This window comes from Fructilactobacillus sp. YLN 2412, assembly GCF_059488745.1.
The window spans coordinates 978,452-1,036,122 of the sequence record NZ_CM183165.1; the positions used below are offsets into that span (position 1 = coordinate 978,452).

A 57,671-nucleotide genomic window follows, 5' to 3' on the forward strand; every position below is an offset into this window, starting at 1 on the left:
TTTTGAGTCTCATTTAATTCACCAACTGCAACTGTTCGACTAGCATCACTAATGTAACCATCGTGAACTGTTCCTAAATCAAATAAAACTAACTCATTATCTTCAATCTTAGCTGTTCTCGTATCGCCGTGGGGCTGTGAAGCATGCTTACCAGCTTGAATCAAAGTTGGAAAACTCATCTGCATTACACCATGTTTTTTTAATTGATATTCAATTTCTGCTGCTACATCAGCTTCGGTCATCCCTGGCTTAACTGCTTCAAAACCAACTTTAAAAGCAAAATCAGCTTCTTTACCAGCTGCTCGTAACTTTTCAATCTCATCCGGAGTTTTAATCAATCGTAGTTCTTCAACTTCAGGAGTTAAATTATGTTTAAAATCAGCCTTTGGAAACTGTTCTTGAAGAGCATTTAACTTATCAACCGTTAAATTACTCATTTCAATACCCCATTTTTGTGGATCAGAATTAATCTTTTTTACCTCGTCTGCAATCATTGCAAAGGGTTTTTCATGATCTAAATATCCATAAACCGGATAAGGCCAACCAGATTGTTGAATATCCTCAACTTCCAATGCTGGGGCAAATAAAAAAGGATCGGCATCTGGAAAAACAATCAAGGCCAAAATCCGTTCAACTGGATCGCTACCAAAACCGGTAAAGTATTGAATATCTTCATAGTTACTAATGTAAGCTACATCAAGTCCTTGTTGTTTCACATACTCTTGTAATTGCTTTAATTTTTCCATTGATTTAACCCCTTTTAGTTTTTCTCATATTCTAGCACTTTAACTATGAGATACAATTATTGCCGTCACAAAACAAAACATTACCTATTTCTCTAAATCAGCAGTCACAATTAGTCGACGTGTTTCCCCAGGATTCCCTGAAGCACAAGTTACCAAGGTTAATTCTTTTTTACCAGGCACATCATTAATTACACTGACATCCGTTTCCGGTACAACTTTCACATTGCTGATTTTATATTTATAGGTTTTGCTAGCATTTGATAATTTAATTAATTGTCCTTCTTTAGCTTTAGCAAGGGGAGAAAATAGTACATTAGGATCTTCCATATGATGTCCGGCTAACACATAATTACCTTGACCCATTTTTTGATCTGCTTTCATCGTACCAGCACCAATCGTAAGGTTTTTGGAATCCAATCCTTTAAAAATAGGTAAATTAATTTTTAAAGCTGGAATTGTAATTTTACCAATGGCATTCTCTTTGCGTGCTTTTTCACTTTCAGTGATGGCATTTCCAGAAACTGACTTAACGTTACTAAAATCATAATTTCCCTGTTTTTTTTCACCCTTTTTCACTTCATTTTTAGAAATACTACTAACTTTTTGATTGGATTGCATTCCAAGCCAAAAGCTCTCAATTTGCGAATTAAAAACTAATCCTAAGCCAATGATTAAAATCAAAGCAATCACGACGTAACTAAAAACCCGTTTTATCCAGTGCTTTTTTTGTTTTTTTGCCATTTAAATAATCTCCTTATTAGATGAAAAAAAAGTCATTGATAATCAATGACTTTTTTATTTAACTTATTTTCATCTTAGCATATTCAGAACTTTATTAGCTATCATTTTGTGTGTTTTTAATTAACAACGCAATTATAAATCCAATCACGGCAATTCCAAAAAAAGTCCAATAAACCGCATGAAACCCAAATTGATTAGCCGTTACTAATGACTTGCCGCTCAGTGTCGCATGCTTGGTAAAATCAACTAATACCAAAGTAGCAACAGCTACTCCAGTTGACCCTAGAACTTGGCGAACAGTAGTAATTACGGCCGTTCCATGTGAAATTAAAGGGTTAGGTAGCGAGTTTGCCCCCAGTGTGACAGCTGGCATCATAACAAAGGCATTACCACCTTCAATCAGCATCGCAATTCCAATCATAATCCAAATATCTGAAATAGTTAAAATTGAAAGTAATCCCCAACCCAACACAATCATCGTCATTCCAATCAACATCGTGGGCTTAAATCCAATCTTATCTGCTAACGTCCCTGTCAGTGGATTTAAGATACTTAACAAAGCCGCTCCAGGAACTAATGACATTCCTGAAATAAAGGGAGAGACGTGCAAAGCACCTTGATAATAGAGTGGGAAAATAATGGTCACGACAATTAAAGAAATATATGAAAATCCAGTCAAAAGCACTGCTAAATCATAGTTAAAACTTTTCATGACCCACAAATCAAGTAATGGATCTGGAATTGTCAATTGACGATGAACAAACAATGCCAACATGATGAATGAAATTAATAAGACAATTCCAAGTACCAGCCAATCAGCATCAGGTTTCCCAATCTCAGTAATTACGTACAACAATCCGACTAGACCTAAAGAATAGAAAATTGAAAGCCAATCCAATTTCGTTTCAATTCGTGGCATAACATCTCGCATTACAAAGAAAGAAATTCCTAAAATGATGGTAATTACCACCATGAAGAAAACAAATAAACCTCTCCAAGTAGTAAATCTCAAAACGATGCCTGAAATAATCGGACCACAGGCTAAGGCTGAACCCATTACTAATCCAGCCACTCCCATAATGGTTCCTCGTTTTTTCTCAGGGGTAATTTCTAACAGGACAGTTTGGTAGGATGGAAACAAAACCCCAACAGCAGCAGCTTCCATCACTCTACCCAGCATCACAATTAAAAAACTACTGCCATAAAAGATGATTAGCGTACCAACATCAAATAAAAGGAGTGCTCCAATAAATAACTTCTTAAAGCTCATGTTGTTAAGCAACCAAGGACTGATTGGCATAGTAATACACATGACAATCATAAAACCAGTGGTTAACCATTGGATCGTATCGGCCGATACTCCAAAATAATTCATTAAAGTTGGATAAGCAGTTGAAAGTGAAGACTGACTGATGGACATGGTAAATGTTCCAACCAGCATGGTTACGATAAACCAAAAACGAGTTAAATTACTCATTGACGAATCTTTTTCCATTGTTCATTCCTTCTTCCTTTTGTACAATCATTTATAAATATTATTATAAACCAACTTAGACAATAAAAAAAGAACGCAAATCTGCGTTCTTTTGTTTTAAAATTTAATACTTCCTTGAATCCGAGGATAAGGGATAACGTCACGGATATTATCCATTCCAGTCACATACATTAAGAGACGTTCAAAACCGATTCCAAAACCAGAATGTTTAGTACCACCATATTTACGAAGTTCCAAATACCATTCGTATTCTTCTTTTGGCAAACCAAATTCTTTCATTTTAGTTTCTAAGACATCTTCACGTTCTTCACGCTGACTTCCACCAATCAATTCCCCAATTCGTGGAACTAGCAAATCAACAGCAGCAACCGTCTTTTCATCGGGATTATCACGCATGTAAAAGGCTTTGATATTACGAGGATAGTCAGTAACAAAGACCGGCTTTCCAAAAGCTTTTTCCGCTAAGTATTGTTCATGTTCAGAATTCAAATCAATTCCCCATTTAACTGGGAATTTAAAATCAACATCAGCTTTTTCCAAAATATCGATTGCTTCAGTATAAGTAATACGTGCAAAATCTTCATCAACTGTATGATGTAGCAGTTCCAACAAGTTATGATCAACATTGTCATTTAAAAATTGTAAGTCTGCACTGGCATTTTCTAATAAGTAGTTAATCACATATTTTAATAAACCTTCAGATCGATCTAAAACATCATTCAAATCTGCAAATGCCATTTCTGGTTCAATCATCCAAAATTCAGCAGCATGACGTTTAGTATGCGAATCTTCGGCTCTAAAAGTTGGTCCAAAAGTATAAACATTGCGAAAAGCAAGTGCAAATGCTTCTACTGGAAGCTGTCCACTAACGGTTAAGTTAGTTTCTTGACCAAAGAAATCTTGTGAGTAATCAACTTTTCCATCATCAGTTCGAGGAGTCTGATCAGGATCAAGGGTACTGATTCTGAACATTTCCCCAGCCCCTTCGGTATCACTACTAGTAATGATTGGAGTATTGACATAGACAAAACCATATTTTTGTAAATATTCATGAATTGCAAACGCAGCAAGCGAGCGAATCTTGAATACTGAATAAAAGGTATTGGTTCGGGGACGTAAATGAGCAATCGTCCGTAAATACTCCAAAGAATGCTTTTTCTTTTGTAATGGATAATCCGGATCAGCAACGCCCTCAATTTCAACCTCTTCTGCATGTAATTCAAATGGCTGTTGTGCATTTGGCGTTTCTACCAATTTACCAGTAATTTTAACTGTAGAACTAATTGGTAATTTAACGATGTCATCGAAATTAGCCAACGCGTTTTTCTTGGCAATTATTTGGATATTCTTAATGTATGAACCATCGTTAACTTCAATAAAAGCAATCTTTTTTGAATCACGAATCGTTCGAATCCAACCAGAAATTGTGATTGATTCATCGCCAAAATCACGTTTTTTAGTATATAAATCTTTTACTAAAACATTTTTCATTTTAATTCCCCCGTTTTATTTTATGACAAAACAAAAAGACCTCATCGACAAGGGACGAGATCTTCGCGGTACCACCCAGATTGTTTAAATTAATAAACCACTTTCACGCAAGGATAACGGTTAGCAGCCGTTGACATCACAAACAGAAAGTAAGGTGTTATTCACTCTAAGACCTAGCTGAGCTTCCACAATCCTCAACTCGCTGAGTAGGCTGTCTTAAAGTTACTTTTCTTACCAATGTCAGTCATTTATTAACATAAATATACAATATCAATGTTGAATTTGCAATTTATTTTTCTTTATCATTAAAAAGAGCTGTATTAATTTGATGACGAATGTTACCAAAATCAGTAAATGCTTGTTCGATAGCATCATTCATTGATAAATCTTTTGTCATTTTCATTTCGGCATCTTTGACAATTGATTGTTTAAACGCAATCTTAAGCATTTCAATACGAGGAGTAGTTGGATAATCTTCAAAAATTTTATCTAAACGTCCAGCAATAATTGATTCAATTTCATTTTCTGACATTGTTTTTACCTCTTTTGTTTTTATTTACGTAAAGTAATGCAGGTTCCTTCTGGAATCTCAAAATCCTTTTGCAATAAAGTCAGTATTCCAGTTGCTGGATCACGAGTGTACAAGGTTGCATTGTTTGTATTTTGGTTTAAAGCAATTAAAAACTTCTGATCCTGATTAAAGTTAAAATCACGGGGAAATTCACCTTCAGTTGAGATTAACTGAATTAGTTTTACATTTCCATCAGGCTCAATAGCAAAAGCAGCGATACTATCGTTACCTCGATTAGAAATATATACAAACTTATGATCGGCAGAAAGATGAATAGCTGCACCACCATTATGTGACGTCCAGTCGGCTGGGATAGTAGAAACAATTTGTTGAACTGAAAATTCACCAGTTTCTTCGTTGTAATTTAACACAGCTAACTCGCTGCTTAATTCCCCAACTAAGTAAGCTTTACCGGTTTCTTCCACAAAATCAATATGACGAGGTCCAAAACCAGGAGCCATGGTTAATTGACTAACTAAGTTTAATTTACCTTGATCAGAAATATCATAAAGATAAACTCGATCTAACCCTAAATCGCAAATCACGAGACGTCCGTCAAATGCAACGTCTGCATAATGAGGATGAGGTCCATCAGCCTGTTCTGGCTTTGGTCCTACCATTCCCGTATCATGGACGCGGTCGGTTTCAGTTAAACGCCCGTCAGCTTCAATGTTAAAAACAGTTACGTCGCCCGTATGATAATTAGCAGTGTAAACATTTTGTCGTTTTTCATCAACGGTTACATAAGCAGGACTACTTCCTTCAGCAACCAAGGTCTGAATTTCTTTAGCAGGAGTAGTTGATCCATCAAGATTAATCAAACCACCACGAACTTGGTCTCCATCTGTTACTTTATCCACTGCATAAATTTTTTGTGCATCAGATTCAGCAACATAGGTGGGTGAACCAACTTCAGCAACTAATTCTGTATTTTGTAATACTCGTTTATCAGTATCTAGTTCGATTTGATAGATACCCTTACTTTGATTATTGGTATACGTACCAATCAGAAAATTTTCAATCATGGCAAACCTCCATCTGTCTTTTCATATATTATCCCATAATCCATTTTACTGGTAAAGAAAACGGTTGCAACTTAACCAATGTGGTTTTCATTGAGAATCATTTGAACTTCTTGATCCATCTCCGGAGTTCGTTTCCATTCTTCAAATTCCTGTAATTTTTCGGTTGGCATCGTAAAATTATCATTAATGTAGTTTTCATAATTAATCACATGGACAGAATGTGGAATATTAAGTTGCAAAATGCGAACCTGTTTAATCAGTTTTCGTTCTGCCGCTAATTCAGCCCGTCCATTTTGAACCATATTACTAATTTCAACATAAGTACTACCATCTAATCGAGTAATCTCTTCAATCAAAGTTAACGTTTCATGACTTTTTTGTGTCATCGCTTTCCCTTTCGTGCTTACCAGTGTCTTTTCGTAACGGACTTAACTCCCTTACGATTAGCACTTAATTTATTTTGTTGATCCTTAAACTTTTGCCAGGTTTCTTCTTTGCGATCATGTTTCTTTTGTTTTGTACGTTTAGTATATTTCACAAGTTTCACCTTCTTTTAACTCTATAAAAAAAGAATTGTTTGCACAATTCTTCTTATTAAATTTCTATTCTACTGTGACACTCTTAGCAAGATTTCGGGGTAAATCGACGTTTAATCCCTTGTTCAAACTAGTGTAATATGCAATTAATTGAGCAGGAATCACGCTAAGCAATGGTGAAAGCATTTCGTCAACATCCGGAATCACAAACGTATCTCCCGGTTTTGCCAGACTCTTTCTAACAATTGAAAGAGTTTTAGCACCACGAGCAGCAGTTTCAGCCAAGTTACTACGGGTTAAACCAGCAGTGTCTGCTTGCGTAATAATTCCAATCACAGGGGTTCCTTTTTCAATCAAAGCAATCGTTCCATGTTTTAATTCACCAGAGGCAAATCCTTCAGCATGCACATATGAAATTTCTTTTAATTTTAAAGCAGCTTCAATGGAAACAGTGTAGTCAATCCCACGACCAATGTAGAAAGCTTGGCTAGCATCGACAAAATAATCTTTGGCGACTTGATCCATCTTAGCTTTTTCATCAACAATGCTTTGCATCCCCGTGGCAACTAAAGCTAACTGCCCTTTAAGATCAAAGTCTTTAGCAGCTTGATTCCCAACGTATTCTCCCACAGCTTTAGCCAAGATTGCTTCTAATGCAATCTGAGCCGTATATGCTTTGGTAGAAGCAACTGAAATTTCTGGACCAGCATCAAGTAACAACGTAAATGTCGATTCACGTGAAAGAGTTGAATTAGCAACATTAGTAACCGTTAAACTAGGTAGGTTCTTTTTATTAACATTTACTAATACTTGACGACTATCAGCAGTTTCTCCACTTTGTGACAAGAAAATGAAGAATGGTTTTTTGGAAAGGATTGGGTGTTCATATGCAAACTCTGAGGCAACATGCACTTCAGTTGGAATTCCAGTTAATTTTTCTAATTGAATTTTACCAACTAAACCAGCGTGATAACTAGTTCCGGCCCCAACAATATAAATTCGATCTGAGTCTTTGATTTCGGCTAATAATTTGGGATCAATCATAGGATTGCCATCAAGATCAAGATAACGAGCAGAGAGTTTACGCATTACGTTTGGCTGTTCGTCAATTTCTTTTAACATGTAATATGGGTAAGTTCCCTTATCAGATGCACTTGGGTCGACATCAACTTCAAAAGTTTCTCGTTCAACCGCATTGCCATTTTTATCATCAACAACTACACTATCTGGATTTACGACACAAACATCTCCATCTTGAATTTCAAGGAAAGTATGCGTAACGTCTAACATAGCAATTGAATCAGAACAAACTACATTACAACCATTACCTAGACCAATCAACAAAGGACTTTTGTTTTTAGCAACGTATAAGGTTTCGGGTTCTTCTTTATCCATTAACACGAAGGCATACGATGAATTTCCCAGTAATGATAAGGTCTTGTTAAAGGCATCTTTAGTATTCATACCATCTTGTGTGACAAATTTATCAATTAATTGTACGACTACTTCGGTATCAGTTTGACTGTGAAATTTCACGTCTTGTAAATATTCGTCTTTTAAGGCTTGGAAGTTTTCAATCACACCATTGTGAACTAAATAAAAGCGTTCGTCATCAGAAAATTGAGGATGAGCATTTTCAATATTTACACCACCATGAGTTGCCCAACGAGTATGTCCAATTCCAGCAGTTCCTTGAACTTCTGGTCCGATTTTTCGTTTCAAATCAGCAATACTTCCAGTTGTTTTAACTAAATAATCAGGACCCTTTTTACTGTCTACAAAGATTCCAGCAGAATCATAACCACGATATTGCAACTTTTCTAGTCCATTGACTAATATTTCAGTTGCATTTTTATTGCCTGTAACTCCTACTACTCCACACATATTTTTTACCTCGTTTTTTAAAATTGGTATAGATGTTTATTTTTATTTTTTATTTATTGAACAACTACTATCATAGTATTTACAGTAATTCATGTCAACAAATTTGCAAAATTGGTCTACGTCCGACTTGAAAATCAAAACCTAAAAAGATTACAAACGCATAATTAAATTTTACAATAAACCAAGCATAAAAAATAGGAAAAGACGTATAGAATTAATTTAATCTGAAACAGAAAGTGTAATCAAAATGACACACCAAAAAATAACCATTACTGAAATTGCCAAAGAAGCACAAGTTTCAACTGCAACCGTTTCTCGTTACTTAAATGGAAAAGCTAACTTAATGTCTGAGACAACATACAAACGCGTTAAAAAAGTAATTAATAAATACAACTATGTCCCAAATACCATGGCCCGCCAGTTAAAAAACAAAAAAAGACATATTGTGGCCGTTTCAGCAGCTGATATCAATGATTATTTTTCAATTGAAATGTTTAACGGAATCACAGCAGAATTAGAAAAACATGGATTTAACACCATTTTATTAAACTCGGCAAATAGTCCAGAAAAAGAAAAACAAAACATTTTGTCATTTGATACAGATTTATTAGCGGGGCTTATTATTCAACCTTTAACAAATAATTTAAAATTTTTAAAAAATGAATTTAACCATGAATTTCCCATCGTGTTACTAGATCGAGAGATTCCTAAAACAAATTGGTCTAGTATCGTCACCAATAATTTACAAATCACTCGCGAAGCCTGTCGTTATTTTAAACAACAAAAAAACATTTCCAAAATCATCTTAGTCGCAGATGAATCCGAAAATGTTTCAACTATCAAGCAACGAATTGCTGGAATTAAAGAGGTTTATGATAATTTTGAAATACAGATCATCAATCCTGGAAATTCTAAATCTAGTTTTACTCGTGCTTATAAAAAATTAAAACAAGAAATTAAACAAAATCCAGAAACTTTGATTTTTGCCATTAAAGAACGCTGGCTCATTGAAATATTACCACGTCTGATGTACGAAGGATTAATCAGTAAGCAGCAACCTACGTTAATGACCGGTTTTTCTGACAGTAATTTAATTAATATTATTAATCCTACGATTAAAGTAATTCGTCAATACCCATTTAAAATGGGAGCAATGGCTGGAGAAATATTATTACAACAATTAAAAAAGCCAGACACATCAATCTTTAATCGGATTGAGGTTCCGGCTTCGTTTGATAGAGATTAAAAATCTTTATTATATTCATAAATCTTTAATTTCATTCATAATGCGTACGACAAGCCAAAATAATTATTTTATTATTTATAACTTTATAAACGATACGATCTTTTTCATTTACTCTTCTAGACCAATAACCACTAAAATCTCCGTGTAGAGGTTCTGGTTTTCCTAATCCTTCATAATGAGTTCTAGAAATACTTTTTATTAATTTATTTACTCTTTTTAAATCTTTTTTACTATTTTCTTCATACCAAATATAATCTTTCCAACCATTAATAGTAAATTCTTTATTCATCTTCATCCTCAAGCAATTTATGGTTAGCTAGATCACCATTCTCTGCTTGTATTTTACTTTCTTCTAACCATTTTAAGTTATTTGGATTTCCTAAAATAAATTGATTTTCTTTCATATTGTTATATTCCTCGGCAGAAATTAAAACTGCATTTTTATCATCTTTTCTAGTAATTGTAATGGGTTCGTAATCATTAGTAGCTTTATCAATATAACTTTTTAATTTATTTCTAAAGTTTGAATAAGTAGTTGCTTCCATCAAGACCGCCCCTTCCTTTTGTACTTAATATTGTACAACTATGTCACAACTAAAGCAATAAATTATTATATAGTTAATACGCATTGTAAGATACGCACAAAAACTAGATTTTTTATACAAAAAGGTCAAGATTGTAAACACAACCTTGGCCTTTTACAAATTCTTTTATTTCTCAATCACAACTTTAGTTCCTGCCGGAATATTTTCGTAGAACCACTTACCATCTGACTCAGTTAAATGCACACAACCTTGTGAAGTTGGCTTTTTCCCAATCTCTTTGGCATCTGATTCAATAATCTTACCGTTCTTATCAACTGGATTAGAGTGAAATAAATAAAGTCCGCGTTCCGCAAAAGAAATCCAATAATACGCTCCTTCTTTGAACCTATCCGAGTAGAAATATTTTCCTCTCAAATTTTCAATATGGAAAACCCCCGTAGGCGTCTTAGTTTCCTTGCCTGGTCTACCAGTCGATACGTACATTGTATATAACAGCTTTTTATTGTCATAAATATAGGCACGCTGCTTTGCTAGTGAAACTTTAACCCAAACTTTGTGATCCTTTTTTAGATTGGGATACGGAACAATTTCTGACGATTTATTCGGTGCAATCGGGGTTCTCATCACATCTTTTTGCTTCGCAGAAGCACTAAATGGGTATAACAATCCGATTAGTAAAACAAATCCTAAAACAAGCCAAAATAAGATTGGCACTTTTACTGTTTCTTTTTTCATCAAGAGTGCTCCTAGTATAGATATTTAATCAATCTAACGTAGTATAACGCATATTAATAGTACTTGTTATTAAATTGCATACTACTGATTAGATAAATTTAAGATTATAATTTTATAATGATTATTTTTTTATATCAAAAAAATTGATATAATTATTTTTAAATTTGTTATTTATCAAAATATTGGAGGAACTTCATGGAATTACTAAAAACGTCCCAAACAAAAAATATTTGGAAAATCGCTATTTTTTTTATTATGTTTATAATAATAGACAATGTGACTGCTTTTATTGGTGTAGGAGTCATACTAATATTTAAATACTTTAATTTAATTTCACTCTTCAATGTCCCATCGTTAGTCCTGTTTGAATTAATTATTAGATACGGGCTAGCATTTATAATTATTGTTTGGTTAAATCATCGATACATGAAACAGCCAGTCTCAGTTAAATCAGATATTCCATTCAATTTGCAAAAATACCCATTATTATTAGCATTAATAATGATTATAATTTATATTGCAACCATTAACATTAAAACAATTGGATATGATGCTAACTCCATGAGTTTTTTGATGTTTTCTTGTGGGTCAGCTTTATTAGAAGAATACGGGTTTCGTGGAATTATTTTCCCTAAGATAACTCAACTTGTAAAAGGTAACACCTTTTGCAAGTTAATCTTTGGTGTAATAATTAGTAGTATTTTGTTTGGACTTTTTCATTCTGTAAATGTGTTTTACCAACCATTTTTGGTTACTTTACAACAAGTATTAGGTGCTATTCCATTCGGAATCTTAATGGCAACTTTATATGCTAGAACATCTAGTATTATTGCTCCGATATTGTATCATTTTTCAAGTGATTTTAATTCATACTTTACAACAAATTCTTTTTTAACTAGTTCCTTTTACAATGGCTGGGGACAAATATTGATTGATTACGGAATAGCTATACTGGCAATGATGATATTCTTAAGACCAGCGATTGCTAAGAAACTTACGATTATGAATAGTTATAATCGAAAAAATAATAATAATAATAATTTGTAAAATAACCAAAAACAAGAAATTATTGATTTTATTAAATTTAAAAAAGAACTTTATTATCAAAAAAAAGCAAAAAAAGCGCCTCATAATTATTAATTTTTCAATCATTATGAGGCGCTTTAATTTTAAATTTGCAGCTATTATTGATTATATTTTTCAACAACATCCGCAATCCGATGTGCATACTCATTACTTTGTTCTTGTGTTAAAGCCTCTACCATTACCCGTAATAATGGTTCTGTTCCACTAGGACGAACCAAAATTCGACCATTTCCGTTCATTTCGGCTTCAACTTTTTTGATTTCAGCTTGAACTTCTGGATGATCCATGGCGTGTGCCTTATCTTTAACTGTTACGTTTACTAAACTTTGTGGGTATTTAGTAACTTCATCAGCTAATTCTGATAATAGCTTACCGGTTTCTTTCATAATCCACATTAGTTGAAGACTAGTTAGCATTCCATCACCAGTTGTATTAAAGTCTAAAAAGACGATGTGTCCTGATTGTTCGCCACCAAGGTTGTAGCCATTGGCATTCATTTCTTCAACTACATACCGATCACCAACTTTGGTCTTTACACTCTTCATCCCATGAGCTTCCATGGCTTTATACATTCCCAGGTTACTCATAACCGTTGTCACAATGGTATCGTGTTTTAAACGACCATGTTCATCCATGTATTTTCCACAAATGTACATAATCTTATCGCCATCCACGATATTTCCTTTTTCATCCACAGCAATACAGCGATCACCATCGCCATCAAATGCAATCCCTAATTGAGACCCATTTTCAACAACCATTTTTTGTAATTGTTCTGGATGCGTCGAACCAACATTATCATTAATGTTAATTCCATTCGGTGTCGTAGCCATTGTTTCAAAATCCAAGCCTAAATCAGCATATAGACGTGGAACTAAAGCACTTGTAGCTCCATTAGCAGCGTCAACTGACACTTTAATGCCGTCTAAATTCTCTGGAATACTTTGAGCTAAGAAATGAATGTATTTCTGCCCCGCTTCCGTATAATTATCAGCAGTTCCTAAACCTTTAGCTGATGGACGAGGTAAATTATCCTCGTTGCTTTCTAAAATAGATTCAATATCGGACTCAATATCATCAGAAAGTTTATACCCATCGCCGCCAAAGAATTTGATGCCATTATATTTGGCAGGATTATGCGAAGCGGTGATCATCACCCCTGCATCTGCACTTTGGTCACGAACTAAATAAGCTACTCCTGGAGTTGTAACAATTCCTAAGCGAATTACCTCAATTCCGACTGATAAAAGTCCTGCAACCAACGCATCTTCTAACATCTGCCCAGAAATTCTAGTGTCGCGTGAAACTAAAACACGTGGCTGATGATCTTCAGCGCTTCTTTTTGTAAGAGCGTAACCACCCGCACGTCCAGCTTTAAAGGCTAATTCAGGCGTTAATTCCTGATTAGCAACTCCGCGAATTCCATCTGTCCCAAAATATTTCATACTCCATCTCCATTTCTCTTCTTTACGTTACTTATCTTCATTATCTTTATTGATTGGCATTTTTACTTTAGTAGTTGAAGGTGAAATAACCACGTTTACGGTTCTTCCCTTGCTATCTAAAGCATCAATCACAGTTGCCTTATTGAAGGTTTTATCAGTGTCTTTTGCCAAGTTGACTTCTGCAACCACTTTTTTAATCTTATTCATTTCATCAGCTGGTCCAGTAACATTTACTTTATCAACATCTTTTTCAATCTTGCCAACTTTATAGCCATCAGCAATGTGATTCTTTTGATATTTAACTGCTACTGGATATGAATCAGTTTCACGATTTTGAATGTTAACTTCAATTTTTTCAGGTTGAATTTTAGCATGCAGCTCTGAATTCAATCCAGATTGTTGCAGTTTAACAACGTGTCGACCCGGTGTCAAATTACTTAAATCAGCAGTAACTTTAAAATTCTGTGTATTTGCAGTAGTAGTAACGAGTGCTGAGGGACCTTTCAAATCAACTTTTACTTTGTCAGGATAACCGATTACAAAGTATTTATCCGAATCAACGTTTAACTGTAAGGGAACTTCAACTTGTTTAGAAGCATTGGAAGTTAATTGTGGATCATCTTGTTGATAGTTGGAGCCGCTGGGATTAATCAATTTATAATCATGCACCATGAAAAATAATACTAGAGCAAAAATTAACGAAATAATTAAACAAAATGCTTTACTTTCAAAAAATTTTTTCATGATTTTTTACCCCCAAAGTGCTTGATGAAGAAGTCATGGATTTCTCCAAAGAGGGTCTTATGGTCTTTGACATTAGTATTAATTAACTGACTGCGTAAGTATTTCAAATAGTCAGCTTGTGTCATTCCACGTAATAATTCATTATTTCTCGTAATTGATACTTCACCAGTTTCTTCAGAAATAACGATGGTAATCGCATCTGTTACCTCTGAAATTCCAACTGCCGCCCGATGCCTAGTTCCAAGTTCTTTGGGAATTAAATTACTCTGTGATAATGGCAAATATGAAGCAGCAGACGCAATCCGTCCATCTTTGATGATAACCGCTCCATCATGTAGCGGAGTATTCGGAATAAAAATATTAATCAACAACTGGCTAGAAACATCGGCATCTAATTGAATTCCAGTTTCGATGTATTCTTCTAAACCAGTTTTCATTTGAATAGCAATTAATGCCCCAATCCGTCGCTTGGACATATATTGAATCGCACCATTAAGTGCTTTAATCAGTTTTTCCGCTTTGGCATTTTGCTGTTGCGACTGTTTAAAAACTGAGCGTCGACCTAGTTTTTCTAAACCGCGCCTAATTTCCGGCTGGAAAATTACGATACACCCGATTACTCCCCAGTTGATAACTTGATCCAAAATCCAGGAAGTCATCGTCAAACCTAGATATAAACTAATAACTTTGGCTAAAATCAAAATTACGATTCCACGTAAGAGTTGAATTGAACGTGTACCACGTAATAACATGATTAATTCATAAATCAATACCCAAACTACCAGTACATCTAAGATATTACTTAAATTATGTAAGGTTAATATATTACCCCAATCGATTCCCATCAACATTGTTCCCCCTGCTTTTATTCATAATAATTATATCACTCTCCAAGCCTATTTTAATAGGTAGAGAGCAACGAAACATTTACTAAATTTGGATTAATTCATACAAATTAATAGTTTTTTACTTAGATTTGCGGTTTAATTTAAGTAAGACATTTTGAGGTGATTTTTATGACAAGAAATAAAAAATGGCAAGTTAGATTGTTCTTTCTAGTCTGGTTAGTTTTCATTAAGATTTTTATCAAGGATTCTTTATTTGGTTTTTTACTTTTAAATACCTTTTTAGGATATATACCAATTGAATTAAGTTTTCATATTGGTGATAATCCCAAGCAAAATCCACTTATTTTTTGGCTGTTAACGATAATATGGTTGTTATTTTATCCAAATGCACCATACATTTTAACTGATTTGTTACATTTGTCCTGGTTACATCCCAACAACATCAATGGAATGCTCAAGTTAGATAGTCACATTTGGTTTTTATATACTTGTTTGTTAATCAGTGCATTAACTTGTGCTTTCATTGGTTTTTGGGGGTTGATTCACGTTGCCAAAGCAATGAATGCTAAATTACATATCAAAAATCAATTCACTGATTTTATCACTACGTGTATTTTGATTGGGCTAAGTTCTGTGGGATTGTTCATTGGTCGTTTTTTACGGGTTCACACCGTTTATCTAATCATTAAACCTAAGTTTTACGCGAAGCTGTTTATGACCATGTGGACTAGGCAAATGATTATTTTTGTTATCCTGATGACAATTGCTCAGTTAGTTATTTATTGGATTTATACCATTATCACGCCGGAATCCAAATAAACATCAGTAAAATCCTTAAATTAATTTTTAGGGGTTTTTTTATTGCAATTTTTACCAGTAAAAAAGATTAACATGACAAATGTTAATCTTTTTAATTATCCCTATGATTTACCGATTATGCGAACTTCAGTCTGTAAATGAATTCCGGAATTCTGATATACAGTTTCTTGCACATGCTTAATTACTTGTAGATAGTCCGTCGCCGTTGCATGATCGACATTTACAATAAACCCAGCATGCTTTTTAGAAACCTCTGCTCCACCGTATCGATAACCTTGCAAATCAGCATCATGAATTAATTTCCCAGCAAAATGACCTTTAGGACGTTTAAAAACACTCCCACAAGATGGATATTCCAAAGGCTGTTTTGATTTTCTTAAATAGTTAAGGTGATCCATTTCATGTTGAATCAAAGTTGGATTCCCTTTTTCGAGTTTAAAGGTTGCTGCTAATACAATCCCATGCGTATCCTGAATTTTACTGTGACGATAACCAAACTCAAGCTCTTCATTAGTAAATACTTCAATATTACCTGCTTCGGTTAATACCGTAGCGGTTTCTAAAACATGATCGGTTTCTCCGCCATAAGCACCAGCATTCATATAAACTCCGCCGCCAATACTACCAGGAATTCCAGCCGCAAATTCTAACCCGGTCAAACTATGCTGTTGAGCTACTTTGGTGGTTTCTACATAAGCTGCACCGGCTTCGGCCATAACTCGGTCACCATCAACATGGATATGGTCCATTTTTGTTAAAATCATGGTTAATCCACGAATCCCACCATCTCGAACTATCAGATTACTAGCATTTCCTAAAACTGTCAGCGGCATTTTAATCTCGTTAACATAGTTTAATAATTGTTCTGTCTCTTCATAAGAACGGGGAAAGGCTAAATAATCAGCCTTTCCACCCGTTTCAGTCCAAGAATAATTTGCTAACGGTTCATCTTTTAAAATTTTTATGTTTTTAAATTTATCACGTATATCAGTTGCCATTTTATCTATCCTTTCAATCGTCTTTTTCTATTTTAGCACGCACAGACAGTGAAAACCATTTGCCTTTCCTAGTCGTGATATAATAAAGAAAAAATCTAGGAGGTCATCAAATGAATTTTATTTCTTGGAATGTCAACGGAATGCGTGCAATTGTCAAAAAGAACTTTTATGAATTTTTCAAAGCTGCCGATGCTGATTTCTTTAACGTGCAGGAAACCAGAGTGGCTCCTGATGAAATCAAATTAGCAATTCCTGATGAATACTATCAATATTGGGATTCTGCCGAACGACCTGGGTATGCAGGAACAGCAGTTTTCACAAAACATAAACCAATCAGTGTCACTTATGGTCTAGATGGAAACGATGTTGATCCGGAAGGTCGTACCATCACGCTTGAATATGCGGACTTTTATCTGGTCAATGTTTATGCCCCAGTTGCTGGAGAAGAATTACAACATCTAGATGAAAAAGAAGTCTGGGATGAAAAATTTATTAAATTTGTTGATAACCTTAAACAAAAGAAAAACGTAGTAATTGGTGGTGATTTAAACATTGCTCATGAACCCATCGATATTTTCAATCCCGATGAACATCATGAAGCACCTGGTTACACCAAAGCAGAACGTGATCAATTTACAGAATTATTAGACAGCGGTTTTTGTGACATCTTTAGAAAGTTACATCCAACTGAAACTCGTTATACCTTCTGGAGTTATCGTGGACATGCTCGACACGATAATCATGGATGGAGACTTGATTATTTCATCATCTCTGACCCATTAGTTAACGATGTTAGAGTTGCTAATATTCTTGATACTGTGGAAGGATCCGACCATTGTCCAGTTCAATTAGTCATTGACAATTTACAAGCTTAATCGGGGTGACGTGACACATGAATTTTGTTGCAATTGATTTTGAAACAGCTGCCAGTCAGCGTGCTAGTGCCTGTTCTGTAGCTTTAACTGTCGTTCGAAATGATCAGGTAGTTGATGAATTTTATTCTTTGATTAATCCTGAGACTGATTTTAACTGGCGCAATGTAAATGTCCACGGAATTCACAGCGAGGATGTCGCAGATGCACCGATTTTCCCTGAGATTTGGGAAATTATTAAGCCGTTTTTTAAGCGAAATCGACTGGTAGTGGCACATAATAATCGTTTCGATAATAGCGTTTTAAGAAAAAGTATCGAACGCTATCGATTACCAATGCCTCACTATCAAACCTTAGATACTGTTAAAACCTCGCGTAAATTTTTCCCACAATTTTCTAACCATAAATTAAATACTGTTAGCAGCGAATTAGGGATTGAGTTGGAACATCATCATAATGCGCTTGATGATAGCTTAGCATGTGCTAATATTTTAATTCATCAGCATCAACAATTTGGTAATGCTGAATTAAAATCTTTTATTACAAATATCTAAAAAAAGACCGATTAATATCGGTCTTTTTTTAGTTTCATTTCAATTAACTTTTCACTTCGACTGGTTACTATAAATCCTAATTTTTGATATAAAGAGAAGGCTTTCAGATTACTTTTTAAGACTGATAAACTTAAACCATCTAACTGACTATCATATTTAACCCAATCAATTACGGTTTCAATCATTGCCGTTCCTAAACCTATTCCTTGATAATCCTGTAGGACAGCGATTCCTAGTTCACCGATTGCAGCTTGAATTTCATCAACGGTAGCAATTGCAATTAACTTATTTCCATCTGTGGCTACTAAGATTAGATTCGTGCCAGAAGCATTGATTTTAGTAATCTCTTCTTGCTCATCAACTGCAGTCACTTTTTCAAGATCATCAGCAACTACAAAATTAGCTGATTCAGCTTTAAGTTGCGTTAACAACGATAAAATATTTTGCGCATCGTCTGATTTCGCTGCTCGTATTTTAATTTCGACTTCTTCACTCATTTACGGTAAACACTCCCGATTTTAATATCGTCTCAAAATGCTTCCCATTAGCTGTAGCTTCAATTGTTCGATTATTGTCACCTAAGTCATCGTTCCGCATAAACTTTAACCGCAGATAATTCTGTGGAAGTTCGTCTTCTGCAAATTGCGACCACTCTACAACACTAACTCCATCACCATTAAAATATTCGTCAAGTCCAAGTTCATCACTACCACCTGCTTCTAAACGATAAACATCCATATGATACAACGGTAATCGACCAGCTTGGTACTCTCTCACAATCGTAAAAGTTGGACTTTTAATATTTTGTTTAATTCCTAGTCCTTGTGCTAAACCTTTAGTAAAGGTTGTTTTTCCAGCCCCCAGTTCGCCATCTAACAATAAAACATCGCCTGCTTGTAATTGGCTTGCCAAATTTTGACCAATTTTTTTAGTTTGCTCGGGACTATTTACTTTTAGTTTTATCATAGCTGAAACCTAAAGAGTTTGAGCGGCCGTGATGATCGCTACTTTATAGGCATCTTCACTGTTACAACCACGAGATAAGTCAGAAACTGGTTTGTTTAATCCTTGGAGAATGGGTCCAATGGCTTCAAATCCGCCTAATCGTTGGGCAATCTTGTAACCAATGTTTCCAGATTGTAATTCAGGAAAAACGAAGACAGTGGCTTTTCCAGCCACATCAGAATCTGGTGCTTTTGATTCCGCAACTTTAGGTACAATGGCAGCATCAAATTGTAATTCGCCATCAATTGGCATTTCTGAATCTAATTTCTGTGCTAATTCAGTCGCTTTTTGTACCTTTTCAACTTCGGGACTCTTAGCAGAGCCTTTAGTTGAAAAGCTAAGCAAAGCAACTCGGGGATCAATATCAAATAATTGAGCAGTTTTACCACTTTCAACAGCAATCTCTGCTAATTGTTCTTCGTTAGGATCAATATTGATGGCACAATCAGCGAATAAATAACGTTCATCACCACGCTGCATTACAAATGCTCCACTAATCAAATTAACACCAGGTTTGGTTTTAATAATTTGTAAAGCAGGACGAACCGTATCTCCCGTAGGATGAGCAGCACCTGAAACCATCCCGTCAACGACATCAGTATACACTAAAGCAGTTCCAAAATAGTTAGGATCTTTTAGCCATTCTAAAGCCTGAGAAGTGGATGTTTTCCCTTTTCGACGTGCAACGATGGCTTGAACTAATTGCTGAACTTCATCATTTGGAACTTCACTAATATCAACTAATTTAACTCCGTCCAAACTAACTCCTAAATCTTTAGCAACAGCTTTAATCTTTGCTTCATCACCTAATAAAACAGGAATTGCTAAATTCTCTTGTGCTAAACGACTAGCTGCTTCAACAATTCTCTTATCTTCTCCTTCGGGAAATACTAATTTAATATCTTTACCTTTAATTTTTGCTTTTAAACTATCAAATAATTCCATAATTTTCTCCTATTAATTACTTAGTGTAACATGTTCTGGCAATTGCCAATTAATTGGCTTTTCTCCCATCGCTTCCAGAGCTGCATTGGTTTTTGAAAATGGACGAGAACCAAAAAATCCTCGATTAGCCGACAAAGGACTCGGATGAGCAGACTGAATGACAATATTTGTTTTAGTATCAATCAGTTTAATTTTATTGCGAGCTGCTCTCCCCCATAAAATAAATACCACTGGCTCAGGACGTTTGGATAACTGTTCAATCGCATAATCAGTGAGTTGTTCCCAGCCCTTCCCCTGATGAGAAAAAGCTAATCCATCGCGAACAGTCAAAACAGAATTAAGTAATAAAACTCCTTGATCTGCCCAACTTTTGAGATAGCCATGATTTACTGGCTTGATCCCCAAATCATGATCCAATTCCTTATAAATATTACGAAGTGAAGGAGGAACGGGAACACTTGGTTCAACTGCAAAACTGAGACCAATTGCCTGGTGTGGACCATGATATGGATCTTGACCTAAAATAACAACTTTCGTTTTACTAAATGGTGTCCATTCAAATGCCTGAAAAATCCGTTGCATCGCTGGATAAATCGTATGATTATTGTATTCTTCTACCAAAAATTTTCGTAACTTTTGGTAATACGGTTTTTCAAACTCTGGCTCAAGAACTGGCCACCAGTCATTATCAATAAATTGTTTCACTTTTTTCACCTCGTGAATATTTTAACATAATCAGATACAAAAAAAGAACGAGAATTCTCGTTCTTTTAATAATGTTTCATAACCCGATCAATTTGTCGTTTCTGGTCTCGCTGTTTAATCGTTTCACGTTTGTCGTATTCATGTTTACCTTTGGCAACTCCAATCAATACTTTAGCAAAATTATGCTTAATATAGACTTTCAAAGGTACAACCGTGATTCCTTTAGTTTGAACTGCATCAGATAAACGTTTAATTTCTTTTTTGTGCAACAATAACTTACGATTTCGCAACGGATCATGGTTAAATTGATTTCCTTCTGAATATTCATTGATATGAACGTTCATTAAATAGGCTTCGCCATTGCGGATTGAAACAAATCCATCTTTCAAATTTAGACGACGCTCTCGAACTGATTTAATCTCAGTTCCAGTCAGCGAAATTCCAGCTTCATATGTTTGTTCAATGAAATAATCATGACGTGCTTTGCGGTTTGTCGCCATTACATTATTATCATTAGGCTTACGTTTCTTTTTAGCCATTTTCACTCATCCTTTATTTATGCTTTTGAATCGTGAATTTATGTGAATCTTTTTTATTCTTTGAATTCTTAGATTTCATAACTGGTCCAGTGTATTCGTTGTGAGTTTTTTTAGGTAACAAATCACTGGTTGGTGTGTTTTCTGGATGAACAATCTCAAAATCAACTGTACTTTGGTCAGTATCAACACCCACACACTTAACTCTTACATCTTGACCAATCTTGAAAGTACGCTTTGTACTTCGTCCTACTAATGCCATGAATTTTTCAACATATTGGTAATAGTCGTCTTTCAAACGACTGATGTGAACTAACCCTTCAACTGTGTTAGGAAGTTCGACGAAAGCACCAAATTTCATTACAGAACTAACTACTCCGTCAAATTCTTGCCCAATTCGATCGCTCATGTATTCAGCCTTCATCATTGCATCAACGTCACGTTCGGTATCAACACCACGACGTTCTGTTTCTGAACAATGAAGTGCAACTTCACCAACTTTACCAGCATATGTTTCTCTAGTTTTATCATTAATTCCATTATCTTCATAGTAATGAATCAAACGATGAATAAATAAATCAGGATAACGACGAATTGGTGAAGTGAAATGTGTGTAGTATTTAGCTCCCAAACCAAAATGCCCCGTACATTTGTCACTATATTTAGCTTGCTGCATACTGCGAAGCATCATAACTGAAACTACGCCCTCTTCAGGAGTTCCTTCAACCTTGGTTAAAATATTTTGCAAAGTTTTAGGTTCTAAGTGATCTGGATCAGCTTTAACGTTAATTCCAAAACCAGTTAGAAATTCAAAAAATTCTTTTACTTTAGTTGCATCCGGAGTTTCATGAACTCGATAAATAAATGGAACTTTAGCTTTATGATATGTTTCGGCCACAGTTTCATTAGCTGCCAACATAAATGATTCGATTAAGCGTTCAGCAGTACCACGATGACGAACTACAATGTCAATTGGGTGTCCTTCTTCATTAACAATGATTTTTGCCTCATCATCGTTAAAGTCAATCGCACCACGGCGACGACGTGCTTTATAAAGAATTTTATGCAATTCACCCATCGTTTCAAACATTGGTACCAAATCTGCATATTTCTTTTTAGCTTCGTCATCTTTTGATTCCAAAATAGCATTAACTGCATTATAAGTCATCCGAGCCTTAGAACGCATTACACTAGGATGAATCCGTGATTTAACTACCTTACCTTGTGGATTGATTTCCATATCACAACTCATACATAAACGAAGTTGTCCTTCATTTAAGGAACAAATTCCGTTTGAAAGTCGTCTAGGTAACATTGGAATTACCCGATCAGTTAAATAAACCGAAGTTCCTCGTTTGTATGCTTCACGATCTAATAAACTACCTTGTTTAACATAATGACTAACATCGGCAATATGAACTCCAAGATGGTAATTACCATTAGGCAATTTCCAGGCCGTTACGGCATCATCTAAATCCTTAGATTCTTCAGCATCAATAGTTACTAAGTCTTGACCTGTAATATCTTCTCTGCCTTTAGTCTCTTCGGGCAAAACGTGATCAGGAATTGCATCAGCTTCTTGTAAAACGTCTTCTGGGAATTGAGAAGGTACGTCATGAGCGTACACAATTTGTAAAATATCAATCCCAGGATCATCAACACTACCAATTACTTGTTTAGCAACTACTACCATAGCATCTGGAGTTTTAGCATTAGGATATTCAGTGATATCAGCTGTAACAATTTCACCTGGAGTTGGATGTAATCCTGCATCGGCAACATAACATCTAATGCCATCTAATTTTTTATCTTTAACTTTAAGTTGGCCCATATAGCCATTATCTTCACGAGTTTTGAAAAATTCTCCAACCACATGGTCATAGTGGCGTTCGATAATTTTAACAACTTTTGCTTGTGGTCCACGATCTGAACCTTTACCAGCAGGTTTAATGATTTGAATTTCAACTTTGTCTAAATTCATCGCATTCATAGTGTCATCAGGTGCAATGAAAGCATCTTGAAGATCATCATCATATGCTACAAATCCAAATCCTTTTGAGTTGGAATGAAAAATACCTTCGATTTTTAACTCACTTGGATTAATCTTAAAACTACCATCTGTTGTTACTACAACAGTTCGATTTCTCTCTAGTTCTGCTAACGCTTGAACAATCAATTTAAATGCTGATGATCCATGATAATCTAATGCATCAGCAATCTTTTCAACATCAAATCCCTCATTGGGATGTGACTTTAATTCTGTCTCTATTTCAGTTTTTAATTTATTTTCTTGCAATGCTTTTTCCTCTTCTATTTCTATTTATCAAACATCTTTATTATAAGACATCTTTATTTTATTACATAATTTTTAACAGACCATATTATAATAAAAAGCTCCTGCGAATACACAGGAGCTTTTTCATTAATGTTGTGACATCCACATCAAAATCAATGCGATTCCAAAAAACAAAATACCTAATATTACAGTTACTCTTTGGATAAATGATTCAAAGCCACGAGACTTTGATTCTGAAAACAGGTCGCTAGCTCCACCAGTAAATGATGACATTGCATCGTTATTTTTAGATGGTTGCATTAAAACTGCACCAATAATCAGCACACTAACAATCCATAATAATATCATTAAGAAGTTAGTCAAAAAAATTCCTCCTAGCCACATTAAAAAAAGGCCTATTAATTCTTAATTAATATTATAACACGTTTCATTTTATAAATCTAATCTTTATTTTTAGTTCTTACTTTATTAAATAAAATTACAATTAAACTCAATATTCCTAAAACTAATAGCAGCATTTTTGAGGCATGATTATCTTCTCCTAATGAAGGCAATTTCTCTTTTACAGTTTTGTTTTGTGTTTCATTAATATGATTTAACTTTTTACTTTTAACATTTTTTCCTTTTGCTGATTGCAGTGTCACGGATGGCATCGTTTTACCACGTTCTTTTAAGAGATCATTTTTATTGGTTGCTTTAATTTCTGTAACTGCTGGAGCAGCTTTTACATAATTTTCAGGTGATTTACTATCGTTAATGGATTGATGAGACACTGCCTTAGTTGCGTTTTTAGCACTAAGAATATTGGTTTTAATCGTTGGTATCTCATTATTATTGGTATAAATTAAACCATCATTCTGTTTGGTTAAAGTAGATTCCGAACTCTTATCTGATGCTGGAATCTGCTTAATTGGTTGTTGGTCAAGTAACCCTAGGCTTACTTGCTCTTTAGATTGAAGTGGTGATTTTATTTCAAGTTGTTCGATTGGCTTAGAAGGAATTTTGGTAACAACTGCTGGTTCTTTTTCAAACAGTTTTTCATTTTTAGTTTCCTTTATTGAGAAATCATTTTCTGATTTTAAATTTTCTTGTTGCTTCTGTACTTTATCATTTTTAGATTCTATTTTGTCAAATATTTCAGGATTTACTTTGTCAGATTTATTTTCTTGAAAGTCATCTTCTTTGAACTGCTTTGATTCATTTGATGTGGCGATTACTTCATCTTTTTTTGGCAAATTATCTCGTTGTTTTTCTTCATCTTTATCTGTTTTACTTTCCAATTTGTCATCAATCGTAGTTTCTATTTTTGTTTCATTAGTATTTTTAGCTTGATGTTCTTCTTCATGTACTTGCTGCTTTTCTGCTGGAATTAATTTAGAATCATCTGTTTGTTTTGGCTTTTCGCTAGGTGTAACTGGGTTAGTAGTTGGTGTTGGTGTTGGTGTTGGTGTTGGTGTTGGTGTTGGTGTTGGTGTTGGTGTTGGTGTTGGTGTTGGTGTTGGTGTTGGTGTTGGTGTTGGTGTTGGTGTTGGTGTTGGTGTTGGTGTTGGTGTTGGTGTTGGTGTTGGTGTTGGTGTTGGTGTTGGTGTTGGTGTTGGTGTTGGTGTTGGTGTTGGTGTTGGTGTTGGTGTTGGTGTTGGTAAAATCACATCATCATCTTTTTCATAATCAAAAATAACCGCGTCAGAACCGGCAATCAACATTTTTGATCCTGACTTTAGATGATATCCCGGTAAAGGAGGAGCTTGAATATCTTTAGCAGTTTTAGCATCAACTGTCGTAAAATCAAAGCGATACTGAGAATTTATTTTTCCATCTTTATCCTTAAAAAATTGACGAGCTGAAACATCAAAAATCTGTGCTGATGCATTAATTGTGGTTGCAAAAGTCATTCCACTCATTACCAATAAACTTGTTCCTAAAATATATGCTTGCTTTTTCATTTTATAATCTCCTTTAAATTGTGTAAGAAGATACGTAAAAATTTAAAAATTTGTATAAAAAAAGAACTTCTAGTTTAACTAGAAGTTCTTAAATTAATAATTAAATATTATTTACTCATAATGTTTTCTCGTGCTTGATGGTCTAAGTTATAGAAAGCGTTAATACCTTTGTAAACCGCAACAGAACCTAATTGATCTTCGATTCTCATTAATTGGTTGTACTTAGCAATTCTTTCACCACGACTCATTGAACCAGTCTTGATTTGACCACTGTTCATTGCAACAACTAAGTCAGCAATAGTAGTATCTTCAGTTTCACCAGAACGGTGTGAAATGATAGCAGTGTAACCAGCTTCTTTAGCCATGTTAACGGCATTAACAGTTTCAGTTAATGTACCGATTTGGTTAAGTTTAATAAGGATTGAGTTAGCAACATGCATGTTAATACCCTTTTCAAGGTATTCAGTGTTAGTAACAAATAAATCATCACCAACAATTTGCACTTTTTTGCCAAGTTTTTCAGTAGCAATTCTCCAGTCTTCCCATTCGTTTTCATCCAAAGGATCTTCGATTGAAATGATTGGATATTTGTCAACGATTGAGTCAAGTAAATCAACAAATTCTGATGCAGTGTATGATTTACCATCACCAACTAAGTTATATTTCTTAGTTTCTGGATCGTAGAATTCTGATGCGGCACAGTCAAAGGCAATACAAATATCTTTACCTGGTTTGTAACCTGCACGTTCAATTGCTTCAACTAAGATTTCAAATGGTTCTTCGTTGTTCTTCAAGTCAGGAGCAAATCCACCTTCATCACCAACAGCAGTTGAGTAACCTTTTTCATTTAAAATAGCTTTTAAGTTATGGAAAGTTTCTGATCCCATTCTTACAGCTTCTCTAAATGTAGGAGCACCAACTGGCATAATCATGAATTCTTGGAAATCAACCTTGTTGTTAGCATGTTTACCACCATTGATAACGTTCATCATTGGAGTAGGTAAAACGTGAGCATCAAAACCGCCTAAGTAATTGTATAAAGGAGTTCCAAGTTCATCAGCAGCTGCTCTAGCAACGGCAATTGAGACTGCCAAAATTGCGTTAGCACCTAATTTTGCTTTGTTAGGAGTTCCATCAAGCTTAATCATAGCTTGGTCAATGCCTAATTGATCTGTAACATCGTAACCAATAACTTCCTTGGCAATTTTGTCGTTAACATTGGCAACAGCCTTTGTAACACCTTTACCCATGTATCTATCTTTGTTACCGTCACGCAATTCAACAGCTTCATGTTCACCAGTAGATGCACCAGAAGGAACAATTCCACGTCCCATAGCACCATCTTCTGTATAAACTTCTGCTTCAACTGTTGGATTACCACGTGAATCTAAAACTTCGCGTGCATATACATCAGAAATAATTGACATAATAAATCTCCTTAGTAATCTATTTAAAACTATTTAATAATACATCTAAATTCTACATTTTTAAAAAGCCCAATGCAACGAATTTAAACATTTATTTTAGAGTTTGATAATTGGCCAGTTTGACAAATTCTTTCGGATTCAAACTTGCTTTTCCAGCTAATACCCCATCAATATCCGGCTCTTTCATCAAAGCAGCAATATTTTCCTGGGTAACACTGCCGCCATACAAAATTCGAATCTTATCAGCTGTTTCGTCTGAATAGATGTCAGCTAAAGTTTGACGAATCAAATAACAACCTTCTTCTGCTTCTTCAGTTGAAGCACTATGGCCAGTTCCAATCGCCCAACTTGGTTCATACGCAATCACAATATCTTCAGCAGCCGTTTCATCAACGCCGTGTAATGCGGCAGTAACTTGATTAACTACCCAAGAAAAGTGGTCACCATTTTCAAAACGACCCATAGTTTCGTCGCAACAAATAATCGGTTTCATATGATTTCTAATAATCGCATGAACTTTTTTATTGATAATATCATTAGTTTCATTAAAATAATTACGTCGCTCGGAATGACCCACAATTACATATTGAATCCCCATTTCACTCAGCGCTTTAGGACTAACTTCACCAGTATAAGCGCCTTCATCCTTATAGAAACAATTTTCAGCCGTAACAAATAATGGACTATTTTGGTTATTTTGTAGCATTGATTCTAAAAATAAAGGAGAAGCAGCAATTGCTGTTTCAACCTTATCAGCTGGAGGTAATTGATCTTTAATTTCTTTTACAAATTGAACTGCCATATCTAGAGATAAATTCATTTTCCAATTACCGCCAATAAAAGGAATTCGCATAATTATCCCTCCTCTCGTGTTGTTATCTTTTATTCTAGCTGAATTTTTCAAAAATAACTAGTAAACCACGTCACAAAAAAAGCTGCCAGAATAACTCTGACAGCTTTTTTAAATTAATCTTTTTTATTAGATACACAAGCAATTCCTGGAAGAGTCTTTCCTTCAAGGTATTCAAGTGAAGCTCCACCACCTGTTGAAATGTGGGTAAGCTTGTCAGCTACGCCTAATTGTTTAACAGCAGCAGTTGAATCACCACCACCAACGATGGTAGTAGCATCCTTTAAGTTACCTAAGAACCGACCAATTGCCAAAGTTCCTTCAGCAAACTTAGGCATTTCAAAGACACCCATTGGTCCATTCCAAACAACAGTTTTAGCATCTGAAAGAACTTCTTCAAAGAGTTTGATTGATTTAGGACCAATGTCTAATCCCATCCATCCATCAGGAATTGAACCATCAACAATCTTTGTTTGAGCATCGTTTGAAAATGCATCAGCACAAACAGAGTCGACAGGTAATACAATCTTGTCGCCACCCTTTTCAAGAATTTCCTTAGCAACATCAATCTTGTCTTTTTCAACAAGTGAATTACCAATTCCAATTCCTTTAGCAGCATAGAAAGTATAAGTCATTCCTCCACCGATAATAATCTTATCAGCTTTGTCTAATAAATGATCAATTACACCAATCTTATCTGAAACTTTGGCGCCACCTAAAATAGCAACAAATGGACGTTTAGGATTATCAACAGCATTACCTAAGAATTTGATTTCTTTTTCAAGTAAGAATCCAGCAGCAACTGGCTTACCAGCTTTTTCCATTGCAGTAGCAATCCCAACGTTAGAAGCATGACTTCTGTGTGCAGTACCAAAAGCATCATTGACAAAAACGTCACCAAGTGAAGCCCAGTATTGACCTAACTTAGGATCGTTACCAGATTCACGTTTAACTTGTTTACCATCAACAACATCTTGATATCTAGTATTTTCGGCTAACAATACTTGTCCATCTTTCATGTTATCAATTGCTTCTTCAAGTTGTGGACCTTCATTTACTGGCACAAAAATAACTGGTTTATCCAATAATTTTGAAAGTTTTTCAGCAACAGGACGAAGTGATAGACCAGGTTTGTCGTCTTCAGACTTAATTCGACCCAAATGAGAGAAAAGAATGGCTTTACCACCATGATCAATTACCCATTCGATTGAAGGTAAGGCAGCAACGATTCGGTTATCATCACCAACAACACCATCTTTAATTGGAACATTAAAATCGACACGCATTAAGACATCTTTACCTTTTAAGTCTAAATCATCAATAATTAATTTACTCATTATGATTCCTCCTAATGAATTATTTTATAAAGAAAAAGCGAAGGAGTTATAACCTCCTCCGCCCTTTTTAATCAAAATCTAAAGAATAGATTTAAATTACATTGTAGCAAATTTCAATAAAGTACGAACCATGTTACAAGTGAATCCCCATTCGTTATCATACCATGCAACAGTTTTAACTAATTGAGTATCACCACTTTCAGTGATTTCAGTCTGACCTGGATCAAATACTGAACCATGTGAGTTACCAATGATATCTGATGAAACAATGTAGTCATCAGTGTAGCCATATGCTTCACTTTCATGTTTCTTCATAGCATCGTTAATATCATCAACAGTAACTTTCTTATCTAAAACAGATACTAATTCAGTTAATGAACCGTCAGCAACAGCAACACGTTGTGCATGTCCCTTTAAAACACCATCAAGTTCTGGGATAACAAGACCGATAGCCTTAGCAGCACCTGAACTATGTGGAACAGTATTAACAGCAGCAGCACGGTCATTTTGTACCTTAGCTGAACGAGGTCCATCTTGAAGAGCTTGAGTTGCAGTATAAGCGTGAACAGTAGTCATAGTACCAACTTTAAGTCCAAATTCTTTGTTTAACCAGTAAGCCATAGGAGCTAAACAGTTAGTAGTACATGAACCAGCTGATACAATGTGATCATCTTTACGTAAAGTACCTTCGTTAACGCCAGGTACGATAGTAGTAACATCACCAGCAGGTGCTGAAATCAAGACACGTTTAGCACCTGCATCCAAGTGAGCTTGTGCTTTTTCTTTTGAAGTGTAGAAACCAGTACATTCAAGTACAAAGTCAACACCGTCGTTTTTAACCCAAGGAATATCCTTAGCATTGCGTTCAGCATATACAGGAATACGTTTTCCATCAACCACGATAGCATCTTCAGTTGATTCAACTTTACCAGGGAAACGACCATGAACAGAATCGTATTTTAATAAGTAAGCTAACATAGAAGGTGTAGTTAAATCGTTGATTGCTGCAACTTCAATGTCCTTTGAACCTAATTCATGGATACGTCTGAATGCAAGACGACCAATTCTTCCGAAACCATTAATACCAATTTTTACAGTCATAATAGGCTTCCTCCTTTAAGGAATATCTAATTTATAATACAACTTAATATTACCACATTTTATTAGCAAATGTCAGCGATTTCATCGCAACAAAATTCAATAAAATTAGATAATTAAGCGTGGCATAAAATGAATCTACCACGATTTTTAGTATAGCAAATGGGAATTTGATTGCAACTAAAACACCTGTAAATCTTATCTTGAATCTTTGCCGATTTTCGACTATGATAGGTGTTGCAATAAAATTTAGTTTAATGACGCGCTCCTAGTGTAATGGATAGCACGTAAGATTCCGGTTCTTGAGATGAGAGTTCGATTCCCTCGGAGCGCATCTAGAAATATTGTTAATCTTAATTTAAAGCCCCATTAATTGGAGGCTTTTTATTTTTTAAAACTAATTATTTTTAAATAATTAATAGGTTTGATTATGATCACAAGAATCATCAATAAGGGTAATTAATTGACCTTGATTGACCTATATTGTAAGATTAATGCACGAATTTAGATTATAAATTTATTACTATATAATATTAGGAGGAGAAATACTATGCCTTTAGTACCAACTGTTGTTGAAAACTCGCCCCAAGGCGAACGAGCATATGACATCTACTCTCGACTTTTAAAAGATCGTATTATTATGCTTTCTGGTGAAATCGAAGATAACATGGCAAATGCCGTTATTGCTCAATTATTATTCTTAGATGCCCAAGATTCAGATAAAGATATTTATCTATACATTAACTCTCCCGGTGGTGTAATTACTTCTGGAATGGCAATTTACGACACAATGAACTTCATCAAAGCTGATGTTCAAACAATCGTAATGGGAATGGCTGCTTCAATGGCAAGTGTGCTTGCTACTGCAGGTGCAAAAGGTAAGCGTTTTGCTTTACCACATGCTCAAATTATGATTCACCAACCATCTGGTGGAGCTCAAGGGCAACAAACTGAAATCGAAATCGCTGCCAAAGAAATTTTACGTGCTAGAAAGATGATTAATAAGTTACTGGCTGAACATTCTGGTCAACCACTTGAAAAAATTGATCGTGATACTGAACGTGATAATTATCTTAGTGCTGAACAAGCCGTTGATTATGGTTTGATTGATGGAATTATGACAAATAGCGACGATAAAAAATAGTTTTATAAAAAATAGCGACACTTCAAAAATGAAGTATCGCTATTTTTTTATCTTATTTTTCAGTATTGTTACGCAACTGATCAGCAAAATCATTAATTTTATGTAAACGATGATTAATACCAGATTTAGAAATTGGTCCGTCAGGAACTAACTCACCTAATTCTTTTAAACTAACTTCTTGATTTTTCATTCGGACAATTGCAACTTCTTGCAACTTTTGTGGCAAAATTTTCAAACCAGCCTTTTCAGAAATGAATTTAATGTTTTCAATTTGTTTTGTGGATGCATTGGCAACTTTATTCATATTGGCATTTTCACAGTTAACTAAGCGATTAACCGAATTACGCATATCGCGTACAATTCGGACATCCTCAAACTTCAACATAGCATTTGTAGCTCCAATTAATTGTAAAAAATCAGCTATTTTTTCTCCTTCTTTTAAGTAAACTATATGGCCACTACGACGTTGAATTTCCTTTGCCCCAAGATTATATTGATTCATCATTTCAGCTAACATTTGATTATGATTTTCGTAAAGAGAGTAAATTTCCAAATGGTAACGGGAGGTTTCGGGATTATTAACTGAACCGCCAGCCAAAAAAGCCCCTCTCAAATAGGAACGAACTTGCATATCATTTTTTAATAATTCTAGTGGGACTCGTTCAATAATTTGATTACCGTCTAAAATTCCTAAATCATTTAAAATATCACGAACATTCCGAATTAAACGAACAATATATAAATTATTCTTTTTTAATTTCATTTTACGTCTAACTACCACAGCTGCTTCAACATTATAAAAACGTAACAATAATTGATAAATACGACGCGATATAGCCGAATTTTCTGATTGAACTTCAAGCGACAAACGACCATTAGAAACTTTCAAGGTTCCATTCATCCGAATCAAAGCCATCAGCTCAGCTTTTGCATTATCACGATGAACTTCTAAATTAGTTAATTCTTTTTTTACGTCACTTGCATATGACATTGTAACAACTCCTAATGACTGATTTTCGGCTGCCCCAACAAACGAATTAACTCGTTAGTAACTAACTTACCATTATGAAAGGCACCATGATCACGCAATTCCAAAAAATCAGAAGAAATAACGCGACAGCCTAATTTTTTTAAACCATCATAGTCATGCTTAACTGGCTGTGATTCATCGCTCCAACGCTGATGATCAATATAAGATGCAGGGACTTTTTTATTATTAACAAGTACAGTATCAACAAAATTGTATCCTAGTTGACGATCCAAAATTTTAACATGATCAGCATCGGTGAAATTATCTGTTTCACCTTTTTGCGTCATAATGTTGCAAATATAAACCACCTCAGCATTTGTCTCAATCACTGCCCTGCCAACGTTACTAACCATTAAATTTGGCAAAATACTCGTATATAGACTACCAGGTCCTAAAACAATTTGATCAGCATCCATAATTGCTTCAATTACGTCATTTACGGCATGTGGTTTTTTATCATTATTAGCAGATTCGACCCAAACCCGTTTAATCATTTTATCGGCATTAGTAATTTCAGATTCACCGGCAATTGTAGTTCCATCCTGAAACTCAGCATGTAACTCTAAACTCTCATCACAAACTGGAAAAACATGGCCCTCAACATCCATCATTTTTGTCAATTTTTGGACAGCTGCAAAAAAACCGCCTTCCATTTCGGATAAAGCTGTAATAATTAGGTTTCCAATCGCATGACCAGACAAAAATTTATCTGATGACTTAAAACGATATTGAAAAATATCTAAATCCAATTTTGGTAAATTAGAAAGTGCTACTAACACATTCCGAATATCTCCAGGTGGCAAAACGTTAATATAGTTTCGCAAAATACCAGAAGATCCACCATCATCTGCAACAGTTACAATGGCGGTAATATCAACGTCTCTTTTCTTTAAGTTTCGCAAAATTACTGGAAGACCAGTTCCACCGCCAATCACAACCATACGGGGACGATCAATTCTTTTTGCTACCTTATCTACCATTAATTAGTGCACTCCTTTATGCCGATTAATGTCTCGATGGGTAACGTTCACAGTAAATCCTAAATTTTTAAGTGCCGCAGCTAGACGTTCAGTCATCGCTACCGAACGATGCTGTCCACCCGTACACCCAATTGCAATTGTTTCACCAGCTTTTGCACTATTCTTAATCTTAGGAAGTACAAATTTAAGTAAATCAAATGCTTTTTCAAAGTATTCATCAGCTTCGGACTGATCCATTACATAATCATAAACCGGCTTATCTAATCCAGTTTGATTACGCAATTCGGAAATATAATAAGGATTACTAAGAAAACGCACATCGAAAACCATGTCAGCATCAATTGGCAATCCATATTTAAATCCAAATGACATTAGTTCAACATGAAATTTTTCCGAACCATTTTTTTCAAATCTATTTATTATTTTGTTTTGTAGTTGTTTAGGTGAAAGGTCAGTCGTATTAATAACAATATTAGCGTTATCTTTAACTTGACTCATCAATTTTCTTTCTTTTTCAATCCCATCAATTACTCGACCATTACGAGATAATGGATGGTCACGTCTACTTTCTTCGTAACGCGAAACAAGTTTTTCATCAGAAGCATCTAGAAAAATAACATTTTCTTTTGGATTATTATTTTTAGCAATTGTAATTAACGAATCCACTACTGCCTGACTAGACCCTGGAGCACGTAAATCCACTACCAGAGCAACTTTGTTAATCTCACTGGAAGTCCGCAATAATTCTGTGAACTTGTAGATTAACGTTGGTGGCAGATTATCGACACAAAAGTAACCCAAATCCTCAAACGTTTGCATAGCACGAGTCTTTCCCGCACCACTCATTCCTGTGATTATTACTAATTGATCATCTTTTAACATCGATATCCCTCCAAACATTTTTTAAGTATAGCACACCGGGCGTTTCATACAAACTAAAAAAGAATCGACATATTAATCGATTCTTTCAAAATTATTTATTTGCCTTTAATGCTGCTTCTGTTCGTTTTGTATCTCGTTCTAAGATTGGTTTTAAATATTTACCAGTATAACTATCTTTAACTTGAACAATTTGTTCGGGCGTTCCAACTGCTACCACGTTTCCACCAGCTGCTCCACCTTCAGGTCCCAAATCAATGACATGATCAGCTTGTTTAATCACATCCATATTATGTTCAATAATAAGAATGGTATTACCAGCATCAACTAGTTTTTGTAAAACTTCCAGCAAACGCTTGATATCATCAGTGTGCAAACCAGTCGTAGGTTCATCGAGAATATAAAAATTTTTACCTGATGATTGTTTGTGTAGTTCCGAAGCTAATTTCATTCGTTGAGCTTCACCACCTGACAAAGTAGTAGCTGGCTGCCCTAGTTTTACATATCCCAAGCCAACATCTGCAATCGTTTGTAATTTGCGAGTTATTTTAGGAATTGCTTTAAAAAAGACCAAAGCTTCTGAAACTGTCAAATCTAAAACTTCAGCAATATTTTTACCTTTATATTGAACTTCTAAAGTTTCAGAATTATACCGTTTCCCATGACAAACTTCACAAGGAACGTATACGTCAGGAAGAAAATCCATTCCGATTTTTAAAATTCCATCTCCATGACAAGTTTCACAACGGCCGCCTTTAATGTTAAAACTAAAACGTCCTTTTTGATAGCCACGCATTTGCGCTTCATTAGTTTTAGAAAACAAATCACGGATATCATCAAACACTCCTGTATAGGTTGCTGGATTACTCCGTGGAGTCCTACCAATCGGACTCTGATCAATGCTAACCAGCTTTTCAATGTTTTTATATCCAGAAATTGATTTGTAATTACCTGGCTTTTCAGAATTATTATTTAGTTTTTGTGCCAATGCTCGTTTCAAAATGTCATTTACAAGAGTTGATTTACCTGATCCGGAAACTCCTGTCACCACATCAAATTCGCCAAGTGGAAATTTAACTGTAATATCTTTTAAATTATTAGCTTGAGCTCCTTTTACTATGACATTTTTACCATTCCCCTTACGACGTTGTAAGGGAACTGGAATAAATTTCTTGCCAGATAAATATTGCCCAGTTAATGATTTTGGATTTTTGGCAACTTCAGCGGGTGTCCCAGTGGCCATAATTTTACCACCATTTTGGCCAGCACCTGGACCCACATCTACTAAATAATCAGCTGCCATCATCGTATCATGATCATGTTCAACAATTACTAAAGTATTACCTAAATCGCGCATTTTTTTTAAAGAATTGATTAGTCGATCATTATCTCGTTGGTGAAGTCCAATTGATGGTTCATCTAAAACATATAATACACCAGATAGATTAGAACCAATCTGAGTTGCTAACCGAATCCGCTGTGCTTCTCCACCTGAAAGTGTCCGCGCTGAACGGGATAAAGTTAAATAGCTCAGACCAACATTCAATAAAAAATTCAACCGATCAGTAATTTCTTTAATAACTGGCTTTGCAACAACTGAATCTTGTTCTCCAAATTCTGCATGCTTAAAAAACTCGTGTTCATCAGTGATATTCATAGCACAAACTTCACCAATATTTTTACCATTAACCTTAACTGATAATGCCTTGCGATTTAAACGCAAACCATCACACGTCTGACAAGTTAACTCACGCATATATTTACGCATTTGATCACGCGTATAATCGCTATTTGTTTCTTTAAAACGACGTGCAATATTATTAATCACACCTTCAAATGGTGCATCAACATCCCGAACACCGCCAAAATCACTATGATAGTGAAAGTGAAATTTTTTCTTTTTAGAACCATATAACAATAAATCACGTTGCTTTTTAGGTAATTTACGAAACGGTACATCCATCTTAATGCCAAAAGCAGTTGCAGCCTGTTTCAATAATTCAGGATAATATTTTGAACTGATCGGATTCCATGGTTCAATTACCCCTTCATTTAAGGTCTTATTCTTATCCGGAATTACTAAGTCCTCATCCACTTCTAATTTTACTCCTAGACCATCACAGTCAGGACAAGCTCCTAAAGGAGAATTAAAAGAAAATAGACGCGGCTCTAATTTACCAACTGTGAATCCACACACAGGACAAGCATAATGTTCAGAAAACAGCATTGGTTCTCTTTTACCAAGAAAATCAATATTTGCATAACCATCACTAAGCCGTAATGCGGTTTCTAAGGAATCAGATAAACGAGAATTAATTCCATCTTTTACCACAATCCGATCAATTACAATACTAATATCATGTCGTTTGTTTTTATCGAGTTCAATATCATCAGAAATATCGTGCATTTCTCCATCGACTATAACTCTAACAAAACCTTCACGTTTAATTCGCTCAAAAATTTTTTTATGCTGGCCACGTTTAGAACGAACAATTGGAGACATAATTTGTAGCTTAGTTCGTTCTGGTAAGGCCATGATTCGCTCAATCATTTGATCAATTGATTGACTCTTTATTTCTGTCCCATCATTAGGGCAATATGGTGTTCCAACTCGTGCCCACAATAATCGAAGATAATCGTTGATTTCAGTTACAGTGCCAACCGTTGAACGTGAATTTTTAGAAGTAGTCTTTTGATCAATAGAGATTGCTGGACTAAGACCTACAATTGAATCCACATCCGGCTTGTTCATCTGACCTAAAAATTGACGTGCATATGATGAAAGACTTTCAACATAACGTCGTTGTCCTTCTGCATACAGCGTATCAAACGCTAAAGAACTTTTCCCTGAGCCTGACAAGCCCGTCATTACAACCATTTGGTTCTTGGGAATATCTACATTAACATCTTTTAAATTATGTTCACGGGCACCTCTGATTTTAATTACATCATTTGCCATCTTATCACCTCATTTCACATTTGTTTTTTTAATTTCTTAATCGTATCTCGTAATGATGCTGCTTGTTCAAAATCAAGCTGTTTAGCTGCTTCACGCATCTCATCACTCAAATTTTTCAGCATTTGTTTTTGTTCTTTAGTAGTCATTTGTTCAAAATCAGATTCCACAAATGGTTTCTTTTGATTATATTGATCATCTTCAGTTTGTTTATAAGCAGAAATTGATTTTGAAATCGGTTTAATAATTGTTGTTGGCGTAATATGATGTTCTTGATTGTATTTAATTTGAATTTTCCGTCTTCGAGCAGTTTCATCCATTGCAGCTTGCATTGAATCGGTAATATGGTCTGCATACAAAATAACGTGACCATTTTCATTCCTGGCAGCTCGACCAATAGTTTGAATCAAAGAACGAGTATTTCGTAAAAATCCTTCTTTATCAGCGTCTAAAATCGCAATCAAAGACACTTCTGGAACATCAATTCCTTCTCGTAATAAATTGATTCCAATCAAAACATCAAATTTACCCAAACGTAAATCACGTAAAATTCTAGTTCTTTCTAACGTTTTAATATCACTATGCAAATAACGAACCTTAATACCTAAATCCTTTAAATAGTCAGTTAAATCTTCTGACATCTTTTTGGTCAGAGTAGTTACAAAAGTTCGTTGATTATGCTTAATTCGTTCGTTAATTTCTCCCACCAAATCATCCATTTGATCTTTGGTAGGTCGAACTTCGACGGTTGGATCTAACAAACCAGTTGGTCGGATGATTTGCTCAACCACCTGACTACTATGTTCAAGTTCATAATCACCTGGGGTTGCTGACATATATACTACTTGATTAATATGCTTTTCAAATTCATTGAAATCTAAAGGACGATTATCGTAAGAACTAGGCAAACGAAATCCATAATCAATTAATTGCTTTTTCCGTGCTTTATCTCCCTTTAACATCCCATGAACTTGGGGAATCGTTTGATGAGATTCATCGATAAACATCAAAAAATCCTTGGGAAAGAAATCTAATAAAGTATAAGGTGGTTCACCTGGTTTTCTTCGATCCATATATCGAGAATAATTTTCAATTCCAGTTGTATAGCCCATCTCACGCATCATTTCAATATCATAAGTGGTTCGTTGTTTTAACCGCTGTGCCTCTAATAATTTCCCTTCTTTTTCCAACTTATCGACTTGTTTTCCCATATCAGTTTTAATTTCAGGCAAAGCAACTTTCATTATCTCATCATTCGTTAAGAAATGAGTTGCTGGAAAAAGCGTCACTGTTTCTGGCTCACCTAAAACTTCTCCAGTCAATGTGTTTACTTGAGTGATTTTATCAATCTCATCGCCAAAAAATTCAATTCGATAGGCATTTTGTGTTCCAGAAGCAGGAAATACTTCAACAGTGTCTCCATGAACTCGGAAACGACCCCGATCAAAATCAATATCATTACGTTGAAATTGAATATTAACTAATTTACGCAATAAAGTATCACGATCAATTTGATCGCCAACATGAAGAGAAATAGTGTGATTCTGATATTCTTCTGGATTACCCAATCCAAAAATTGATGAAACAGATGCTACCACAATCACATCGTTACGTTCTAATAATGCACTAGTAGCAGCATGACGTAACTGATCAATTTCATCATTAATAGAAGCATCTTTTTCAATATAAGTATCGCTAGAAGGGACATAGGCTTCTGGCTGATAATAATCATAATAGCTGACAAAATATTCAACTGCATTATTGGGAAAGAAATTCTTTAATTCATTATATAATTGACCTGCCAATGTTTTATTATGTGCTAAAACAAGCGTTGGCTTGTTTTGATCTTTAATAATATTGGCCATCGTGAATGTTTTACCAGTTCCAGTTGCTCCTAGTAGTGTTTGTTCCTTATCACCTTTTGCTAATCCAGCATCTAGTTTTTTAATTGCCTCCGGCTGATCACCAGTAGGTTTATACTTTGAAACTAAATCAAATTTTTGATGTGACTTTGTAACCATAAAATACCTCATTTTTAAATTCATCTATGAAAATTGCCTAATAATATTAATTCTAGCATACGAACATACTTTCGCAAAATAAAATGATAAAAAAAGAAGCAGAATTAAATCTGCTTCATATTTATTAAATTATTTTGTTTTAACTGATTCCACATAATCAAAAATTGCTTGCCCAGCTTCACCACCATCACCAACAGCGGTCGTAATCTGTCGTAAATGCTTCTTGCGAACATCACCCACAGCATAAATACCTGGGACTTTAGTTTCCATCTGGTCATTAGTATCAATCCAACCAGCTTCATCGGTTATTCCAATATCATTAAAGGCATCAGTCATTGGTAAAATACCAACATAAATAAAGACTCCAGCCGCTGGGATGGTTTCACTAGCATTAGTTTGATTATTTTTAACCTTAACTCCAGTAACTTTTTTGCCATTACCTTCGATTTCTTCAACTTCACTATTCCAAACAAACTCAATATTATCTTTTGCAAAAGCACGTTCTTGCAAAATCTTTTGAGCACGTAGTTTATCACGACGATGAACCACAATTACTTTAGCAGCAATATTAGAAAGATAAGTTGCCTCTTGAATGGCTGAATCACCGCCACCTACAACTACAACAGTTTCGCCTTTAAAAAAGGCCCCATCACAAACCGCACAATAAGAAACTCCGCGTCCACCATATTCCTGTTCGCCTGGAACATCTAGTTTGCGATATTGTGAACCAGAAGCAATCACTAACCCAGGAGCTTCATACTCATCGTCAGCAGTTTTAACAATTCTACGATTACCTTCAATATCAATCCCAGTAACTTCTCCATAACCATATTCAACACCAAATTGGGTACTACTATCATACATTTTTTGGGAAAGATCTGGACCTAAAATTGATTTAAAACCAGGATAATTTTCAATCTCAGCGGTATTATTCATTTGACCGCCATACACACCCCGATCAAGCATCAAAACTGATAACTCAGCACGTGATGCATAAAGAGCTGCAGTCATCCCAGCAGGGCCTGCTCCAATTACAATTACATCATATTTTTTTGTCATGTTAACCTCCTCAATCAATAATGCATCATTATCACTCGAACATTTAGTAAAATAAGTATAGCACATCCAATGAATACTTTTAATTTATAATCATTTCGAAATTAAGATTGCACACAATTAATACTAACATATATTCAACCTAATCGTTATTATTTAAGTCTAAAAAAAATATCGATATTAATCGATATCTTTTTTTATTACTGGTCTTCTTTTTCTAATCTTTTACCAATTTTTTTGAGATATTCACGGAATTCACCTTTAATTTCTGGATGGTTAATTCCATATTCAATGTTAGTCTCAAGCCAACTTAATTTGTTTCCAGTATCAAATCGTTTACCTTTAAATTCATGAGCAAATACTCGTTGTTTTTTATTTAAAGTATCGATTGCATCCGTTAATTGAACTTCATTTCCCTTACCAGGTTTTGTATTTTCCAATACTTCAAAAATTTCTGGAGTAAACAAGTATCTTCCAATAATAGCAAGATCACTTGGAGCATCTTTGGGATTTGGCTTTTCTACAAAAGTCTTCACATCATAAAGTCCTGGTTTAACCTCATCAAGCGGATCAATTACTCCATATTTAGAAGTATCTTCATGGGGAACATTCATAACTGCTAAGGTAGAAGCTCCGGAATCTTGATAACTTTCAATTAATTGTTTGGTTAACGGAACTTTATCTTGCATCAAATCATCACCAAGCATAACTACGAATGGATCATTGCCAATAAAACTCTTCGCTGTTAAAACAGCGTCCCCTAATCCATCTGGATATGCCTGACGAATGAAGTAAATATTCATTTCATTAGTTTTTTCAACTTCTTCTAACATTTTTTCTTTATTTTTCTTTTTAAGATTTTCTTCTAACATATAGTTTGGTGAAAAATGATCTTCAATGGCACGTTTACCTTTACCAATCACAATTACTAAGTCAGTAATTCCGGAAGCTTTAGCTTCTTCAACAATATATTGAATTGTTGGCGTATCAACAATTGGTAACATCTCTTTAGGCATTGCTTTTGTTTCCGGCAAAAATCTAGTTCCTAATCCAGCGGCTGGAATAATCGCTTTTGTAACTTTCTTCATCTCTATCTACACTCCTATGTAATTATCTATCCAATTTCTGAACGACCTTCACGGGTCATTAATTTGTTGATTGCTTCTTTGACTGTTTCTTGCTTATTTAGAACAGAATGAATTGCTGTAGTAATTGGCATTTCAACTCCACATTCCTGAGCTAAATCATATGCGGCCTGACTAGTAGCTACACCCTCGATTACCATGCCCATATCTTTTACAATATCATCAAGTTGCTTACCTTTTCCAAGCTGATAACCAGCTTTCCAGTTTCGTGAGTCACTACTAGTTGCAGTTACAATAACGTCTCCCATACCAGACAATCCAGTAAAAGTCAGTGGATTAGCACCAAATGAAACTCCTAAACGAGAAATTTCTGCAACACCACGAGTCATTAAAGCAGCTTTAGCATTATCGCCATAGCCTAGTCCATAAAGCGCACCAGCAGCTAATGCAATAATATTCTTTAGAGCCCCGCCAATTTCAACGCCAATTATATCATTATTTGTATAAACACGAAAATAATCATTCATAAATAGTTTTTGAAAATGAATAGCAGAGGGCAAATCTTCACTAGCAGCCGTTACCAACGTTGGATCATGTTTAGCAACTGCTTCTGCTTGACTTGGACCTGAAATAACAGAAACCGTTTTACGATTTTTAGGTTCAATTTCTGCTTCTAAAACCTGAGAGATTCTTTCATGAGTTCCAGTTTCCAAACCCTTACTACCATGAATAATATATGGCTTAATGTTTAACTGATCTAAAATTTGATTAACTTGTTTAGCAACTGAACGAGTTGCTTGAGAAGGAACAATAAATAAAATATCATCCACTCCTTCAATTGCTTCCTTTAAATCTGAATAGGCTTTTAAAGATTTAGAGAAAGTGAAGTCTTTAATATACTTTTTATTAGTATGTTTTTCGTTCATTTCTTGCACTTGAGCAGGATTATGTGACCATAAACGAACATCATGTCCATTTTCATTCAAAATCTCGGCTAACATACTACCCCATGAACCTGCACCAAGAACTGCAATTTTTTCTGTCATACTTTTCTCCTTCAAACTTGATAATTATACCACACCAGATTTTGATCGTTCTTACGACGATATAGCAATACAGCAAGAGCTCCAAAAAACAAAATGATGGACAAAATTTGAGAAATACGAAATGTTCCAAACATTAAGCTATCAGTTCTCATACCTTCTGTAAAGAATCGGCCAAAAGAATACCACATTACGTAAGCTAAAAATACTTCTCCCCGTTTAAATAACCTATCAGAATGCCGCATAATCATCAACAACGCAAATCCAGTCAAATCCCAAATTGATTCATAGAGAAAAGTTGGCTGACGATACATCCCATCAATCAGCATCTGCTGAATAATAAAGTGGGGCAAGTGTAAATGACGCAAAAAGGACAATGAAGTCACTGCCCCATAAGCTTCTTGGTTCATAAAATTACCCCAACGACCGATTCCTTGTGCCATAATCACGGTTGGAGCAGCAATATCAAAAATTTGCCAAATTGATAAATTGTGATGCTTACAATAAAAATAAATAAATATGCCAGCACCTAACAATGCTCCGTAGATAGCTATCCCGCCATCCCAAATTGCAATAATTTCTTCTGGGTGCCGAGCATAGTATTTCCATTGAAAAATAACATAATAGATTCGAGCAGAAATAATCGCAATTGGAATCGCCCATAAAATCATATTATATAAGACATCTTCATTTAATCCTTGTCGTCTGGCTTCTCGCATAGATAACCAAATTGCAATTAAAACTGCAGAAGCAATGATAATTCCATACCAGCGTACGTGAAATGGTCCAAAATTAATGGCAACCGGATTCATGGCTAATATACTAAACATTATTTACCCTCATTACTATCATTTTTAGACTTATCATTTTGACCATCATTTTTTTCATTTTTCTTAATGAGACCATTTAATTCTTTATTAAAAACATCAGTAGCGTTATATCCCATTGAATTTGCTCTAAAGTTCATTGCTGCGGTTTCAATAATAATCGCTAAGTTTCGACCAGGTTTAACAGGAATATTCAATTCTTTTAATTCCACGTCGAAAAATTGCACCGTATCATGATTATTCCCTAAACGATCATATTTAGTATCCTTGTTCCAGATATCTAAATGAACAACCAAGTCAACTTTTGTTTCAGAACGGACTGCTCCGGCCCCAAACAATGTCATCACATCAATAATTCCAATTCCTCGAATTTCTAATAAATGGCTTAGGATTTTAGGAGCTTGTCCAATTAAAGCCTGCTCATCACGTTGATAAACCTCAACTCGATCATCAGCAATCAATCGATGACCACGTTTAACTAACTCAAGGGCGGTTTCACTTTTACCAATTCCAGATTCTCCAGTAATCAATACACCAAGTCCATAAACTTCAACCAAAACACCATGAACTGATTTTCTAGGTGCTAATTTGGCTTCCAAAAAATCAGTCATATTACTTAAAACACGTGAAGTATTTAACTTCGACTCTAGTATTGGAATATGCGCTTTTTTAGTAGCATCAATCAACTCCTGAGGCGGTTCTAAATCAGTTGAGATTACAAAGGCGGGAGTATCTGGCTGACACATCCGATTCATATAATCTTTTAATTTTTCTTCTGGCAAATGTTTTGCAAATGAAGTTTCAGTAATTCCCAAAAGCTGGATTCTTTCTGAAGGATAATAATCAAAATAACCCGTCAGTTCCAACCCAGGACGAGAAATATCACTAGTGGTAATAGGACGATCTAAGTAGTCTTCACCCGAAAAAACTTTTAAATGGGTGTTGTCTACTAATTCTTTCACACTAACACTCTTAACCATAACGAACCCTCCTTAACTAATATTCTAATTTTAACACTTATTAACAATTTAATTTTGCCATAAAGATGTAGTAATCACATAGTTAAACAATGACATTAATAATGAAACTACAAAGATAGTTCCAAATGAAGAAAACTGAAAAGCACTTCCCATTAAATACGAAGTAAGTTCTAACATAATGGCATTGATAAACAAGTTAAATATTCCAAAAGTCAAAATATTAATTGGCAAAAACAAGAGCGACAAAATCGGCTTAACTAATGTTTCTAAGATAGAAAAAACAACTGCTGCTCCCAAAGCTACTTTCCAATTTTCAATGTAAAAAACATTTTGGAATAATCCAGCAAAGGCTAAAAACAATACAAAATTAACCAATATTCTACTAATAAAACGCATATTATCTCCATCTATCATCAAATTAACTGTCATAAAAAAAGCGCCACTCGGGCACTTTTAATTATTGGGGAAAGTAACAATTCCAATCTCGTGAGGAGATCCAGCATAAATCGCAGATTCCTTCATTTCCAAACGATTGTTTCGATTTTTAATTTTTAAACGACAAAAAGTTGGATTACTCTGTAATGCTTTATATAATTGATCTTCAGTTTTAACAGGTTTCCCATTGACTTCTTGAATCAAATCACCGATTTGCAGATTCATCTTAGCAGCTGGAGTATTGGGTTTGACAGCCAGAATTCTAATCCCATCAATTGATTGTTCAACTGTTTTGCTTTCATTTTGATCAACTTTTTTATAGTGACGTAAAATCAATAAATAAGCAACAAAAATAACTACAATGCTACCAATATCAAACCAAAGATTTTTCCAGATAAAAGCATCAATCATTAACCCAAAACTCAACCAGGCCAGCCAGCCAATTGCATTTGCCATTCTTTTAAGTAATTTTTCAGGCATTTCGCCCATAAATTTAAATCTAAATCCAATTAAAAATGGAACCACTAAAATTGTCAGTTTAGCCCCAAAAATTTTAAATACCGGCCATAATGGAGAAGTTGATTCAAATAAACTTCCAGGTACGAACAATACCAAAGGAACAACTGTCATTTTATTAAATACATATGATGCAATTTTATTACCTCTAATATTTTTACTAATGATTGGAGAATTTACTGATTTGCGATTAATTTTCAAAAAAATATATTGAATAATCAACATCGCTGTAATCAAAGCTAAAAAATCTAATCCTTCCGGCATCGTATTTTGCATGGTGATTTTAAAGTTTCCACTAATAATATTTGAATAAAATTTATTTCCAAATATTAAAATAATAATCATTGTTCCAAATAAAATCGTAAATGGAATCATCAAAACTGGGATTAATAACGCGATTGTAATGGCAATTTCATAAAAAAGAATCCAAACATAAGAAACTTCAATTCCAATCAGTGATGTAAAAAGCGACCCGATAATTCCTAGCACAATTAACGAAATAAAAAAGGTCCGCATCTCTGTATTTTTAGGATTAATAGCACTATCATACAACGATCGTTCCCGATTCAAACGAGAGCGATAAGACAAATAAGTTCTAATTATCCCTAACCAAAAAGTAGGTACAATTAAGAAAAATAAAATATTTAATGCTAATTCCATGATTTAGTCACCTTTATTAATTTTTTTGTTGTAATTTCCATTGTAAATAATCATTAATAAATGGATTAAGGTCGCCATCCATTACTGCTTTTCCATTTGCAGTTTCATGATTGGTTCGATGATCTTTTACCATCGTATAAGGATGAAAAACATAAGATCGAATTTGCGAGCCCCATCCAATCTCTAACTGTTTACCCTCTAACTTGGCTTTTTCTTGTGCTTTTTTTTCTTGTTCAAGTTCGTACAACTTTGATTTTAACATATTCATTGCAGTTACTCTATTCTGCAATTGTGAACGTTGTGCTTGACTGGAGGTTACAATTCCAGTTGGTAAATGCGTAATTCGAACCGCAGACGAAGTTTTATTGATATGCTGACCACCAGCACCACTTGAGCGAAAAACATCAACTCGTAAATCATCAGGCTTAATCTCAATATTAACGCTTTCATCTAATTCAGGCATTACATTCACAGATGCAAACGAAGTGTGTCGTCGATTAGCTGAGTCAAAAGGAGAAATACGAACTAAACGATGAACGCCTTTTTCAGATTTTAAATATCCGTACGCATTATGACCTTTAACTGTAAACGTCACACTACTAATTCCTGCAACTTCTCCTGGTTGATAATCATCAATTATAACCTTAAAGCCATTTTGATCAGCCCAGCGTGTGTACATCCGTAGTAACATTTCAGTCCAATCTTCTGCTTCTGTACCCCCAGCTCCTGGATGAATTTCAATAATAGCATTGTTTTCATCATACTTACCGTTTAATAATTGCCCAAGTTTATATTCATTTAAATGTTTTTCTACTTTTTCAAGTGTTATTTCAAATTCTTGTTGTAAGGCTGCATCGGATTCTTCTTCTAACAATTGCAATGTAAGTTGTAAATCTTCGCATTCTGTTGCTAAACTATGAAAATTATCATACTTGGTTTTTAATTGATTGTTTTCATCAATCAACTTTTGTGCAGCTTTTTGATCATCCCAAAATCCTGGCTCAGCCATCTTTGATTCGTTAATCGAAATTGCTTCATTTAACTGATCAAGGTCAAAGAGACCTCCCAAAGTGATCAATTTCTTGCTTAATCTCGTCCACTTTTACTTTTGCTTCACTTAATTCCATTATTCATCCTTACTCAAAAAAAGCGAAGAACCACAGTCCTTCGTATTTTTGCTTATCTTTGAATGTTTTGTCTGATTTCAGCTTTCATAAATAAACGGGTAACATCATAATCAATGTCTGCTACCATTTCTTCAAACATTCTATAACCTTCGCGCTGGTATTCAACTAATGGATTTAATTGACCATATCCACGCAGCCCAATTGATTCTCGCAATTGATCCATTGCATCAATATGATTAGTCCAATGTGAATCAACCACTCGTAAAATAACAACTTTTTCAAACTCAAGAATTTGGCTAGGGTCTTGAAGTTCCTTAGTTTTTTCATCGTATGACTTTTCAGCCAATTTCATTAAGTATTGTTTGATTTCTTTAGCAGATTTATTTTGAAGATCTTCAATCCCAATTTCATTTGGACTAACTAAAGAACTAATGGCAAAATCAAGGATGGTATCAAGATCCCAATTCTTTTTATCGCCTTGAGTATGCAAATCTACAATTCTATCAATAGTTCGCTCAATCATAGGCATTAAAACCCATTTCAAAGAATCAGTTTCTTCAATCACACGATTTCTTTCTCCATAAATCACATCACGTTGTTCGGACATAACATTATCATATTTTAAAACGTTCTTTCGGGAATCATAGTTATTACCTTCAACTCGCTTTTGAGCTGATTCAACTTGTTTAGTGATCATTCGACTACGAATTACAGCATCGTCATCTTCAACCTTTAAGGTTTTTAAGACATTTTTAATTCGATCAGAACCAAAACGACGCATCAAATCATCTTCTAATGAAAGATAAAATTGTGAATAACCAGGATCACCTTGACGTCCAGCACGTCCCCGCAGCTGATTATCAATTCTTCGTGATTCGTGACGCTCAGTTCCGATCACTGCTAATCCGCCAACCCCAATTACATCAGGTCCAAGTTTAATATCAGTTCCACGTCCAGCCATGTTAGTTGCAATAGTAACAGCACCTTTTTGCCCTGCGTTTGCAACGATATCTGCTTCTTTAGCATGATTTTTAGCATTTAAAACTACGTGTGGAATCTTTTCTTCATCAAGTCTTTTTGACAAATATTCAGAAGTTTCAACCGCAACAGTTCCTAGTAAAATTGGTTGCCCACGACGATGTAAAGTTTTAACTTTTTCAATTACTGTATCAAATTTTGATTTCAATGTTGGATACAAAACATCCGATTCATCAACTCTGATAACAGGTTTATTAGTTGGAATTGCAACGACATTCATGTTGTAAATTTCCCGAAATTCTTCTTGTTCAGTTTTGGCAGTTCCAGTCATTCCAGCCAGCTTATGATAACGTCTAAATAAATTTTGGTAAGTAATGTTGGCCATTGTCTTACTTTCTTCTTGGATTGTAACGCCCTCTTTAGCTTCCAGGGCTTGGTGCAATCCATCAGAAAAACGCCGACCGTCCATAATTCGTCCGGTAAAGGAATCTACAATTAAAACCTCATCATCTTTGACCACATAATCTTTGTCACGTTCCATGACATAATTAGCTCGCAAGGCTTGGTCTAAATGGTGGGTTAAAGCAGTATTATCAGTATCATAAATGTTTTTTAGGTTAAAAAATTTATCTGCCTTTTTAATCCCTTGTTCGGTTAAAGAAACTGTTTTAGTCTCTAAATCAACCTTATAGTCGTCTTTAGCAGTTAACGTTTTTGCAAAACGATCCGCCTGTTTATAAAGTTCATTTGAACCTTGAGCTTGACCAGAAATGATCAAAGGAGTTCGGGCTTCATCAATTAAAATCGAATCAACTTCATCAACTAAAGCAAAATTTAAAGGACGTTGAACCCGTTCTTCTTTGTAAACCACCATATTGTCACGCAAATAATCAAATCCAATTTCACTATTAGTGGAATACGTAATATCAGCGTCGTATGCAGCTCTTTTTTCATCTGGACCCATATCAGCTTTATTAACACCAACTGTCAGCCCAAGCCAATTATATAATTGTCCCATTTGCTCTGCATCACGTTCAGATAAATATTCGTTAACCGTAACAACATGAACACCCTTGCCAGACAAGGCGTTTAAATAAACTGGCATCGTAGCGGTCAAAGTTTTCCCTTCACCAGTTTTCATTTCAGCAATATTACCTTCATGAAGGACAATTCCCCCCATAATCTGCACTCTAAATGGAGTAAGTCCTAAAACTCGACGGGCTCCTTCACGAGCAACAGCAAATGCTTCTGGAAGCATATCATCTAATGATTCGCCATCTTGAAACCGTTTTTGAAATTCTGAAGTTTTTGCTTTTAATTTTTCATCACTTAATTTGCGATATTCAGTAGAGTAGGAACTTACCTTATCGGCAATTTTACCAAGCTGTTTAACTCGGCGCTTATCGCTTTCTATCCATTTTTTTAAAACATTTGTTGCCATCGATTAATTTCTCCTCAATTGTTTCATTTTAAATAACGTTATTTTCTTCTTAATACTCTATATCTTAACATTTTATTTTGATAATTAAAAACAAGAGTCAAGTGAACCTGTCCCTGACAAGAAAGCCCTGAAAGATGGCTAATTGGTCATCTTTCAGGGCTTAACTAATAAATAATTAACTTTCAGTAGTGATTAATCCATATTCACCATCTTTACGACGATAAACAATATCAATGGTTTCATTATTAATATCCTTAAAAGCATAAAAATCATGATCCAACAAATTCATTTGTAAAATTGCTTCATCAGAATCCATTTGTTTTAAGGGAATTCGTTTTTTACGTACCACTTTAAGTTTAATAGGGTCAGTACCATCCGTCTTAAAGATTATTTTTTCTCCACGAATCTTTGCTTTTTCATTAATTTTTTCTTTGTATTTTTTAATCTGTTGCTCAATCTTTTTAATTGCAGCGTCAATACTGATATTAATATCAGCGGAAGTTGCTTCACCTCGTAACAACAAAAATGGAAAAATAATGGTTATTTCTGCCTTTACATCATTATTTTTGTAACCAATCAAATTAATATGTGCAACGGCACTAACGCCATCTTCAAAATAATCGTCAATTTTACTAACATGCTCTGAAATATATTCACGAACATCGTCAGTAATATCGACATCGTCTCCTCTAACATTAAAAGATAACATTTTAAAATCCCCTTCACAACTGACACAAATCACTCTATCTCTATAATCATCGTTATTTCTATTATAGTTAATAAATCCTTAAATAACAATGGTCTAACGTGCAAGTGTAATACTTCGAACACTTTGAGCACCATTTTCAAATAAAAGTTGAGCTGCATGATGTAAAGTGGTTCCAGTTGTGTAGATATCATCAACTAAACACACATGTTTTTGTTTAATCATTTTAGAATATTTTTCGTTAATCTCAAACGGTTGCTTGGTTTGTAGTCGCTCTAATCGATTTTTTTGAAATTGTGATTTTAATTTTGGTTTTGCGGTAAGTATCTCAACGTAGTTGATTCCTTCTAGCCAGCCTATAACTTGATTAAATTTTCTGACCTCCATAGTAACCTGGTTAATTGGGATTGGAACTACCACTTCATGTTTTTTTATTAATCCAGCCACTTGAACAGCTACTAACTTGCGTAATCTGTAATCTCCTTGAAACTTATAACGATCAATATATTCTTTGATAACACCATCATACGCATATAAAGATTGATTAATTAATTTAACTGAATTAACTTGATTCCATTTTAAACAATCTGCACAAAGTTTGTTGACCGACTGAATTCGATCACATTGGAAACAATGCTTTTTAGTGACTATAGGCTGAAATAATTTTTCACAACGCAAACAAAGATAACGGGTCACAATTGGTTTAAAACTCAAAATAAAATGAATAGATAATGAACTATTAACAAAACCCCCACACCATAAACAACTACTATTCAATTTTTTGACCTCTCCGATTCATTTCAGCAATCTGTTGCCGTGCCAATATCACATTTTTTGAATACCCACCAATAAAACAGTCCACATTACCATATGGACGAGATGCTTTTCGCCCCACTCGACCAGCAATTTGAACCAATGAAGCAGTTGAAAATGAACGTTCATCAGCTCCCAAAATTATCACATCAATTCCTGGAAAAGTAACTCCACGTTCCAAAATGGTCGTAGTAATTAAAAATTGTACCTGTTTTAAACGCATCATTTGTACTTTTTCCATCCGTTGTTCATCTCCTGCATGAACTGTTTCCCAACACTTTTCCCCTTGATATTTTTTAGATAAAACTCGATCAACAACTGCTAAATCTTTAATTCGAGGGACAAAAATTAAAAAACGCTGACCAACTTTGATTTTTTTTAATATCATTTTCACAAATTTAAACGGTAATTTTCCTTGATAAATTTTGATGTTCCAATTAAAACAAAGATGAAGTTTCATTTGCGGTAACAAATGACGATGGAATCGAAGTGGCAAATAAGCAGTCTGATATTGCTGACGCAATTCTTTGCTCGGAGTTGCGGTCATTAATAAACGACAACCATCAACTTTAACAGCTCGTTTAGCAGCCATTTCCAACATTGGATTATTAGCGAATGGAAAGGCATCAACTTCATCTAAAATCAAAATGTCAAAAGCTTGCTTAAATCGCAATAATTGATGCGTAGTACAAATAGTTAGTTGCCGATACTGGTATTTTTCAGTGCTTTTACCATGTAAAAGTATCATTGATGTCTCATGAAAAGCCTCTTGATATCTTGGAAAAAGTTCAACACATACATCTACACGGGGTGATGCAATGGCTACTCGAAGTTGGTGCTTTAGCGCCCACTCAATCCCTGCAAACGAAATTTCAGTTTTACCGGCTCCAGTTACTGCCCATAATAGCAAATCTTGTTGGTGCTTAAATGCCTGTACCACTTGATTAGAACATTGTTGCTGCAAATCGGTTAACTTTCCTTTCCAAGTCAGCGGAAAATCAATTTCTTTAAATTGGTTAATTTCGGGGAAAGCAGCCAGTTTCATCGTACTATCTAATCTTCCTAAATTAACACATTCAAAACAATAATAAACTGTATCTGAGATTCGTGCTGCACTCTTTTCACAATCACTTCCGCATCTAGTACAATGTATATAGGTTTTGTGGATAATAACAGCTGGAACCAAATCAATTTTCTTATGCTTTAACAAGTTTTTTGTTAAATCATCAGCAGGAACGAAGCGACCTGCTATTTCTAACTCATTATCAATCAAGTAACTCACCTCACAAATAAATACGTAATTTAAGGAACTAAATTAATATGGAAAATAAATTTTTAACAATTGCTAACAGTGGTTCACATGAAATTGATATAAAAAAATCAAAATTTATTGCCTCGATTAGTCGAGTTAATTCTGAAGCAGAAGCAAAAGAGTTTATTCAAAATATCTCACAAGCTAATAAAAAAGCTAATCATAACTGCTTTGCTTACCTAATTGGCAAACATGATGAAATTCAACGTGAAAGTGATAATGGTGAACCCAGTGGAACAGCAGGAGTGCCAATGCTAGAGGTCTTAAAGAAAAATAATTTGCATGATACTGCCATTGTTGTAACCCGATATTTTGGTGGGATTAAATTAGGTGCTGGCGGATTAATTCGTGCTTATAGCAATTCTGCTTCACAGGTCATTGAACAAACCGGTATTATAGAAAAAATATTGCAAACTAGAATAAAACTTATCGTCTCTTATAAATTGAATGACAAATTACAATACTTTTTAAAGAAAAATGATTTCATTATTTATGAAACTGAATATGGAAAAGAGATAGAAATCACAACGGCGGTAGCAGCTAATCAAATCGAATCATTTCAAACTAAGATCACTAACTTATTAGCAGGTGATGTCAAAATAAAAAAAGAACATGACGAATATTTTGAAATCCCTTATCGTTCTAAATAATTATCATGAAATTGTATTTTGGACTAAGTTTGATATAATTAATGTTATTGTGAATTAAGTCACATATTTTAAATGAAGGAGTGCGTCATGGAAAATAAACCAAAACCAAAAAAAACAGAAACTTCAATCATTGTTCAAATGGGGATTTTTGCTGTTATTTTATTTGTTTCTTACTTAATTTCAGTCCTCTTTCCAAAAAATTTCCCTGTTCCAGCCCCAGTTGTTGGGCTAATTATTTTATATCTTTTACTCACATTTAAGATTATAAAACCAGAACAAATTGAAAAATTAAGTAATTTTTTAATTGGTATTCTAGCATTTTTATTTGTTCCATCTGGAATTCAATTAGCAGCTTCTTTAGATATTATGAAACATTCTGGGATTCAATTAGTAATCATGATTATTATTTCGACAATTGTCATGTTAGTATCCGTTGCTTTAGTAGCAACCTTTTTAATTTGGTTGCGTAATAAAATGTTTGGTAAAAAAGATGAAGTAAAATAAAAGGAGCAAACTGATGCAAGCAGAATTATTAAAATTTTTAGGTACTCCCATGTTTGGAATCGCCCTTTCATTAGTTGTTTATTTAATTGGTGATTTCCTGTTTAAAAAGACACACGGATTTTTTCTTTTTCAACCTTTATTTGTCAGTATGGTATTAGGAATCTTTATTTTATGGTTAATTGCAAAATCTACTAATATTAATATTACTTGGATTTATACTAATTTATATAAACCTGGTGGTGACATTATTTTCTGGTTTTTATATCCAGCAACAATTGCGTTTGCAATTCCACTTTTCAAACGCAATGATATCGTTAAAAAATACTGGTTAGAAATTGTTTTATCCTTAATTATCGGGTTAGGTATTTCCGTAGTTATTATGTATTTTGTTTCAAAATTAATTGGGTTAAATCATGCTGCGATTGCTTCGATGTTACCTCAAGCAGCTACTACTGCTGTGGCAATGCCAATTGCACAGGGTATTCATGGTATTCCAGCTATTACTGCAATGGCATGTATCTTAAATGCCGTTATTATTTATGCAATGGGTGACTGGTTAATTAAAATTTTCCGACTAAAAAATCCAATCGGAATTGGGTTAGGATTAGGAACAGCTGGACATACATTGGGTTCTGCTAAGGCTTTGGAATTAGGACCAATTGAAGGCTCAATGGCTGCTATTTCAGTAGTTATTATTTCCATAGTGGTTGACATTGTGGTGCCACTCTTTGCAAACCTAGTTCATTTATAATTAAAAAAAGACTGTCTAGTTGGCAGTCTTTTTTAATTATAAATTTTTAAAGTAATTAGCAAAACATTTTGGATAAATTTCTATAAAATCTAACTACATTGTATGAGGGATTGCTTTATTATTTTAATGCACCTTAACTAGATTACTTAGTCAAAAAACAACCACATTAATTAATGTGGTTGTTTTTTGATAAAATTATTATATTTAATTATTCAAGTGGAAATTATAAGTTGCCACAATAATATTTTGTCTAGAGTTTAAAGCAGCTCGTAATCTCAAACCACTTTGGTTATGCAATACTTGTTGCCAATGATGTTTGGGTACGAATTGCGGTACCAAAACAGTCGTCGAATAATTAATTTCTTCATCTTTTCTAGAAATAACGTCACAAAAACGCAATACTGGATCGTTCAGCGAACGATACGAAGTATGAATATTAACAAATCGAATGTCTGGATATTCTTTTTTAAATTTAGCCTCGTTCTTTTTCTCATGTTCTGGATCTGAGTTAAAAGACACATGAACTGCTACCACTTGATCACCAATCGACTTAGCATAACTAATAGCGTCATGAGTCATTTGCGTAACGTTTCCAACTAATACTATCACAGTCGATCCATCATAACTCTTAATAACTGCTTTAGAGTTTGCATTCTTAACACGCAGTTGTTTAGCCACCTGTAGATAATGATTGTGGATGCGATAAAACATATACAAAATCAAAGGCATAATGATTAGATATGGCCAAACGTCTCCAAAATGGAGTGCAAATAAGAAAACAACTAACATTATGGAAATGATGGTCCCAATTAAGTTAATTAACATCTTACCAGGCCAAAATCCCTCTTTATGATGGAACCAGTGAACAATCATTCCTGATTGAGAAAGTGTGAATGGAACAAAAACCCCTACTGCATATAACGGAATCAAAAGATTCGTTTTACCATTAAAGATTAGAATTAAAACGATTGCACCAATAGCCAGTGAAATAATTCCATTTGAATAACCAAGTCGATCACCTTTATCTAAATAAGCATGTGGCAAGTACTTATCTTTGGCCATATTGTAGGCCAAAATTGGAAAAGCAGAAAAACCAGTATTAGCAGCTACCGCTAAAATCAAGGCTGTTGCCATTTGCAATACATAATATAAGAAGCCATGACCAAAGACACCAACACCGATTTGTGAAAGGACGGTATCTTTAGCTCCTGGAATAATCCCCATATAGTAACTTAGAAATGTAATTCCAGCAAAGAAAACGGCTAAAATGGTCGCCATTAAAGCCAAAGTATTCGCAGCATTTTTCCTTTTTGGTTGTTTAAAGTTAGGCACCGCATTACTAATCGCTTCAACTCCAGTTAACGAAGATGATCCAGACGAGAATGCTTTAAAGAACAGTAATAATGTCATTCCTTTAACGGAAGCATTTAATGGAGCATATGCGTGATATGTAATTTTGCCGGTTAAAATATTGTAACCACCTAAAATAATCATGAAAACAATCATGAAAATAAAAAGATACACGGGAACAACTAGAAAAGTTGCCGAATCTTTCATCCCACGCAAATTTAATACCATAATAAACACCACTATAAAAATAGCAATAGGTACCTGATAATTATATAACGACGGTAGAGCAGACGTAATTGCTTCCGTCCCGGACGTTGTTGAAACTGCTACAGTTAACATGTAATCAACTAGTAATGAACCACCAGCAACTAACCCAGCGCCCTCGCCCCAGTTGGTCCGTGCTACCACATAAGCTCCTCCACCAGATGGATAAGCATAAATAATTTGTCGATATGACAAGGTAATAGCTGCCAATAGTACCAACACTAGCAATGCCACCCACATTTGATACATCAAAGCCGCAGTTGATAAAGTAATCAGAACTGCTGTAATCTGCTCCGTACCATAAGCAACTGATGACAATGCATCAGATGATAACAAAGCCAAACCACTGAACTTAGTCAAGGATTGTCCAGACTCATCGTCACTTTTAAGTGGACGACCAATAATTAATCTTTTTAAATATCGCCACATGAACTTTACTCCTATAATTCATTAATTTGCTTCTTCGATTAAAAGCATGTGACTCTTATTGTACTATAATTTTGGTAAAAATCACCAACTGAATAAAAAAAGAAAGTCTACTTTTTAAAGTAGACTTTCTTAGTAAGATTTGAACTACATCATTCCTGGCATACCAGGTTGTGGCATTGCAGGAGTATCATTTTTTTCTTCTTCTGGTTGATCAGCAACAACTGCTTCAGTTGTTAATAACAATGATGAAACAGATGCGGCATTTTGAAGGGCAGAACGACTAACCTTGGTTGGATCAACAACTCCAGCGGCAATCATGTCTTCAAATTTACCAGTAGCAGCGTTATAACCAATTCCTGGTTTTTCTTGTTTTAAATGATCAACGATTACAGCACCATCAACTCCGGCATTTTCAGCAATTTGTTTAACAGGAGATTCAAGTGCACGAAGAACAATATCAACACCAGTTTGTTCGTCACCTTCTGCTTGAATTGCTGCAACGTCTTTCAAGATGTTAATGTATGCAGTTCCACCACCTGGAACAAATCCTTCTTCAACAGCAGCTCTCGTTGCATTCAAAGCATCTTCAATTCTGTATTTACGTTCTTTTAATTCAGTTTCAGTAGCAGCACCAACTTTAACAACTGCTACCCCACCAGCTAACTTAGCTAAACGTTCTTGTAATTTATCTTTGTCAAAATCAGAAGTTGCAGCAGCAATTTGGGTTTTGATTTCAGCAACTCGTTTAGAAATTGCATCTTGGTTTCCTTTACCTTCAACGATAGTAGTCGTATCTTTGGTAACATTAACCTTGTTTGCTTGACCTAATTGTTCAACAGTAGTGTCTTTTAATTCAAGTCCAAGATCATCACTAATAACAGTAGCACCAGTCAAAACAGCAATATCTTGAAGTTGAGCCTTACGACGATCACCAAATCCAGGAGCTTTAACTGCAACTACGTTAAATGTCCCTCTCATTTTGTTCAATACCAAAGTAGGAAGAACTTCACCACCAATGTCATCAGCAATAATTAATAATGAACGACCTTGTTCAACTACTGATTGTAGTAATGGCATGATATCTTGCATGTTGTTAATCTTCTTATCAGTAATCAAGATGTATGGATTATCAAGATCAGCTTCCATCTTTTCTTGATCAGTTACCATGTATTGTGACATGTAACCACGATCAAATTCCATTCCTTCAACAA

At 34.7% G+C, this 57,671-nt stretch carries 56 protein-coding genes and 1 tRNA gene (2 of these 57 running past the window's edge); 10 read left to right on the forward strand and 47 right to left on the reverse strand.

Annotated features, from left to right (window positions below; all coding sequences use genetic code 11):
* From AC0GLR_RS04960 to glmS, 9 genes are all read right to left on the reverse strand, one after another.
* Positions 1 to 746, reverse strand: partial view of a M24 family metallopeptidase gene (locus tag AC0GLR_RS04960; protein ID WP_495604371.1) — the 5' portion only. The gene continues 355 nt to the left of window position 1, outside the view; the window shows 746 of its 1,101 coding nt (coding positions 1-746); its start codon is at positions 744 to 746; its stop codon lies beyond the left edge, outside the window.
* 84 nt (positions 747 to 830) lie between these two features.
* The gene (locus AC0GLR_RS04965; protein WP_495604372.1) at positions 831 to 1,487 is read right to left on the reverse strand and encodes a class A sortase; all 657 of its coding nucleotides are present in this window, start codon (positions 1,485 to 1,487) and stop codon (positions 831 to 833) included.
* A 94-nt stretch (positions 1,488 to 1,581) separates the two neighbouring features.
* A complete protein-coding gene (locus AC0GLR_RS04970) occupies positions 1,582 to 2,982 on the reverse strand; it encodes an MFS transporter (protein ID WP_495604373.1) in 1,401 nt (466 codons plus the stop codon).
* Positions 2,983 to 3,078: 96 nt separating this feature from the next.
* Positions 3,079 to 4,473: an asparagine--tRNA ligase gene (gene asnS / locus AC0GLR_RS04975; RefSeq protein WP_495604374.1), complete on the reverse strand. Its 1,395-nt coding sequence runs from the start codon at positions 4,471 to 4,473 to the stop codon at positions 3,079 to 3,081.
* 289 nt (positions 4,474 to 4,762) lie between these two features.
* Positions 4,763 to 5,005 carry a hypothetical protein gene (locus AC0GLR_RS04980; protein WP_495604375.1) on the reverse strand — a complete coding sequence of 81 codons (243 nt, stop codon included), beginning with the start codon at positions 5,003 to 5,005 and terminating at the stop codon, positions 4,763 to 4,765.
* Between the two features lie 20 nt (positions 5,006 to 5,025).
* The gene (locus AC0GLR_RS04985) at positions 5,026 to 6,069 is read right to left on the reverse strand and encodes a lactonase family protein (protein ID WP_495604376.1); all 1,044 of its coding nucleotides are present in this window, start codon (positions 6,067 to 6,069) and stop codon (positions 5,026 to 5,028) included.
* A gap of 71 nt (positions 6,070 to 6,140) precedes the next feature.
* Positions 6,141 to 6,455 (reverse strand): hypothetical protein, encoded by a 315-nt coding sequence (locus AC0GLR_RS04990; protein ID WP_054646453.1) that lies wholly within the window; start codon positions 6,453 to 6,455, stop codon positions 6,141 to 6,143.
* Positions 6,456 to 6,472: 17 nt separating this feature from the next.
* Positions 6,473 to 6,607, reverse strand: coding sequence for a hypothetical protein (locus AC0GLR_RS04995; protein ID WP_495604377.1), 135 nt, complete (start codon positions 6,605 to 6,607; stop codon positions 6,473 to 6,475).
* 64 nt (positions 6,608 to 6,671) lie between these two features.
* Positions 6,672 to 8,489, reverse strand: coding sequence for a glutamine--fructose-6-phosphate transaminase (isomerizing) (glmS, locus tag AC0GLR_RS05000; protein WP_495604378.1), 1,818 nt, complete (start codon positions 8,487 to 8,489; stop codon positions 6,672 to 6,674).
* Between the two features lie 247 nt (positions 8,490 to 8,736).
* On the opposite strand from glmS, the gene AC0GLR_RS05005 reads away from it, so the two are divergent.
* On the forward strand, positions 8,737 to 9,735 hold the full coding sequence (locus tag AC0GLR_RS05005) for a LacI family DNA-binding transcriptional regulator (protein ID WP_495604379.1): 999 nt from the start codon (positions 8,737 to 8,739) through the stop codon (positions 9,733 to 9,735).
* A 31-nt stretch (positions 9,736 to 9,766) separates the two neighbouring features.
* On the opposite strand, the gene AC0GLR_RS05010 is transcribed toward AC0GLR_RS05005, so the two are convergent.
* From AC0GLR_RS05010 to AC0GLR_RS05020, 3 genes are all read right to left on the reverse strand, one after another.
* Entirely contained in the window at positions 9,767 to 10,024 is a 258-nt protein-coding gene (locus AC0GLR_RS05010) for a Txe/YoeB family addiction module toxin (protein ID WP_495604380.1), read from the reverse strand.
* The gene (locus tag AC0GLR_RS05015) at positions 10,017 to 10,280 is read right to left on the reverse strand and encodes a type II toxin-antitoxin system Phd/YefM family antitoxin (protein ID WP_495604381.1); all 264 of its coding nucleotides are present in this window, start codon (positions 10,278 to 10,280) and stop codon (positions 10,017 to 10,019) included. Before AC0GLR_RS05015 ends, AC0GLR_RS05010 begins: the two co-directional genes overlap by 8 nt.
* Before the next feature lie 165 nt (positions 10,281 to 10,445).
* Positions 10,446 to 11,015: a L,D-transpeptidase gene (locus AC0GLR_RS05020; protein WP_495604382.1), complete on the reverse strand. Its 570-nt coding sequence runs from the start codon at positions 11,013 to 11,015 to the stop codon at positions 10,446 to 10,448.
* A gap of 195 nt (positions 11,016 to 11,210) precedes the next feature.
* On the opposite strand from AC0GLR_RS05020, the gene AC0GLR_RS05025 reads away from it, so the two are divergent.
* Positions 11,211 to 12,062 (forward strand): CPBP family intramembrane glutamic endopeptidase, encoded by an 852-nt coding sequence (locus AC0GLR_RS05025; protein WP_495604383.1) that lies wholly within the window; start codon positions 11,211 to 11,213, stop codon positions 12,060 to 12,062.
* Positions 12,063 to 12,199: 137 nt separating this feature from the next.
* On the opposite strand, the gene glmM is transcribed toward AC0GLR_RS05025, so the two are convergent.
* Genes glmM through cdaA form a run of 3 tightly spaced genes read right to left on the reverse strand, consistent with a single transcriptional unit; the run spans position 12,200 to position 15,135 of the window.
* On the reverse strand, positions 12,200 to 13,546 hold the full coding sequence (gene glmM / locus AC0GLR_RS05030) for a phosphoglucosamine mutase (RefSeq protein ID WP_495604384.1): 1,347 nt from the start codon (positions 13,544 to 13,546) through the stop codon (positions 12,200 to 12,202).
* 27 nt (positions 13,547 to 13,573) lie between these two features.
* A complete protein-coding gene (locus AC0GLR_RS05035; protein WP_495604385.1) occupies positions 13,574 to 14,290 on the reverse strand; it encodes a CdaR family protein in 717 nt (238 codons plus the stop codon).
* Positions 14,287 to 15,135, reverse strand: coding sequence for a diadenylate cyclase CdaA (gene cdaA, locus AC0GLR_RS05040; RefSeq protein ID WP_180993506.1), 849 nt, complete (start codon positions 15,133 to 15,135; stop codon positions 14,287 to 14,289). The genes AC0GLR_RS05035 and cdaA overlap by 4 nt, the downstream gene beginning before the upstream one ends.
* A gap of 171 nt (positions 15,136 to 15,306) precedes the next feature.
* On the opposite strand from cdaA, the gene AC0GLR_RS05045 reads away from it, so the two are divergent.
* Positions 15,307 to 15,957 (forward strand): DUF1361 domain-containing protein, encoded by a 651-nt coding sequence (locus tag AC0GLR_RS05045; RefSeq protein WP_495604386.1) that lies wholly within the window; start codon positions 15,307 to 15,309, stop codon positions 15,955 to 15,957.
* A 101-nt stretch (positions 15,958 to 16,058) separates the two neighbouring features.
* On the opposite strand, the gene murB is transcribed toward AC0GLR_RS05045, so the two are convergent.
* Positions 16,059 to 16,955 carry a UDP-N-acetylmuramate dehydrogenase gene (murB, locus tag AC0GLR_RS05050; protein ID WP_495604387.1) on the reverse strand — a complete coding sequence of 299 codons (897 nt, stop codon included), beginning with the start codon at positions 16,953 to 16,955 and terminating at the stop codon, positions 16,059 to 16,061.
* A gap of 110 nt (positions 16,956 to 17,065) precedes the next feature.
* Here murB and AC0GLR_RS05055 point away from each other — a divergent pair, with 110 nt between their 5' ends.
* Together AC0GLR_RS05055 and AC0GLR_RS05060 are read left to right on the forward strand one after the other, a co-directional pair.
* Positions 17,066 to 17,830 carry an exodeoxyribonuclease III gene (locus AC0GLR_RS05055; RefSeq protein WP_495604388.1) on the forward strand — a complete coding sequence of 255 codons (765 nt, stop codon included), beginning with the start codon at positions 17,066 to 17,068 and terminating at the stop codon, positions 17,828 to 17,830.
* A 17-nt stretch (positions 17,831 to 17,847) separates the two neighbouring features.
* Complete coding sequence (locus tag AC0GLR_RS05060; protein WP_495604389.1) at positions 17,848 to 18,381, forward strand: 3'-5' exonuclease; 534 nt, start codon at positions 17,848 to 17,850, stop codon at positions 18,379 to 18,381.
* Between the two features lie 11 nt (positions 18,382 to 18,392).
* On the opposite strand, the gene AC0GLR_RS05065 is transcribed toward AC0GLR_RS05060, so the two are convergent.
* The 12 genes from AC0GLR_RS05065 to gap form a co-directional block, all read right to left on the reverse strand.
* Positions 18,393 to 18,878, reverse strand: coding sequence for a GNAT family N-acetyltransferase (locus tag AC0GLR_RS05065; protein ID WP_495604390.1), 486 nt, complete (start codon positions 18,876 to 18,878; stop codon positions 18,393 to 18,395).
* Entirely contained in the window at positions 18,871 to 19,347 is a 477-nt protein-coding gene (tsaE, locus tag AC0GLR_RS05070) for a tRNA (adenosine(37)-N6)-threonylcarbamoyltransferase complex ATPase subunit type 1 TsaE (RefSeq protein ID WP_495604391.1), read from the reverse strand. Before tsaE ends, AC0GLR_RS05065 begins: the two co-directional genes overlap by 8 nt.
* Positions 19,348 to 19,356: 9 nt before the next feature.
* Positions 19,357 to 20,331 carry a phosphate acetyltransferase gene (gene pta / locus AC0GLR_RS05075; protein ID WP_495604392.1) on the reverse strand — a complete coding sequence of 325 codons (975 nt, stop codon included), beginning with the start codon at positions 20,329 to 20,331 and terminating at the stop codon, positions 19,357 to 19,359.
* Between the two features lie 12 nt (positions 20,332 to 20,343).
* Positions 20,344 to 21,036: a uracil-DNA glycosylase gene (locus tag AC0GLR_RS05080; protein WP_495604393.1), complete on the reverse strand. Its 693-nt coding sequence runs from the start codon at positions 21,034 to 21,036 to the stop codon at positions 20,344 to 20,346.
* A gap of 65 nt (positions 21,037 to 21,101) precedes the next feature.
* A complete protein-coding gene (gene smpB / locus AC0GLR_RS05085) occupies positions 21,102 to 21,575 on the reverse strand; it encodes an SsrA-binding protein SmpB (protein WP_495604394.1) in 474 nt (157 codons plus the stop codon).
* A gap of 13 nt (positions 21,576 to 21,588) precedes the next feature.
* The gene (gene rnr / locus AC0GLR_RS05090) at positions 21,589 to 23,868 is read right to left on the reverse strand and encodes a ribonuclease R (protein ID WP_495604395.1); all 2,280 of its coding nucleotides are present in this window, start codon (positions 23,866 to 23,868) and stop codon (positions 21,589 to 21,591) included.
* Between the two features lie 126 nt (positions 23,869 to 23,994).
* Positions 23,995 to 24,231 (reverse strand): preprotein translocase subunit SecG, encoded by a 237-nt coding sequence (gene secG / locus AC0GLR_RS05095; RefSeq protein ID WP_495604396.1) that lies wholly within the window; start codon positions 24,229 to 24,231, stop codon positions 23,995 to 23,997.
* A 77-nt stretch (positions 24,232 to 24,308) separates the two neighbouring features.
* Positions 24,309 to 25,811: a hypothetical protein gene (locus AC0GLR_RS05100; RefSeq protein WP_495604397.1), complete on the reverse strand. Its 1,503-nt coding sequence runs from the start codon at positions 25,809 to 25,811 to the stop codon at positions 24,309 to 24,311.
* 107 nt (positions 25,812 to 25,918) lie between these two features.
* A complete protein-coding gene (gene eno / locus AC0GLR_RS05105; protein WP_495604398.1) occupies positions 25,919 to 27,238 on the reverse strand; it encodes a phosphopyruvate hydratase in 1,320 nt (439 codons plus the stop codon).
* Positions 27,239 to 27,329: 91 nt separating this feature from the next.
* The gene (gene tpiA / locus AC0GLR_RS05110) at positions 27,330 to 28,091 is read right to left on the reverse strand and encodes a triose-phosphate isomerase (protein ID WP_495604399.1); all 762 of its coding nucleotides are present in this window, start codon (positions 28,089 to 28,091) and stop codon (positions 27,330 to 27,332) included.
* 113 nt (positions 28,092 to 28,204) lie between these two features.
* A complete protein-coding gene (locus tag AC0GLR_RS05115; RefSeq protein ID WP_054646433.1) occupies positions 28,205 to 29,425 on the reverse strand; it encodes a phosphoglycerate kinase in 1,221 nt (406 codons plus the stop codon).
* 96 nt (positions 29,426 to 29,521) lie between these two features.
* Positions 29,522 to 30,526, reverse strand: coding sequence for a type I glyceraldehyde-3-phosphate dehydrogenase (gap, locus tag AC0GLR_RS05120; RefSeq protein WP_495604400.1), 1,005 nt, complete (start codon positions 30,524 to 30,526; stop codon positions 29,522 to 29,524).
* A 259-nt stretch (positions 30,527 to 30,785) separates the two neighbouring features.
* Between gap and AC0GLR_RS05125 the strand changes: the two genes are divergently transcribed.
* Both AC0GLR_RS05125 and clpP read left to right on the forward strand, forming a co-directional pair.
* Positions 30,786 to 30,857 (forward strand) — tRNA-Arg (locus AC0GLR_RS05125).
* A 216-nt stretch (positions 30,858 to 31,073) separates the two neighbouring features.
* Positions 31,074 to 31,667 (forward strand): ATP-dependent Clp endopeptidase proteolytic subunit ClpP, encoded by a 594-nt coding sequence (gene clpP, locus AC0GLR_RS05130; protein ID WP_495604401.1) that lies wholly within the window; start codon positions 31,074 to 31,076, stop codon positions 31,665 to 31,667.
* 52 nt (positions 31,668 to 31,719) lie between these two features.
* On the opposite strand, the gene whiA is transcribed toward clpP, so the two are convergent.
* The 17 genes from whiA to AC0GLR_RS05215 form a co-directional block, all read right to left on the reverse strand.
* Positions 31,720 to 32,658, reverse strand: coding sequence for a DNA-binding protein WhiA (gene whiA / locus AC0GLR_RS05135; RefSeq protein ID WP_495604402.1), 939 nt, complete (start codon positions 32,656 to 32,658; stop codon positions 31,720 to 31,722).
* 11 nt (positions 32,659 to 32,669) lie between these two features.
* The gene (locus tag AC0GLR_RS05140) at positions 32,670 to 33,677 is read right to left on the reverse strand and encodes a gluconeogenesis factor YvcK family protein (protein WP_495604403.1); all 1,008 of its coding nucleotides are present in this window, start codon (positions 33,675 to 33,677) and stop codon (positions 32,670 to 32,672) included.
* Positions 33,678 to 33,680: 3 nt separating this feature from the next.
* Positions 33,681 to 34,559 (reverse strand): RNase adapter RapZ, encoded by an 879-nt coding sequence (gene rapZ / locus AC0GLR_RS05145; protein ID WP_495604404.1) that lies wholly within the window; start codon positions 34,557 to 34,559, stop codon positions 33,681 to 33,683.
* A gap of 91 nt (positions 34,560 to 34,650) precedes the next feature.
* Positions 34,651 to 37,515, reverse strand: a complete 2,865-nt coding sequence (gene uvrA / locus AC0GLR_RS05150; RefSeq protein ID WP_495604405.1) for an excinuclease ABC subunit UvrA — start codon at positions 37,513 to 37,515, stop codon at positions 34,651 to 34,653.
* Positions 37,516 to 37,529: 14 nt separating this feature from the next.
* Entirely contained in the window at positions 37,530 to 39,533 is a 2,004-nt protein-coding gene (gene uvrB, locus AC0GLR_RS05155; RefSeq protein ID WP_495604406.1) for an excinuclease ABC subunit UvrB, read from the reverse strand.
* A gap of 129 nt (positions 39,534 to 39,662) precedes the next feature.
* Complete coding sequence (trxB, locus tag AC0GLR_RS05160; protein WP_495604407.1) at positions 39,663 to 40,592, reverse strand: thioredoxin-disulfide reductase; 930 nt, start codon at positions 40,590 to 40,592, stop codon at positions 39,663 to 39,665.
* Between the two features lie 197 nt (positions 40,593 to 40,789).
* Positions 40,790 to 41,677: a UTP--glucose-1-phosphate uridylyltransferase GalU gene (galU, locus tag AC0GLR_RS05165; protein WP_495604408.1), complete on the reverse strand. Its 888-nt coding sequence runs from the start codon at positions 41,675 to 41,677 to the stop codon at positions 40,790 to 40,792.
* Between the two features lie 26 nt (positions 41,678 to 41,703).
* On the reverse strand, positions 41,704 to 42,720 hold the full coding sequence (locus AC0GLR_RS05170; protein WP_495604409.1) for an NAD(P)H-dependent glycerol-3-phosphate dehydrogenase: 1,017 nt from the start codon (positions 42,718 to 42,720) through the stop codon (positions 41,704 to 41,706).
* Between the two features lie 11 nt (positions 42,721 to 42,731).
* Complete coding sequence (gene lgt / locus AC0GLR_RS05175; protein WP_495605420.1) at positions 42,732 to 43,550, reverse strand: prolipoprotein diacylglyceryl transferase; 819 nt, start codon at positions 43,548 to 43,550, stop codon at positions 42,732 to 42,734.
* The gene (gene hprK / locus AC0GLR_RS05180) at positions 43,547 to 44,524 is read right to left on the reverse strand and encodes an HPr(Ser) kinase/phosphatase (protein WP_495604410.1); all 978 of its coding nucleotides are present in this window, start codon (positions 44,522 to 44,524) and stop codon (positions 43,547 to 43,549) included. Before hprK ends, lgt begins: the two co-directional genes overlap by 4 nt.
* A gap of 48 nt (positions 44,525 to 44,572) precedes the next feature.
* Positions 44,573 to 44,953, reverse strand: a complete 381-nt coding sequence (locus tag AC0GLR_RS05185; protein WP_495604411.1) for a phage holin family protein — start codon at positions 44,951 to 44,953, stop codon at positions 44,573 to 44,575.
* Between the two features lie 24 nt (positions 44,954 to 44,977).
* Positions 44,978 to 46,135, reverse strand: coding sequence for a PDZ domain-containing protein (locus AC0GLR_RS05190; protein ID WP_495604412.1), 1,158 nt, complete (start codon positions 46,133 to 46,135; stop codon positions 44,978 to 44,980).
* A gap of 16 nt (positions 46,136 to 46,151) precedes the next feature.
* Positions 46,152 to 47,262, reverse strand: a protein-coding gene (gene prfB / locus AC0GLR_RS05195; protein ID WP_495604413.1) for a peptide chain release factor 2 whose coding sequence is annotated in 2 segments (ribosomal slippage) — positions 46,152 to 47,189 and positions 47,191 to 47,262 — 1,110 coding nt in all. Because the reading frame shifts where the segments join, the coding sequence is not laid out codon by codon here.
* A 52-nt stretch (positions 47,263 to 47,314) separates the two neighbouring features.
* Positions 47,315 to 49,681: a preprotein translocase subunit SecA gene (gene secA / locus AC0GLR_RS05200; RefSeq protein WP_495604414.1), complete on the reverse strand. Its 2,367-nt coding sequence runs from the start codon at positions 49,679 to 49,681 to the stop codon at positions 47,315 to 47,317.
* Between the two features lie 175 nt (positions 49,682 to 49,856).
* Complete coding sequence (gene hpf, locus AC0GLR_RS05205) at positions 49,857 to 50,390, reverse strand: ribosome hibernation-promoting factor, HPF/YfiA family (RefSeq protein ID WP_495604415.1); 534 nt, start codon at positions 50,388 to 50,390, stop codon at positions 49,857 to 49,859.
* A gap of 93 nt (positions 50,391 to 50,483) precedes the next feature.
* Positions 50,484 to 51,164: a ComF family protein gene (locus AC0GLR_RS05210; protein ID WP_495604416.1), complete on the reverse strand. Its 681-nt coding sequence runs from the start codon at positions 51,162 to 51,164 to the stop codon at positions 50,484 to 50,486.
* The gene (locus tag AC0GLR_RS05215; RefSeq protein WP_495604417.1) at positions 51,157 to 52,482 is read right to left on the reverse strand and encodes an ATP-dependent helicase ComFA; all 1,326 of its coding nucleotides are present in this window, start codon (positions 52,480 to 52,482) and stop codon (positions 51,157 to 51,159) included. The genes AC0GLR_RS05210 and AC0GLR_RS05215 overlap by 8 nt, the downstream gene beginning before the upstream one ends.
* A 38-nt stretch (positions 52,483 to 52,520) precedes the next feature.
* Here AC0GLR_RS05215 and AC0GLR_RS05220 point away from each other — a divergent pair, with 38 nt between their 5' ends.
* The 3 genes from AC0GLR_RS05220 to lrgB all read left to right on the forward strand — a co-directional run bounded on the left by AC0GLR_RS05220 (position 52,521) and on the right by lrgB (position 54,417).
* Positions 52,521 to 53,162 carry a YigZ family protein gene (locus AC0GLR_RS05220; RefSeq protein ID WP_495604418.1) on the forward strand — a complete coding sequence of 214 codons (642 nt, stop codon included), beginning with the start codon at positions 52,521 to 52,523 and terminating at the stop codon, positions 53,160 to 53,162.
* An 87-nt stretch (positions 53,163 to 53,249) separates the two neighbouring features.
* Complete coding sequence (locus AC0GLR_RS05225; protein ID WP_495604419.1) at positions 53,250 to 53,666, forward strand: CidA/LrgA family protein; 417 nt, start codon at positions 53,250 to 53,252, stop codon at positions 53,664 to 53,666.
* 13 nt (positions 53,667 to 53,679) lie between these two features.
* On the forward strand, positions 53,680 to 54,417 hold the full coding sequence (gene lrgB / locus AC0GLR_RS05230; protein ID WP_495604420.1) for an antiholin-like protein LrgB: 738 nt from the start codon (positions 53,680 to 53,682) through the stop codon (positions 54,415 to 54,417).
* 204 nt (positions 54,418 to 54,621) lie between these two features.
* Here lrgB and AC0GLR_RS05235 read toward each other — a convergent pair whose 3' ends face one another.
* Both AC0GLR_RS05235 and groL read right to left on the reverse strand, forming a co-directional pair.
* Positions 54,622 to 56,460 (reverse strand): APC family permease, encoded by a 1,839-nt coding sequence (locus AC0GLR_RS05235; protein WP_495604421.1) that lies wholly within the window; start codon positions 56,458 to 56,460, stop codon positions 54,622 to 54,624.
* Positions 56,461 to 56,604: 144 nt separating this feature from the next.
* A protein-coding gene (groL, locus tag AC0GLR_RS05240; protein WP_495604422.1) for a chaperonin GroEL crosses the window boundary here: on the reverse strand, positions 56,605 to 57,671 show its 3' portion. 559 nt of this gene lie beyond the right edge of the window; only the last 1,067 of its 1,626 coding nucleotides appear in the window; the start codon falls outside the window, past its right edge — the gene reads right to left on this strand; its stop codon occupies positions 56,605 to 56,607.

Bases quoted from the DNA above. Each gene is read 5' to 3' on its own strand.
- glmM (WP_495604384.1), bottom strand. From the start codon at position 13,546: ATGAAATATTTTGGGACAGATGGAATTCGCGGAGTTGCTAATCAGGAA.
- AC0GLR_RS04965 (WP_495604372.1), bottom strand. From the start codon at position 1,487: ATGGCAAAAAAACAAAAAAAGCACTGGATAAAACGGGTTTTTAGTTAC.
- tsaE (WP_495604391.1), bottom strand. From the start codon at position 19,347: ATGATAAAACTAAAAGTAAATAGTCCCGAGCAAACTAAAAAAATTGGT.
- tpiA (WP_495604399.1), bottom strand. From the start codon at position 28,091: ATGCGAATTCCTTTTATTGGCGGTAATTGGAAAATGAATTTATCTCTA.
- AC0GLR_RS05055 (WP_495604388.1), top strand. From the start codon at position 17,066: ATGAATTTTATTTCTTGGAATGTCAACGGAATGCGTGCAATTGTCAAA.
- AC0GLR_RS05170 (WP_495604409.1), bottom strand. From the start codon at position 42,720: ATGACAGAAAAAATTGCAGTTCTTGGTGCAGGTTCATGGGGTAGTATG.
- AC0GLR_RS05035 (WP_495604385.1), bottom strand. From the start codon at position 14,290: ATGAAAAAATTTTTTGAAAGTAAAGCATTTTGTTTAATTATTTCGTTA.
- trxB (WP_495604407.1), bottom strand. From the start codon at position 40,592: ATGACAAAAAAATATGATGTAATTGTAATTGGAGCAGGCCCTGCTGGG.
- glmS (WP_495604378.1), bottom strand. From the start codon at position 8,489: ATGTGTGGAGTAGTAGGAGTTACAGGCAATAAAAATGCAACTGAAATA.
- AC0GLR_RS04985 (WP_495604376.1), bottom strand. From the start codon at position 6,069: ATGATTGAAAATTTTCTGATTGGTACGTATACCAATAATCAAAGTAAG.
- AC0GLR_RS05115 (WP_054646433.1), bottom strand. From the start codon at position 29,425: ATGAGTAAATTAATTATTGATGATTTAGACTTAAAAGGTAAAGATGTC.
- AC0GLR_RS05005 (WP_495604379.1), top strand. From the start codon at position 8,737: ATGACACACCAAAAAATAACCATTACTGAAATTGCCAAAGAAGCACAA.
- murB (WP_495604387.1), bottom strand. From the start codon at position 16,955: ATGGCAACTGATATACGTGATAAATTTAAAAACATAAAAATTTTAAAA.
- pta (WP_495604392.1), bottom strand. From the start codon at position 20,331: ATGGAATTATTTGATAGTTTAAAAGCAAAAATTAAAGGTAAAGATATT.
- AC0GLR_RS05060 (WP_495604389.1), top strand. From the start codon at position 17,848: ATGAATTTTGTTGCAATTGATTTTGAAACAGCTGCCAGTCAGCGTGCT.
- AC0GLR_RS05065 (WP_495604390.1), bottom strand. From the start codon at position 18,878: ATGAGTGAAGAAGTCGAAATTAAAATACGAGCAGCGAAATCAGACGAT.
- AC0GLR_RS04970 (WP_495604373.1), bottom strand. From the start codon at position 2,982: ATGGAAAAAGATTCGTCAATGAGTAATTTAACTCGTTTTTGGTTTATC.
- AC0GLR_RS05185 (WP_495604411.1), bottom strand. From the start codon at position 44,953: ATGACAGTTAATTTGATGATAGATGGAGATAATATGCGTTTTATTAGT.
- AC0GLR_RS04980 (WP_495604375.1), bottom strand. From the start codon at position 5,005: ATGTCAGAAAATGAAATTGAATCAATTATTGCTGGACGTTTAGATAAA.
- uvrA (WP_495604405.1), bottom strand. From the start codon at position 37,515: ATGGCAAATGATGTAATTAAAATCAGAGGTGCCCGTGAACATAATTTA.
- uvrB (WP_495604406.1), bottom strand. From the start codon at position 39,533: ATGGTTACAAAGTCACATCAAAAATTTGATTTAGTTTCAAAGTATAAA.
- AC0GLR_RS05140 (WP_495604403.1), bottom strand. From the start codon at position 33,677: ATGGTAGATAAGGTAGCAAAAAGAATTGATCGTCCCCGTATGGTTGTG.
- gap (WP_495604400.1), bottom strand. From the start codon at position 30,526: ATGACTGTAAAAATTGGTATTAATGGTTTCGGAAGAATTGGTCGTCTT.
- AC0GLR_RS05225 (WP_495604419.1), top strand. From the start codon at position 53,250: ATGGAAAATAAACCAAAACCAAAAAAAACAGAAACTTCAATCATTGTT.
- cdaA (WP_180993506.1), bottom strand. From the start codon at position 15,135: ATGGGAATCGATTGGGGTAATATATTAACCTTACATAATTTAAGTAAT.
- AC0GLR_RS05220 (WP_495604418.1), top strand. From the start codon at position 52,521: ATGGAAAATAAATTTTTAACAATTGCTAACAGTGGTTCACATGAAATT.
- AC0GLR_RS04990 (WP_054646453.1), bottom strand. From the start codon at position 6,455: ATGACACAAAAAAGTCATGAAACGTTAACTTTGATTGAAGAGATTACT.
- galU (WP_495604408.1), bottom strand. From the start codon at position 41,677: ATGAAGAAAGTTACAAAAGCGATTATTCCAGCCGCTGGATTAGGAACT.
- AC0GLR_RS05235 (WP_495604421.1), bottom strand. From the start codon at position 56,460: ATGTGGCGATATTTAAAAAGATTAATTATTGGTCGTCCACTTAAAAGT.
- AC0GLR_RS05010 (WP_495604380.1), bottom strand. From the start codon at position 10,024: ATGAATAAAGAATTTACTATTAATGGTTGGAAAGATTATATTTGGTAT.
- AC0GLR_RS05020 (WP_495604382.1), bottom strand. From the start codon at position 11,015: ATGAAAAAAGAAACAGTAAAAGTGCCAATCTTATTTTGGCTTGTTTTA.
- rapZ (WP_495604404.1), bottom strand. From the start codon at position 34,559: ATGTTAAAAGATGATCAATTAGTAATAATCACAGGAATGAGTGGTGCG.
- AC0GLR_RS05190 (WP_495604412.1), bottom strand. From the start codon at position 46,135: ATGGAATTAGCATTAAATATTTTATTTTTCTTAATTGTACCTACTTTT.
- whiA (WP_495604402.1), bottom strand. From the start codon at position 32,658: ATGTCATATGCAAGTGACGTAAAAAAAGAATTAACTAATTTAGAAGTT.
- lrgB (WP_495604420.1), top strand. From the start codon at position 53,680: ATGCAAGCAGAATTATTAAAATTTTTAGGTACTCCCATGTTTGGAATC.
- AC0GLR_RS05015 (WP_495604381.1), bottom strand. From the start codon at position 10,280: ATGGAAGCAACTACTTATTCAAACTTTAGAAATAAATTAAAAAGTTAT.
- asnS (WP_495604374.1), bottom strand. From the start codon at position 4,473: ATGAAAAATGTTTTAGTAAAAGATTTATATACTAAAAAACGTGATTTT.
- hprK (WP_495604410.1), bottom strand. From the start codon at position 44,524: ATGGTTAAGAGTGTTAGTGTGAAAGAATTAGTAGACAACACCCATTTA.
- AC0GLR_RS05025 (WP_495604383.1), top strand. From the start codon at position 11,211: ATGGAATTACTAAAAACGTCCCAAACAAAAAATATTTGGAAAATCGCT.
- eno (WP_495604398.1), bottom strand. From the start codon at position 27,238: ATGTCAATTATTTCTGATGTATATGCACGCGAAGTTTTAGATTCACGT.
- secA (WP_495604414.1), bottom strand. From the start codon at position 49,681: ATGGCAACAAATGTTTTAAAAAAATGGATAGAAAGCGATAAGCGCCGA.
- clpP (WP_495604401.1), top strand. From the start codon at position 31,074: ATGCCTTTAGTACCAACTGTTGTTGAAAACTCGCCCCAAGGCGAACGA.
- AC0GLR_RS05100 (WP_495604397.1), bottom strand. From the start codon at position 25,811: ATGAAAAAGCAAGCATATATTTTAGGAACAAGTTTATTGGTAATGAGT.
- AC0GLR_RS05045 (WP_495604386.1), top strand. From the start codon at position 15,307: ATGACAAGAAATAAAAAATGGCAAGTTAGATTGTTCTTTCTAGTCTGG.
- smpB (WP_495604394.1), bottom strand. From the start codon at position 21,575: ATGGCTAAAAAGAAACGTAAGCCTAATGATAATAATGTAATGGCGACA.
- hpf (WP_495604415.1), bottom strand. From the start codon at position 50,390: ATGTTATCTTTTAATGTTAGAGGAGACGATGTCGATATTACTGACGAT.